General features: G+C 67.6%; 59 protein-coding genes (2 of these 59 only partly in view). 28 read left to right on the plus strand and 31 right to left on the minus strand.

The window, feature by feature from the left end; all coding sequences use genetic code 11:
* Window positions 1-260 carry the end of a ribonuclease D gene (rnd, locus tag M1K48_RS04825; RefSeq protein WP_249504725.1) on the plus strand. The gene continues 922 nt to the left of window position 1, outside the view, so only the last 260 of its 1182 coding nucleotides appear in the window; its start codon lies off the left edge, out of view; its stop codon occupies window positions 258-260.
* The gene (locus tag M1K48_RS04830) at window positions 260-547 is read left to right on the plus strand and encodes an I78 family peptidase inhibitor (protein WP_249505180.1); all 288 of its coding nucleotides are present in this window, start codon (window positions 260-262) and stop codon (window positions 545-547) included. The genes rnd and M1K48_RS04830 overlap by 1 nt, the downstream gene beginning before the upstream one ends.
* On the opposite strand, the gene M1K48_RS04835 is transcribed toward M1K48_RS04830, so the two are convergent.
* From M1K48_RS04835 to M1K48_RS04850, 4 genes are read right to left on the minus strand one after another with little or no spacing between them, the layout of a single operon-like run.
* Window positions 544-2004 carry a Ppx/GppA family phosphatase gene (locus M1K48_RS04835; protein ID WP_249504726.1) on the minus strand — a complete coding sequence of 487 codons (1461 nt, stop codon included), beginning with the start codon at window positions 2002-2004 and terminating at the stop codon, window positions 544-546. The genes M1K48_RS04830 and M1K48_RS04835 overlap by 4 nt on opposite strands.
* Before the next feature lie 10 nt (window positions 2005-2014).
* Entirely contained in the window at window positions 2015-4177 is a 2163-nt protein-coding gene (locus tag M1K48_RS04840) for an RNA degradosome polyphosphate kinase (protein WP_406697178.1), read from the minus strand.
* Complete coding sequence (locus M1K48_RS04845) at window positions 4174-4800, minus strand: HdaA/DnaA family protein (protein ID WP_249504727.1); 627 nt, start codon at window positions 4798-4800, stop codon at window positions 4174-4176. The genes M1K48_RS04840 and M1K48_RS04845 overlap by 4 nt, the downstream gene beginning before the upstream one ends.
* A gap of 1 nt (window position 4801) precedes the next feature.
* On the minus strand, window positions 4802-6100 hold the full coding sequence (locus M1K48_RS04850) for a heavy-metal-associated domain-containing protein (RefSeq protein WP_249504728.1): 1299 nt from the start codon (window positions 6098-6100) through the stop codon (window positions 4802-4804).
* 63 nt (window positions 6101-6163) lie between these two features.
* On the opposite strand from M1K48_RS04850, the gene purM reads away from it, so the two are divergent.
* The 3 genes from purM to M1K48_RS04865 are packed head-to-tail and all read left to right on the plus strand — an operon-like array spanning window position 6164 to window position 8479.
* Window positions 6164-7249 carry a phosphoribosylformylglycinamidine cyclo-ligase gene (gene purM / locus M1K48_RS04855; protein ID WP_249504729.1) on the plus strand — a complete coding sequence of 362 codons (1086 nt, stop codon included), beginning with the start codon at window positions 6164-6166 and terminating at the stop codon, window positions 7247-7249.
* Window positions 7242-8207 (plus strand): phosphoribosylglycinamide formyltransferase, encoded by a 966-nt coding sequence (gene purN / locus M1K48_RS04860; RefSeq protein ID WP_249504730.1) that lies wholly within the window; start codon window positions 7242-7244, stop codon window positions 8205-8207. Before purM ends, purN begins: the two co-directional genes overlap by 8 nt.
* Window positions 8156-8479 carry a DUF1294 domain-containing protein gene (locus M1K48_RS04865; RefSeq protein ID WP_406697181.1) on the plus strand — a complete coding sequence of 108 codons (324 nt, stop codon included), beginning with the start codon at window positions 8156-8158 and terminating at the stop codon, window positions 8477-8479. Before purN ends, M1K48_RS04865 begins: the two co-directional genes overlap by 52 nt.
* Here M1K48_RS04865 and M1K48_RS04870 read toward each other — a convergent pair.
* The 4 genes from M1K48_RS04870 to M1K48_RS04885 all read right to left on the minus strand — a co-directional run bounded on the left by M1K48_RS04870 (window position 8472) and on the right by M1K48_RS04885 (window position 11339).
* A complete protein-coding gene (locus M1K48_RS04870) occupies window positions 8472-8798 on the minus strand; it encodes a hypothetical protein (protein WP_249504731.1) in 327 nt (108 codons plus the stop codon). The two genes, M1K48_RS04865 and M1K48_RS04870, sit on opposite strands and share 8 nt — an antisense overlap.
* Window positions 8799-8927: 129 nt before the next feature.
* Window positions 8928-9350, minus strand: coding sequence for a nucleoside-diphosphate kinase (gene ndk, locus M1K48_RS04875; RefSeq protein WP_249504732.1), 423 nt, complete (start codon window positions 9348-9350; stop codon window positions 8928-8930).
* A gap of 79 nt (window positions 9351-9429) precedes the next feature.
* Window positions 9430-9867 (minus strand): DNA polymerase III subunit chi, encoded by a 438-nt coding sequence (locus tag M1K48_RS04880; RefSeq protein WP_249504733.1) that lies wholly within the window; start codon window positions 9865-9867, stop codon window positions 9430-9432.
* Window positions 9864-11339 (minus strand): leucyl aminopeptidase, encoded by a 1476-nt coding sequence (locus tag M1K48_RS04885; RefSeq protein ID WP_249504734.1) that lies wholly within the window; start codon window positions 11337-11339, stop codon window positions 9864-9866. Before M1K48_RS04885 ends, M1K48_RS04880 begins: the two co-directional genes overlap by 4 nt.
* Window positions 11340-11489: 150 nt before the next feature.
* Here M1K48_RS04885 and M1K48_RS04890 point away from each other — a divergent pair, with 150 nt between their 5' ends.
* The 4 genes from M1K48_RS04890 (at window position 11490) to rsmA (ending at window position 17025) form a co-directional block, all read left to right on the plus strand.
* The gene (locus M1K48_RS04890; protein WP_249504735.1) at window positions 11490-13733 is read left to right on the plus strand and encodes an LPS-assembly protein LptD; all 2244 of its coding nucleotides are present in this window, start codon (window positions 11490-11492) and stop codon (window positions 13731-13733) included.
* Between the two features lie 79 nt (window positions 13734-13812).
* On the plus strand, window positions 13813-15162 hold the full coding sequence (locus M1K48_RS04895; protein WP_249504736.1) for a peptidylprolyl isomerase: 1350 nt from the start codon (window positions 13813-13815) through the stop codon (window positions 15160-15162).
* Window positions 15163-15200: 38 nt separating this feature from the next.
* Entirely contained in the window at window positions 15201-16202 is a 1002-nt protein-coding gene (pdxA, locus tag M1K48_RS04900; RefSeq protein ID WP_249504737.1) for a 4-hydroxythreonine-4-phosphate dehydrogenase PdxA, read from the plus strand.
* A 1-nt stretch (window position 16203) separates the two neighbouring features.
* Complete coding sequence (gene rsmA, locus M1K48_RS04905) at window positions 16204-17025, plus strand: 16S rRNA (adenine(1518)-N(6)/adenine(1519)-N(6))-dimethyltransferase RsmA (RefSeq protein WP_249504738.1); 822 nt, start codon at window positions 16204-16206, stop codon at window positions 17023-17025.
* Here the strand turns inward: rsmA and M1K48_RS04910 are convergent.
* Genes M1K48_RS04910 through M1K48_RS04925 form a run of 4 tightly spaced genes read right to left on the minus strand, consistent with a single transcriptional unit; the run spans window position 17012 to window position 21029 of the window.
* On the minus strand, window positions 17012-17542 hold the full coding sequence (locus M1K48_RS04910) for a tetratricopeptide repeat protein (RefSeq protein ID WP_249504739.1): 531 nt from the start codon (window positions 17540-17542) through the stop codon (window positions 17012-17014). The two genes, rsmA and M1K48_RS04910, sit on opposite strands and share 14 nt — an antisense overlap.
* Window positions 17539-18693 carry an RsmB/NOP family class I SAM-dependent RNA methyltransferase gene (locus M1K48_RS04915; protein WP_249504740.1) on the minus strand — a complete coding sequence of 385 codons (1155 nt, stop codon included), beginning with the start codon at window positions 18691-18693 and terminating at the stop codon, window positions 17539-17541. Before M1K48_RS04915 ends, M1K48_RS04910 begins: the two co-directional genes overlap by 4 nt.
* A gap of 27 nt (window positions 18694-18720) precedes the next feature.
* Window positions 18721-20199, minus strand: a complete 1479-nt coding sequence (gene guaB / locus M1K48_RS04920) for an IMP dehydrogenase (RefSeq protein ID WP_249504741.1) — start codon at window positions 20197-20199, stop codon at window positions 18721-18723.
* A gap of 38 nt (window positions 20200-20237) precedes the next feature.
* Entirely contained in the window at window positions 20238-21029 is a 792-nt protein-coding gene (locus M1K48_RS04925) for an HpcH/HpaI aldolase/citrate lyase family protein (RefSeq protein ID WP_249504742.1), read from the minus strand.
* Between the two features lie 69 nt (window positions 21030-21098).
* Here M1K48_RS04925 and M1K48_RS04930 point away from each other — a divergent pair, with 69 nt between their 5' ends.
* The 3 genes from M1K48_RS04930 to M1K48_RS04940 are packed head-to-tail and all read left to right on the plus strand — an operon-like array spanning window position 21099 to window position 24379.
* Complete coding sequence (locus tag M1K48_RS04930; protein ID WP_249504743.1) at window positions 21099-22073, plus strand: SPFH domain-containing protein; 975 nt, start codon at window positions 21099-21101, stop codon at window positions 22071-22073.
* Window positions 22074-22076: 3 nt separating this feature from the next.
* Window positions 22077-22526: an NfeD family protein gene (locus tag M1K48_RS04935; protein WP_249504744.1), complete on the plus strand. Its 450-nt coding sequence runs from the start codon at window positions 22077-22079 to the stop codon at window positions 22524-22526.
* A complete protein-coding gene (locus M1K48_RS04940; protein WP_249504745.1) occupies window positions 22523-24379 on the plus strand; it encodes a DUF885 domain-containing protein in 1857 nt (618 codons plus the stop codon). Before M1K48_RS04935 ends, M1K48_RS04940 begins: the two co-directional genes overlap by 4 nt.
* Window positions 24380-24408: 29 nt before the next feature.
* Here the strand turns inward: M1K48_RS04940 and M1K48_RS04945 are convergent, their stop codons facing one another.
* Window positions 24409-24699, minus strand: a complete 291-nt coding sequence (locus M1K48_RS04945; RefSeq protein WP_249504746.1) for a hypothetical protein — start codon at window positions 24697-24699, stop codon at window positions 24409-24411.
* Between the two features lie 259 nt (window positions 24700-24958).
* Entirely contained in the window at window positions 24959-26566 is a 1608-nt protein-coding gene (locus M1K48_RS04950) for a phosphoenolpyruvate carboxykinase (protein WP_249504747.1), read from the minus strand.
* A 169-nt stretch (window positions 26567-26735) separates the two neighbouring features.
* Between M1K48_RS04950 and M1K48_RS04955 the strand changes: the two genes are divergently transcribed.
* The 8 genes from M1K48_RS04955 (at window position 26736) to M1K48_RS04990 (ending at window position 32308) form a co-directional block, all read left to right on the plus strand.
* Window positions 26736-27461, plus strand: a complete 726-nt coding sequence (locus M1K48_RS04955; RefSeq protein ID WP_249504748.1) for a response regulator transcription factor — start codon at window positions 26736-26738, stop codon at window positions 27459-27461.
* Entirely contained in the window at window positions 27454-29022 is a 1569-nt protein-coding gene (locus M1K48_RS04960; protein WP_249504749.1) for a sensor histidine kinase, read from the plus strand. The genes M1K48_RS04955 and M1K48_RS04960 overlap by 8 nt, the downstream gene beginning before the upstream one ends.
* Window positions 29019-29453 carry an HPr kinase/phosphorylase gene (locus M1K48_RS04965; RefSeq protein WP_249504750.1) on the plus strand — a complete coding sequence of 145 codons (435 nt, stop codon included), beginning with the start codon at window positions 29019-29021 and terminating at the stop codon, window positions 29451-29453. The genes M1K48_RS04960 and M1K48_RS04965 overlap by 4 nt, the downstream gene beginning before the upstream one ends.
* Before the next feature lie 29 nt (window positions 29454-29482).
* Window positions 29483-30385 carry an RNase adapter RapZ gene (rapZ, locus tag M1K48_RS04970; protein WP_257794167.1) on the plus strand — a complete coding sequence of 301 codons (903 nt, stop codon included), beginning with the start codon at window positions 29483-29485 and terminating at the stop codon, window positions 30383-30385.
* 1 nt (window position 30386) lies between these two features.
* The gene (locus M1K48_RS04975) at window positions 30387-30794 is read left to right on the plus strand and encodes a PTS sugar transporter subunit IIA (protein ID WP_249504751.1); all 408 of its coding nucleotides are present in this window, start codon (window positions 30387-30389) and stop codon (window positions 30792-30794) included.
* Window positions 30791-31066, plus strand: a complete 276-nt coding sequence (locus M1K48_RS04980; RefSeq protein WP_249504752.1) for an HPr family phosphocarrier protein — start codon at window positions 30791-30793, stop codon at window positions 31064-31066. The genes M1K48_RS04975 and M1K48_RS04980 overlap by 4 nt, the downstream gene beginning before the upstream one ends.
* Window positions 31067-31069: 3 nt before the next feature.
* Window positions 31070-31864, plus strand: a complete 795-nt coding sequence (locus M1K48_RS04985) for a TrmH family RNA methyltransferase (protein ID WP_249505184.1) — start codon at window positions 31070-31072, stop codon at window positions 31862-31864.
* A gap of 66 nt (window positions 31865-31930) precedes the next feature.
* On the plus strand, window positions 31931-32308 hold the full coding sequence (locus M1K48_RS04990) for a COG3650 family protein (RefSeq protein WP_249504753.1): 378 nt from the start codon (window positions 31931-31933) through the stop codon (window positions 32306-32308).
* A gap of 5 nt (window positions 32309-32313) precedes the next feature.
* On the opposite strand, the gene rmuC is transcribed toward M1K48_RS04990, so the two are convergent.
* Complete coding sequence (rmuC, locus tag M1K48_RS04995) at window positions 32314-33891, minus strand: DNA recombination protein RmuC (protein ID WP_249504754.1); 1578 nt, start codon at window positions 33889-33891, stop codon at window positions 32314-32316.
* 107 nt (window positions 33892-33998) lie between these two features.
* Here rmuC and M1K48_RS05000 point away from each other — a divergent pair, with 107 nt between their 5' ends.
* A complete protein-coding gene (locus M1K48_RS05000) occupies window positions 33999-34706 on the plus strand; it encodes an SDR family NAD(P)-dependent oxidoreductase (protein WP_249504755.1) in 708 nt (235 codons plus the stop codon).
* Here the strand turns inward: M1K48_RS05000 and M1K48_RS05005 are convergent.
* The 6 genes from M1K48_RS05005 to M1K48_RS05030 form a co-directional block, all read right to left on the minus strand.
* Complete coding sequence (locus tag M1K48_RS05005) at window positions 34703-35998, minus strand: SAM-dependent methyltransferase (protein ID WP_249504756.1); 1296 nt, start codon at window positions 35996-35998, stop codon at window positions 34703-34705. The genes M1K48_RS05000 and M1K48_RS05005 overlap by 4 nt on opposite strands.
* Window positions 35999-36085: 87 nt before the next feature.
* A complete protein-coding gene (locus M1K48_RS05010) occupies window positions 36086-37438 on the minus strand; it encodes a cryptochrome/photolyase family protein (protein ID WP_249504757.1) in 1353 nt (450 codons plus the stop codon).
* Between the two features lie 34 nt (window positions 37439-37472).
* Window positions 37473-38444, minus strand: coding sequence for a metal-dependent hydrolase (locus M1K48_RS05015; protein ID WP_249504758.1), 972 nt, complete (start codon window positions 38442-38444; stop codon window positions 37473-37475).
* Complete coding sequence (locus M1K48_RS05020) at window positions 38445-39110, minus strand: polyamine aminopropyltransferase (RefSeq protein ID WP_249504759.1); 666 nt, start codon at window positions 39108-39110, stop codon at window positions 38445-38447.
* A gap of 85 nt (window positions 39111-39195) precedes the next feature.
* The gene (locus M1K48_RS05025; protein ID WP_249505185.1) at window positions 39196-40215 is read right to left on the minus strand and encodes a 2-oxoacid:ferredoxin oxidoreductase subunit beta; all 1020 of its coding nucleotides are present in this window, start codon (window positions 40213-40215) and stop codon (window positions 39196-39198) included.
* Between the two features lie 82 nt (window positions 40216-40297).
* Entirely contained in the window at window positions 40298-42271 is a 1974-nt protein-coding gene (locus M1K48_RS05030; RefSeq protein ID WP_249504760.1) for a 2-oxoacid:acceptor oxidoreductase subunit alpha, read from the minus strand.
* A gap of 79 nt (window positions 42272-42350) precedes the next feature.
* Here M1K48_RS05030 and M1K48_RS05035 point away from each other — a divergent pair, with 79 nt between their 5' ends.
* The 3 genes from M1K48_RS05035 to M1K48_RS05045 all read left to right on the plus strand — a co-directional run bounded on the left by M1K48_RS05035 (window position 42351) and on the right by M1K48_RS05045 (window position 44488).
* Window positions 42351-43286: an alpha/beta hydrolase gene (locus M1K48_RS05035; protein WP_249504761.1), complete on the plus strand. Its 936-nt coding sequence runs from the start codon at window positions 42351-42353 to the stop codon at window positions 43284-43286.
* A gap of 97 nt (window positions 43287-43383) precedes the next feature.
* Window positions 43384-43935 (plus strand): DUF1269 domain-containing protein, encoded by a 552-nt coding sequence (locus M1K48_RS05040; RefSeq protein ID WP_249504762.1) that lies wholly within the window; start codon window positions 43384-43386, stop codon window positions 43933-43935.
* A gap of 67 nt (window positions 43936-44002) precedes the next feature.
* Window positions 44003-44488 (plus strand): RNA pyrophosphohydrolase, encoded by a 486-nt coding sequence (locus M1K48_RS05045; protein WP_249504763.1) that lies wholly within the window; start codon window positions 44003-44005, stop codon window positions 44486-44488.
* A 49-nt stretch (window positions 44489-44537) separates the two neighbouring features.
* Here the strand turns inward: M1K48_RS05045 and M1K48_RS05050 are convergent, their stop codons facing one another.
* The 8 genes from M1K48_RS05050 to M1K48_RS05085 form a co-directional block, all read right to left on the minus strand.
* On the minus strand, window positions 44538-44861 hold the full coding sequence (locus M1K48_RS05050) for a hypothetical protein (protein WP_249504764.1): 324 nt from the start codon (window positions 44859-44861) through the stop codon (window positions 44538-44540).
* A 126-nt stretch (window positions 44862-44987) separates the two neighbouring features.
* Complete coding sequence (locus tag M1K48_RS05055) at window positions 44988-45512, minus strand: superoxide dismutase family protein (RefSeq protein WP_249504765.1); 525 nt, start codon at window positions 45510-45512, stop codon at window positions 44988-44990.
* Between the two features lie 131 nt (window positions 45513-45643).
* A complete protein-coding gene (locus M1K48_RS05060) occupies window positions 45644-46069 on the minus strand; it encodes an ExbD/TolR family protein (protein ID WP_249505186.1) in 426 nt (141 codons plus the stop codon).
* Window positions 46070-46092: 23 nt separating this feature from the next.
* Entirely contained in the window at window positions 46093-46581 is a 489-nt protein-coding gene (locus M1K48_RS05065) for an ExbD/TolR family protein (protein WP_168070077.1), read from the minus strand.
* 95 nt (window positions 46582-46676) lie between these two features.
* Window positions 46677-47537, minus strand: a complete 861-nt coding sequence (locus tag M1K48_RS05070; RefSeq protein WP_249505187.1) for a MotA/TolQ/ExbB proton channel family protein — start codon at window positions 47535-47537, stop codon at window positions 46677-46679.
* Between the two features lie 62 nt (window positions 47538-47599).
* Window positions 47600-48286 (minus strand): energy transducer TonB, encoded by a 687-nt coding sequence (locus M1K48_RS05075; protein WP_249504766.1) that lies wholly within the window; start codon window positions 48284-48286, stop codon window positions 47600-47602.
* Between the two features lie 184 nt (window positions 48287-48470).
* Window positions 48471-48899 (minus strand): dihydroneopterin aldolase, encoded by a 429-nt coding sequence (locus M1K48_RS05080; RefSeq protein ID WP_249504767.1) that lies wholly within the window; start codon window positions 48897-48899, stop codon window positions 48471-48473.
* Window positions 48899-49624, minus strand: a complete 726-nt coding sequence (locus tag M1K48_RS05085) for an SDR family oxidoreductase (RefSeq protein WP_249504768.1) — start codon at window positions 49622-49624, stop codon at window positions 48899-48901. The genes M1K48_RS05080 and M1K48_RS05085 overlap by 1 nt, the downstream gene beginning before the upstream one ends.
* A gap of 60 nt (window positions 49625-49684) precedes the next feature.
* Here M1K48_RS05085 and M1K48_RS05090 point away from each other — a divergent pair, with 60 nt between their 5' ends.
* Genes M1K48_RS05090 through M1K48_RS05100 form a run of 3 tightly spaced genes read left to right on the plus strand, consistent with a single transcriptional unit; the run spans window position 49685 to window position 51992 of the window.
* Window positions 49685-50233, plus strand: a complete 549-nt coding sequence (locus M1K48_RS05090; protein ID WP_249505188.1) for a DUF1285 domain-containing protein — start codon at window positions 49685-49687, stop codon at window positions 50231-50233.
* On the plus strand, window positions 50230-50811 hold the full coding sequence (locus M1K48_RS05095) for a CoA pyrophosphatase (RefSeq protein ID WP_249504769.1): 582 nt from the start codon (window positions 50230-50232) through the stop codon (window positions 50809-50811). The genes M1K48_RS05090 and M1K48_RS05095 overlap by 4 nt, the downstream gene beginning before the upstream one ends.
* On the plus strand, window positions 50808-51992 hold the full coding sequence (locus M1K48_RS05100) for a CCA tRNA nucleotidyltransferase (RefSeq protein WP_249504770.1): 1185 nt from the start codon (window positions 50808-50810) through the stop codon (window positions 51990-51992). Before M1K48_RS05095 ends, M1K48_RS05100 begins: the two co-directional genes overlap by 4 nt.
* A gap of 181 nt (window positions 51993-52173) precedes the next feature.
* On the opposite strand, the gene M1K48_RS05105 is transcribed toward M1K48_RS05100, so the two are convergent.
* On the minus strand, window positions 52174-52722 hold the full coding sequence (locus tag M1K48_RS05105; RefSeq protein WP_319941211.1) for a LuxR C-terminal-related transcriptional regulator: 549 nt from the start codon (window positions 52720-52722) through the stop codon (window positions 52174-52176).
* Between the two features lie 399 nt (window positions 52723-53121).
* Between M1K48_RS05105 and M1K48_RS14335 the strand changes: the two genes are divergently transcribed.
* Complete coding sequence (locus tag M1K48_RS14335) at window positions 53122-53949, plus strand: outer membrane protein (protein WP_264757847.1); 828 nt, start codon at window positions 53122-53124, stop codon at window positions 53947-53949.
* A gap of 202 nt (window positions 53950-54151) precedes the next feature.
* Here M1K48_RS14335 and M1K48_RS05115 read toward each other — a convergent pair whose 3' ends face one another.
* Window positions 54152-54936: the 3' portion of a L,D-transpeptidase family protein gene (locus M1K48_RS05115; RefSeq protein WP_249504772.1), read on the minus strand. The gene runs 547 nt beyond the window's last position; 785 of the gene's 1332 nt are visible here — the last part of the coding sequence; the start codon falls outside the window, past its right edge; the stop codon is at window positions 54152-54154.

Here is a 54936-nt window from a genome sequence, read left to right on the forward strand (position 1 = left end):
GCGCGCTGGTCGCCGACCTCCTCAAGCTGCTGCTCAAGATCAAGGCCAAGGAAAGCAATGTCGCGGCCAAGCTGATCGCCCGTTCGGACGAGCTGGAGGCGCTCGCGGCGGGTGTGCGCAAGGATCTCGCCATTCTCAGCGGGTGGCGGTTCGACGAATTCGGCCGCGATGCGTTGGACCTGGTGGAGGGCCGGCTGGCATTCGCGACGCTGAACGGCAAGCTCAAGATGACCCGCACGCAGGAGGAGGAAGCCGCGTGATGAAATTTGCTCTGCTGGGCCTGGGCGCTCCGCTGCTGACGGCCTGCGCCACCATTTCCCCCGCCGCCCCGGCCACCGGCGGCGGGACCTGCAGTAACGACGGGCTGCAACAGTTCGTCGGTCAGCCCGCGACCGCCGATCTTGGCGCACGCGTGCTGTCGACGTCGGGCGCCAAGACCCTGCAATGGGTCGCCGCCGGGATGATGGTCACCATGGATTTCCGCGCCGACCGGGTGCGCGTCTACCTCGACGAGCAGAACCGCGTTCAGCGCCTGAGCTGCGGCTAGTTCAGCTCCACTCGCGCGGTCAGCCCCATCAGGTTGGCGAGCTGGCGGTGACGGCGCGCGACGATGTCGCTGTACAGGCGCTGGTCCTTGCGGGCGAGCCGAAGCAGCACGGAATCCTCGTCCAGCCCAATCCGGCAGCGTGCCAGCAGCTTCTCGGTCCCGCCCGACAGCCGCTGCGCAAGCCTGATCGCCGCGCCCCACTGCCCGGCATGGTCGAGCACGCGCTGATCGACCAGTTGCGCCAGGCTCTGGTTGAACGGCCCGTCGCCGCCGAACGCCGACCACAAGGTGCGCCCGATGATAGTCCGTCCCTCGGCATCGATCCCGACCCAGTTGCCGTGCACGCCCATGTCGACCGCCCACAGCGCCCGAAAATCGGGATGCGCTTCCCACGCCACGTCGGCGAGCAGGCAGGCCGCCAGCCTCAGCCGCCGCGCGGCGGCGTCGTCGTCGGGAAACAGCGGCGCGATCCACGCATCCAGTTCGGCGCCATGATCACCGAACCGGCCCAATTTCTCTCCCGCCTCAAGGGCGGCTGCCAGTAAAGGGTCCTCGTCCCGTCGCTCGGCGGGCAGGTGATCGTAGAGCAATCCTTCGCGCAGGCCGTAGGCGCTGGCCACCGCACGGGCGGGTTCGAGCACCCGGAACAGCGCGTCCAGCACCGCCGCCGCCGGCCGGGCGTTCTGTGCACGCGTGCTCGACAGCCCGAACTTCTGCTTGAGCTGCTCGGGCGTGGAAGCGCGGATCAGGCTGCGCAGTTCGCGCACGCGGACACCCTCGATGGCATGGCCGTGGACAACGTGCAGCGGCGAATCCGCCTCCTGCTGGTCTAGCTGGGCGAAGGCGCGGAACGACCCGCCGACAAGGTAGAGCGTGCGCTCCGCCGCGGCCGCCAGGATTGCTGGAGGTATCGCCTTGCGCAGGGTGGCGGCGATCTGCTTGGCGCTGGCCTCGGGCCCGACCCGCAGCACGCCAAGCGGAAGCGAGATGCCGGCGCCTGCCTCGCCATTGGCGACCGGCGTCAGTTCGAGACTCCCGCCGCCAAGGTCGGCGACCACCCCGCGGGCATGGGGAATGGCCGAAATCACGCCAAGCGCCGCAAGCCGGGCTTCTTCCTCGCCAGTGATGACCTGCGGTTCGATTCCCGCAGCGCGCGCGCGGGCCAGGAACTCGGCCCCGTTTTCCGCGTCGCGCACAGCTGCCGTCGCCACCACGTCGAGGCGCTTCAGCTTCATCTCGCGCGCGAGCAGGCGGAACCGGGCCAGGGCTTCGATCGCCTGGTCCATCGCCTTTTCGGACAATTGCCCGGTCGCGGCGAGCTCACGTCCCAGCCCGGCGGAGACCTTTTCATTGAATAGGGTCGAAGGCACCCGCTCAGATCCCGCATAAGCGACGAAGCGGATCGAGTTGGAGCCGATGTCGATAATGCCGACCGGGCCGAAAGAGCGTTTTGCCATATGGGTATATTTATCCGCCCTGTTCCAACTTGAGTTTGGGGACCTTTCGGCCCTCCAGCGACTGACCGCGACCGGAAAGCGACGGATTGGTCATGAAATAGGTGTGGAGGTTGAAGGGTTTCTTCTCGCCCGCGACCCGGCGGTACTGGCCGTTGGTGCCGTCGAGAACCCAGCTTTGCTGATTGTCGATAAGGTTGGCGACCATCACCTGCTGCAGCACCTGCGCATGCACAGTCGAATTTTCGAGCGGCACGGCGACCTCGACCCGCCGGTCGAGGTTGCGCGGCATCCAGTCGGCCGAGGAGATGAACAGCCGCGCCTTGCCGTGCGGCAGCCGGGCGCCATTGGCAAAGCACCATATCCGGCTATGCTCAAGGAAGCGGCCGACGATCGACTTGACCCGGATGTTGCTCGACAGGCCGGCCAGCCCTGGCCGCAGGCAGCAGATGCCGCGCACGATCAGCTCGATCTTCACCCCCGCCTCGCTCGCCTCGTAGAGCTTCTCGATCAGGCGGGGATCGACCAAGCTGTTCATCTTGGCCCAGATCGCGGCGGGCTTGCCGGACCGGGCATTGGCAATCTCCACGTCGATCCACGCCGATAGCTTCTCGCGCAGGCTGACCGGGCTCATCACCAGCAGTTCCAGCCCCTTGGGCGTGACGTAGCCGGAGATGTAATTGAACAGCTTGGCAGCATCGCGTGCTGCCCGCTTGGAGGCGGTGAAGAAGCTGAGGTCGGTGTAGAAGCGCGCCGTGGTCGGATGATAATTGCCGGTCCCGAAGTGGCAATAGGTGCGGAACGAGCCGCCCTCGCGCTTCACCACCATCGATACCTTGGCGTGGGTCTTCCACTGGGTGAAGCCATAGACCACCTGCACGCCCGCGCGCTCCAGCCGGCTCGCCCACAGCAAATTCTGCTCCTCGTCGAAGCGGGCCTTCAGCTCGACAACCGCGGTGACCGACTTGCCGGCCTCCGCCGCCGCAACCAGCGCATCGACGATCGCCGACTGCTTGCCCGCGCGGTACAACGTCTGCTTGATCGCCACCACGTCGGGATCGCTCGCAGCCTGGCGCAGGAAGGCGACCACCACGTCGAAGCTTTCATAAGGGTGGTGGACGACGAAATCCTTGTCGCGGATCGCCGCGAAGCAGTCGCCCCCATGCTCCTTCACCCGCTCGGGGAAGCGCGGGGTGAAGGGCACGAAGCGAAGCTCGGAATGACCGTCGACGTCGACCAGCTGCTGGAAGTCGGCGATCCCGATCACGCCCGAGCTTTCGGCGATCAGCGCATGCTCGGCCCCGACGCCCTCGCGTACCAGATTCTCGAGGTCGAGCGGGGTCCCGCTGGTGAACTCCAGCCGGATCACCCGGCCCCGGCGGCGCTGCTTGATCGCCGATCGGAAGGTGCGGACGAGGTCTTCGGCATCCTCCTCGATCTCGATGTCGGTGTCGCGCAGGACCCGGAAGGCGCCCGCCGCGATCAGCTCGAACCCGGGGAACAGCAGATCGAGGTGCGCCCCGATCGCCGCGTCGATCGAAATGAAGCGGGTGCGGGTCCCGGGAAGCTGGAGGAAGCGAGGAACCGAGGCCGGGATCATCAGCACTTCGCTGACTGATTCCTTGTCGGCGCTGTCGACCATCGCGAACACCAGGGCATAGCCAAGGTTGGGCACGAACGGGAACGGGTGCGAAGGATCGACCGCCTGCGGGGTCAGCACCGGCAGGATCTGCTCCGACAGGAAGGTCCGTAGCCACGTCTTTTCGGCCTCGTCGAGCGCCTTTGCATCGACCACCTCGACCCCCGACTGGCCGAGCAGGTCGGAGAGGATCAGCCAGGTGCTCTGCTGCTCGGCGATCAGGGCGTCGGCCTCGGCGCTGATCCGTTCCAGCTGCTGGGCCGGGGTTTGCCCGTCATAGCTGCGCTCCTCCAGCCCCTCGAGCTGCTGCTCCTTGAGGCCAGCCACCCGGACCGAGAAGAATTCATCGAGGTTGGAGCCGCTGATCGACAGGAAGCGCAGCCGTTCGAGCAGCGGGTGCGCGGGGTTGGCAGCCTCCTCTAGCACCCGGCGATTGAACGCCAGCCACGACATCTCGCGGTTGAAGTAGCGGCTCTGCCCCTCCTTCAGCCCACCGTCCTTCGAACCCGTGGTCCTGATCTCGGCCGGCGCGTTCACTCTTCCGATCCTCCGTCGATGATGCCGCCGCTGATCAGCGCGCGGCGGACCGTTGGCAAAGTCAGCCGTGCGTTGGCGGCGATAGCGAACCGGTCGATCGCCTCGACCACCCGCTCCGCCGTCCAATAATCGCGGGTGACCCGCTCGCAGGTGTAGCGCAAGGCTTCGTCGGGAAGGTGCAGGCCGCGATCGGCAAACAGGCGGCGAATCAGCGCGGCGAACAGCGCGTCGTCGGGCTGCTCGATGGAAGTCACCGGGGTGATTGCCAATCGGGTTCGAAGATCCGGCAAGGTGATCTTCCAGCCCGGCGGCGCCTGGTCGGCGACCATCACCAGTGGGCGGCCGGTCTCCTGCGCCTGGTTCCAGGCATGAAACAGCGCTTCCTCGTCGTGGCGGTCGGCGGGATCGAACAAGCGCCCGCCGACCCGCGCCACGAAGTTGCGCGCCAGCAGCGATCGGCCCGAGCGGCGCGGGCCGGTAAGGATGGTCGCCTTGACCGGCCAGCTCGACCAGCGGCGGAAGTGCTCGAACGCTCCCTCGTTCGCCTGGCTGACGATGAACCGGCTGTCGTCGCTCCCCTGCGGCCAGTCGAGCGGGAGCGCGATCTGGTCGGGCCCCCTCACCTTACTCTCCCGGCCGGTTGTTCGGAATGGGCGTGATCGGCTCGGGCGCCGGGCGCGGCGGTTGCGGCGCCGGGCGTGGAGGTTGCGGCGTCTGAGGCTGGGGTTGCGCAGGCTGGGGTTGCGGCTGCGCCGGCTGCGGCGCGGGCGGGGCATAGCCGGTGATGGTGAACACCCCGCTGGCGCTGCTGGTCTGCCAGCCGCGCGCATTCAGCGCACCGGCAAGCTGACCGGCCGAACCCTTGAACCGCACGACCAGCACCTGCGCGCCGATCTCCTGCACCGAACGCACGCCAGGGATCGAGCGCAGCCAGCCGACCGGCGAATAAGGCGAGGTGACCGCGATCTGGATGACCTGCTCGGTCGGCGCCGCCTCGGGTACTTCTTCCTCGATCTCCTCGACCGGCGGAGGAGGCGGCGGCAACAGGCTCTGATCGGGCTCGAGCCCGCCCGACGCCAGCCACGACGTGTAGAGTGCGTCCATCCGCTGCACGCCCTCGGCCATCATCCGCGGCAGTTCGGCGCTGCTGTCGGCGCGCAGGGTGAAGCTGCCCAGCAGCTTGCGATCGGCGCCGAAGCTGCCGGTGAAGGTCGCGACCGACGGCCCGCCCGGATACAGTCGCCGGACATGGGCGGTGGCGACAAGCACGTCGGCGGCACCGTAGAAATCGACGAGGTTGCGCCACATCGCCCGGCCCGGACGGCGCACCTGCGCGGCGGTGGCCAGCAGCGGATCGATCCCCTGCCCCGAGATCCGGACGTAATCGATCGCACTGTTGGCGGTACGATATTCGGCCCACGCCCGCTGCCACGGGTTGCGCAGCTCGACCGTCGTCGCGGTGCCGCCGCTGACCATCACCGGGATGAGCAGCATCGGCGCCGAGCGGCTGACCGGCCCCTCTGCCCCCAGCAGCGGCGCCGAGCGCGAGCGGTCGAACAGCACCTGCAGGGTGGCGATGTAGCGGCCGGGCGCGATGCGCTCCTCTTCGATCGCGATCGAGCTGACGATCCCGTCGAGGGTCGAATCGGGCAACTTGGGCGCTTCGCTCAGCGGCCTGCTGTGCATCTTGGCCCACAAGGCGGCGAAGCCCTGGCGCTGCGCAAGCCGCCAGCCGGCCAGCCGTGCGCTTTCGGCATCCTTGGCCGCGACGTCGACCTTGATCCCGCCGATTTCCAGCGTGCTGGCGCTGTCGATAGGCGGAATCCCGCGGTCCCCGCTCTCCAGCTGAGCGAAGACGGCGGTGCCGAGCCCGAACGAAGCGAGCAGCACGACCACAAGAGTGCGCAAGGGAAGGCGCGGCATACCGGCGCCCTCAAAGCAGCTTGGGGCTCGATTTCCAAGGCTCTTCTCGGCTAGGCGGGGCTTATGGGGCTGACTTACGAAGAGGCGGGCGTCAGTATCGCCGCCGGCAACGCGCTTGTGAAAGCGATCGGACCGCTCGCCAAGGCGACCCGCCGGCCGGGCGCGGATGCCGATCTCGGCGGTTTCGGCGGCTTCTTCGACCTCAAGGCCGCGGGCTTCGTCGACCCCTTGCTGGTCGCTGCCAACGACGGGGTCGGAACCAAGCTCAAGCTGGCGATCGATCTCGGACGGCACGAGGGCGTCGGCATCGATCTCGTCGCCATGTGCGTCAACGACCTGGTCGTGCAGGGCGCCGAGCCGCTGTTCTTCCTCGACTATTTCGCCACGGGCAAGCTCGACACCGGCACCGCCGAAGCGGTGGTCGCCTCGATCGCGCAGGGGTGCCTCCAGGCCGGCTGCGCGCTGATCGGCGGCGAGACCGCGGAAATGCCCGGCATGTATGCGCCCGGCGACTATGACCTCGCCGGCTTCTGCGTCGGCGCGGTGGAGCGCGGGCAGCAGCTGACCGGAACGTCCATCCGCCCCGGCGACCTGCTGCTCGGACTCGCCAGCAGCGGGGTCCATTCCAACGGCTTCAGCCTCGTCCGCCGCCTGATCGAGGTGAACGGCTGGAAACTTGACCGCCCCGCCCGCTTCGATCCCGACCGCCTGCTCGGGCAGATCCTGCTGGAGCCGACCCGCATCTACGTGAAGAGCCTGCTTCCCGAAATCCGCGCCGGAAGGATCAACGGCCTCGCCCACATCACCGGCGGCGGCCTGCTCGAGAACATCCCGCGGATCCTTCCCGACGATTGCCACGCGATTGTCGACGCCGATTCGTGGAGCCTCGCGCCCCTGTTCAGCTGGCTCCAGGCCGGCGGTGCGATCGAGCCCGAGGAGCTTGCCCGCACCTTCAACTGCGGGATCGGCATGGTGGTGGTGGTCTCGCCCGACCAGGCCGACGCCGTCATCGAAGGCCTGGCCGCCGCCGGCGAGACCGTTCACCGCATCGGCCGCATCGAAGAAGGCCAGCGCGGCTGCACCGTCCGCGGCCCCGACGAAAGCTGGAGCGCTCGCGGCGCGTGGAGCGCCACTCACAACCATGGCTGACCGCGCCCGCGTCGCCATCGTCATTTCGGGCGAGGGCAGCAACATGGCCGCCCTGCTGTACGCTAGCCGCCTGCCCGGTTCCGCAACCGAGATCGTGCTGGTCGCCTCGAACAACCCCGACGCCCCCGGCCTGGCGCTGGCCGAAAGCGAAGGCGTCCCGACCTGGTCGCATAGCCACAAGGGCCTGACCCGCGAAGCGTTCGACGAAGCGCTTCACGATGCCCTGGCCGAAGCGAAGCCCGACGCCGTGGCGCTGGCCGGCTACATGCGCCTGCTCACCCCCGCCTTCGTGTCACACTGGCAGGGCAGGCTCCTCAACATCCACCCCTCGCTGCTGCCGAACTACCGCGGGCTCGACACCCACCGCCGGGTCCTCGACGCCGGGGACAACCATGGCGGCTGCACCGTGCACCTCGTCACCGACGAGGTCGACGCCGGTGAAATCCTTGGCCAGATGCCCGTGGCGATCCGACCCGGCGACACCGTCGACACGCTGGCCGCGCGCGTCCGCCACGCCGAACACCAACTCTATCCAGCCACCCTTGCGGCCTATGTCTCGCGCCACCACGATGCCGGCTGGATCGAGCAGCAGGTCGACGCCCTCGCCGCCGCGCTTCCCGAAGTCAGCCGCAAGACCAGCCACGGCAGCCCCGGCTGGGCAGTCGGTAGCGAGAAGACGGCCAAACTGTTCGCCATCCTCGCCGACCGCCACCACGGTGAGGACGCGATCGGCTTGCTGGTGAAAAGCAGCGGCGCGGATGAGATGACCGGCCTGATCGAGGCCCGCCCCGACGTCTATTACTGGCCCAAATATTATGGCGCGAGCGGCTGGCTCGGCCTCAAGCTCAACCGCCCCGATACCGACTGGGAAGAGGTCGCCGCCTGGCTGCAGCGCAGCTGGGGCGCGTGCGCTCCGTCGCGCCTGACCAAGTTGATGCGCGCAGCGGACGAGTTCTGATTTCGCCGCCGTTCGCCATCCTGCTCTGGCTGGCCGGGGTCAACGCCCTTACCTTCTTTCGCTTCTGGCAGGACAAGCAGCGTGCCGGTCGCGGCGAATGGCGGGTGTCGGAAAGCGAGCTCCTGTCGTTGGCCTTTCTCGGCGGCACCCCGGCGGCCTTCGCCGCCCGCCACCTGCTCCGCCACAAGACCCGCAAGCAGCCCTTTTCCACCCAGCTGACCCTGATCGCCCTCGCCCAGGCCGCCGGTCTCACCTGGCTCGCCGCTACTTGAAGGCGCCGAGGCGCTTGCCGCGGGTCAGCGCGCGCAGCACTTCGATCCGTGCGCGCAGCTCGGAGGCTTCCGCGCCGCTGAGGCCGCCAGCGGCATAACGCTCCTCCAGCATTGCCACCTCGCGCGATTCGCGGCGCAGTTCACGCGCCTGCTTCTTCGACAGCGCCCCCTCCTCGCGCCCCTTGCGGACGTCGCGGCGGATCAGGCCGAGTTCTGCGCTGGTCGCCGGATTATAGGCAGGCAGCGCGCGCGGCTCGGGCGGTAGGCTGCCGACGAGCGGACCCGACGCCATCATCATCGTCAAGGCCAGCCCGATCATCCTGCATCTCCTCTTCGCTCACGGTCGAAAAGGTCATTTCGCCGCTGAACCGAAGATGAAGAACGCCGCCCACGAAAAAGGCCCGCCGGATCGCTCCGGCGGGCCCTCTTTCAACTCAACTACTTAAGCTCAGCCGACGATCTCGTCGGCCTTGAAGAAGTAATCGATCTCGATCGCGGCGTTCTCGTCCGAGTCCGAACCGTGGACCGAGTTCGCCTCGATCGACTCGGCCAGTTCCTTGCGGATGGTCCCGGCGTCGGCATTCGCGGGGTTGGTCGCGCCCATGATGTCGCGGTTGCGCTTCACGGCGTCTTCGCCTTCCAGCACCTGCACGACCACCGGGCCCGAGATCATGAACGACACCAGGTCGTTGAAGAACGGACGCTCGCGGTGAACGCCGTAAAAGCCTTCGGCCTGGTCCTTGGTCATGTGGATGCGCTTGGACGCGACGACGCGCAGGCCGGCCTCCTCCAGCATCTTGGTGACCGCGCCGGTCAGGTTGCGGCGGGTGGCATCGGGCTTGATGATCGAGAAGGTGCGCGTGACGGCCACGGTTTGGCTCCGTTGGTTGAGGTGGGTGGTGAAAGGATTGCGCGCGCCCCTAGCGGGAGGGGGCGGATCAGGCAAGGACTCAGGCCTTGCGCGTCCAGCGCCCGTCCTCGCGCGCCCAGTAGTTGCGCTCGACCCCCTCGCGGCCCGACAGCAGCTTCCACGCCTGCCTAGCCTCCTGCAGATTGGCCTCGTCGAATAGGTGGAACGCCCGTTCGAAGGTCAGCGCCGCCTCCCGCCATTCGCCGTCCGCGACCAGCAGGTTGCGCGCGCCGTTCGACGGGTCGGGCGTGGTCGACAGCAGAATCGGCTGGCGGGTGTCCTCGCCCTCCCCGGCGATGCCGTGGGCAAGGAAGTCCGCCTCCCCCTGGTCCCACAGCAACCGGTCGAGCCGCGCCAGCGCGCCTTCGTCGCTCATCACCACCAGCAGCCGCTCACCGCCCTCGACGACCTTGGCGGCGAGGCTCGCCACCACTTCGTCGACCGGGGCCCCGGCCAGCTGGTAGAAGTCGACCCTCACTCCGCCGTCAGCTCCACGAACCGATCGAGCAGGCGCACGCCGAACGCGGTCGCGCCCTTGTCGAAGGTGGTGCCGGGCTTGTCGCTCCACACCGTGCCGGCGATGTCGAGGTGGGCCCATTCGACCCCCTCCTCGACGAACCGCTGGAGGAATTGCGCCGCGGTGATCGAACCCGCCTCGCGCGACCCGACATTCTTCATGTCGGCGATCGGGCTGTCGATCAGCCGGTCGTAGGCGTCGCCCAGCGGCATGCGCCACAATTTCTCGCCCGTCTCGGTGCCTGCGGCCGTCAGTTCGGCCGCCAGTGTGTCGTTGTTGGAGAACACGCCGGCATGCTCGTGGCCCAGCGCGATCAGCATCGCCCCGGTCAGCGTCGCCAGGTCGACCAGCCGCTTGGCGCCAAGTTCGCGCTGGGCGTAGGTCATGACGTCGGCCAGCACGAGGCGCCCCTCGGCGTCGGTGTTGATGACTTCGATCGTCTGACCGTTCATCGAGGTGACCACGTCGCCCGGCCGGGTCGCGCTGCCCGACGGCATGTTCTCGACCAGCCCGCACAGGCCGATGACATTGGCCTTGGCCTTGCGGCTGGCGAGCGCGAGCATGGCGCCCGCGACCGCTCCGGCGCCGCCCATGTCCCACTTCATCGATTCCATGCCGGCGGCCGGCTTGATCGAAATGCCGCCGGTGTCGAAAGTCACGCCCTTGCCGATCAGCGCCAGCGGCTTGTCGGTCGCGTGGCCGCCGCCGTTCCAGCGCATCACCAGCAGCCGCGGTTCGCGGATCGTGCCCTGGTTGACGCACAGCAGCGAACCCATGCCGAGCTTTTCCATCTCGGCCTGGTTCAGCGCTTCGATCTCCAGCCCGGTGCCCTCAGCGGCCTTCTGCACGCGCTCGACGAAAGTCTCGGCATAGATGATGTTGGCCGGCTCGGTGACCAGCTCGCGGGTCAGCTTGATCCCCGCCAGCACGCCCTCGTAGCGCTCGGTCCAGCGCTGCTCGCTTCCGGCCGGAGCGCCGACGATCACCACTTCCTCGACGCTCGGCTTCTGCTTGTCCTTGAGCTTGGTCCGGTAGCGGTCGTAACGCCATGCCCGCGATGCCGCACCAAGCGCCAGCCGGGCGGCGGCATCGGAGTCGAACTTCGTCCCCGTTAGGTCGATCGCCAAACTCTTCTCGCCCGACGTCAGAAGCCGGCCGACCGCCGCCCCGCCCAATTTCTCGGCCGCGGCGCCATCGCTGCCGCTGCCGGTTCCGATCAGCACCAGCCGGCGCACCTGCGCCTCGCCATTGCCGCCGATCCAGCTTTCCGCCGCCGCGCCCGCTTCGCCTTCGAAGCGCTGCCCGCGCGCCGCCGCCTCGACCGCCGCCCGATTGTCACTAAGCGAGGCAAGGTTGCCGCGTTCGGCGCCGGCCACCGGAAGGACCAGGGCAAAGCTGCCGGAAGGAAGGACGTCGGCGAAGCGGATCTGCATGGGGAGTGTCACCTGCAATGGTGGGGGAAAGGGCTGGCCGCGTCCTTAGGCCCGCGTCCCCTGCGCTGCCAAGCCCGTTGCCCCGCGTAACGAAGGCTGCAATAGGCTGCCTCTTCAAGGCTCACTGGCGGATCAAGGCGGACATAAAGGGTGCGATACGGCGTCACGGCCTGGACGGCGCTTCCGCTGGTCCTCGCACTCAGTGCGCCGGCCGCTGCGCAGCAGGGCGACATCGCGCCTCCCGCCGCCGAAGCCCAGCCGCTTCCCGCCGAGACCCAGCCCCTCGCCGCGGCCGAGGAAGAGATCGCCTTCACCGCCGACCGTGTCGAATATGACAATGACAATGAGGTCGTCACCGCCGCCGGCCAGGTCCGGGTCAATCGTCAGGGCACTTTCGTCGCTGCCGACCAGGTCCGCTGGGACCGCCGCACCGGCGAAGTGGTCGCTTCGGGCAACGTGGTGGTGGTGCAGCCGCAGGGCGACCGCCTGATCTCCGAGCGGATCGTGCTCGACGACGCGCTGCGCGATGCCACGGTCGAGAATCTGCTGGTCGTCCTCGAAAGCGGGGGCCGTCTTGCCGCCGACCGCGCTACCCGCACCGGGGACGTCACCACCCTCACCAACGCGGTCTACAGCCCGTGCCGGGTCGAAAGCGAAACCGGCTGCCCGCGCCGTCCCAGCTGGCGAATCCTCGCCGCCCGCGTCCGCTACGACCAGAAAGCCGAACGTATCCGCTTCGAACGTGGCCGGTTCGAACTGTTCGGGATCACCCTTCCCCTGCTCCCGGTTTTCAGCCTCGGCACCAGCAGCGGAGGCGATGGCTATTCGGGCTTCCTGCTCCCCGAACTGCGCTACAGCCGCCGGCTCGGCGCCGAACTGTCGCTGCCCTACCACATGCGGTTCGGGCCCAACCGCGATCTTACCGTCACCCCTCACCTCTATACTTCGGTCGTGCCCGCGATCGAGGGCCGCTATCGCGAACTGAACAGCCTTGGCGCTTTCTCACTCGGCGCGTTCGTCACCTACGGCGACCGGTCGAGCTATGACGACAGCCGCACCAATCGCGGCCTGCGCGCCTATTTCGAAGGCAATGGCAAACTCCAGTTCGACCCGGTCTGGAGCCTGACCGGCCAGCTTCGCGCCGCCACCGACAAGGACGTCGCCCGCTTCTACGACGTCAACCGCGACGACCGGTATCGCAACTTCCTCGACCTCGAGCGGATCGACCTCGACAGCTACGTCAGCATCGCCGGCTGGGCATTCCAGGGCGTCCGCCAGAACGACATCCAGCGCACCATCCCCTTCGCGCTGCCCGCGATCGATGCCCGCCTTCGCTTGACCGACCCGGTGCTGGGCGGGCGGGTCGAGCTTCAGGCCAACAGCCTCGCGGTATTCCGCCGCGAAGGGCAGGACAGCCAGCGCGCCTTTGCCGGCGCCCGCTGGGACCTGCGCCGGCTGACCACGCTCGGCCAGGAGATCCTGCTCACCGGCTACGCCCGCGGCGACATCTACCACAGCGATCAGAATGAGCTGACCACCGCCGCCATCTATCGCGGGAAGGAGGGCTGGCGCGGACGCGGGATCGCCGCCGCCGCCGCCGAGATCCGCTGGCCGCTGACCGGCGAACTCCTCGGCGGGATCCAGCGCCTGACTCCGCGCGCCCAGTTGGTGGTTACTCCGCCGACCGCGAACATCAGCCTGCCCAACGAGGACAGCCGCTCGGTCGACCTCGAGGACAGCAACCTGTTCGCGCTCAACCGCTTCCCCGGCTACGACCGGTGGGAGGACGGCAGCCGCATCACCTACGGGCTGGACTGGAGCCTCGACCGTCCAGGCTGGGCGGTGACCAGCAACATCGGCCAATCCTACCGCCTTAACCGCGACGTGCAGATCTTCCCCAACGGCACCGGGCTGACCGATCGCTGGTCCGATTTCGTCGGGCGCACCCGGGTCAAGGTCGGCCGCTTCGTCGACCTCACCCACCGCTTCCGGCTCGACAAGGACAATTTCGCGGTTCGCCGCAACGAGGTCGACCTTACCGTCGGCACCACCGAAACCTATGCGCGGATCGATTACCTGCGCCTCAACCGCAACGTCGATCAGGCGGTCGAGGATCTTCGCGACAAGGAAGAATTGCGGCTTGCCGGCCGCTGGAAATTCCATCGCTTCTGGTCGGTATTCGGCGCCACCGTGCTCGACCTCACCAACACCGACGAGGATCCGCTCACCATCGCCGACGGCGTCAACGCCGTGCGCCACCGCCTCAGCCTCGATTACGAGGACGATTGCCTGTCGTTCGGGATCAGCTGGCGGCGCGACTATGAACGGCTCGGCGACCGGGCCGAGGGCAGCACCTTCAGTTTCCGCCTGTCCTTGAAGGGCCTGAGCCGCTAAATGCGCTCATCGCCGGTTCAGCGCCGCCTTGGCAAGGCTGCGTGAACTGCTTGAAATAACAAGGGATACAAGGCTCCTCATGGCAAAGGCCAAGACGCTTTTCACGACTGCCCTGATGGCCTCGCTCGCGGGGGTCGCCGCTGCGCAGGTCGCCCCGCAGGGCAGCCAGCCCGCTCCGCGCAACAGCACCGCCGCGCTCAACCTGCCGCAGGTAGTCAATGTCTACGGGCGTCCGATCCCGGCCGTGGTCAAGGCCAGCGCGATCGTCAACGGCCAGGTCATCACCCAGACCGACATCGACCATCGCCTCGCCCTGCTGGCGCTCGCCAACAGCCAGCCGATCCCGGCCGATGAGGAAGAGCGGCTGCGCGTCCAGGTCCTCCGCAACCTGATCGACGAGACGCTCCAGATCCAGGCCGCCGATGCCGCCGGGATCAAGGTCAGCGCCGCCGACATCGACCGCACAGTCGCCCGCGTTGCCGAAGGCGTGAAGCGCAAGCCCGCCGAACTCGTCCCCTACCTCAAGGAAAATGGCAGCTCGATCGGCTCGATCCGCCGCCAGATCGAGGGCGAGATCGCCTGGCAGCGTCTCCAGCGCCAGAAGATCGAAAGCCAGATCAGTGTCGGCGACGACGAGGTCACCGCCGTGATCGACCGCCTGAACGCGTCCAAGGGTACGCAGGAATATCGCGTCGGCGAAATCTACCTTCAGACGACGCCGGCCAACCAGGCCCAGGTCGCCCAGCAGGCGCAGCAGATCGTCGCAGCGCTGCGCCAGGGTGCGAGCTTCGCCGGTTACGCCCGCCAGTACGGCCAGTCCTCGGTCGCGCCGGTCGGGGGCGACCTCGGCTGGGTCCGTCCCGAACAGCTTCCCGAACCGATTGCACAGACCCTGTTGCAGATGCAGCCCGGGCAGCTCAGCCAGCCGATCCCGGTCCCGGGCGGGGTGTCGATCATCGCCGTGCAGGACACTCGCAAGGTGCTGACCGCCGATCCGCGCAACGCCGTCCTGTCGTTGAAGCAGGTCTCGATCGCCTTCCCGGCCGGCACCAGCGCCGCGGCGGCCGAGCCGACCCTCCAGCGCTTCGCCGCTTCCACCCAGAACGTCGGCGGGTGCGGCGGTGCCGACAAGCTCGCCGCCGAATTCAAGGGCGAAGTGGTCCAGTCCGATGCGGTCAAGCTGCGCGACCTTCCGCCCGCACTGCAGGAGATGATGCTTCCGATGCAGGTCGGCCAGTCGACCCGCCCGTTCGGCAGCATCGCCGACGGCGTCCGGGTGCTGGTGATCTGCGGTCGCGACGAGGAGTCGAGCGCCAACGCCCCAAATCGCGACGCGGTGTTTGCCCAGCTGCAGGAAGAGCGAGTCAACCAGCGCGCCCGCCGCTACCTGCGCGACCTTCGCCGTGACGCCGTCATCGACTATCGCTGAGGTGGTCATGACGCGGCGCGGGCGTTAGGGGCCGGGCGATGAGTCCGCACCCTCCCCTGCTTGCCGTTTCGCTCGGGGACCCGGCGGGCATCGGCCCGGAAGTGGTCGCCAAGGCCTGGGACGGCCGCCAGGCGCTGGACCTGCCGCCGTTCGTCGCGGTCGGCGATCCCCGCAGCCTGTCGGAAGTGTGGGACGGGCCGATCGCGGTCGTCTCCGATCCCGCAGAGGCGCGCGCCGCCTTCGACCACGGCTTGCCCCTGCTCGCGGTTCCCGCCGCTTCCGCCAGCAGTCCCGGCCAGCCCAACAACGCCGGCGCCCACTGCAGCCTCGACAGCCTCGAGCTCGCCGTCGGCCTCGCCCGCTCGGGCTCCTGCGCGGGCGTTATCACCGGGCCGGTCGCCAAGCACCAGCTCTATTCGATCGGCTTCAGCCACCCCGGGCAGACCGAGTTCGTCGCCGAACGCTGCGGCGTGTCGCCCTCCAACGTCGCGATGATGCTCGCCGGCCCGACGCTGCGGACGGTTCCGGTCACCACCCACCTGCCCCTGCGCGACGTGCCCGGCGTCCTCACCACCGCGCTGATCGAGGCGCGCGGCCGGGTCACCCTGCGCGGTCTCCAGCGCAGCTTCGGCATCGCCAGTCCGCGCCTGGCAGTGGCCGGCTTCAACCCCCACGCCGGTGAAAATGGCGCGCTCGGCCGCGAGGAAATCGAGCTGATCGAGCCCGCCATCGCCACCCTGCGCGCCGAGGGCTGGGACGTCACCGGGCCACATCCCGCCGATACCATGTTCCACGCCTCCGCCCGCGCCCGCTACGACGCGGCGCTCTGCATGTATCACGACCAGGCGCTGATCCCCCTCAAGGCGCTGCACTTCGAGGAGGGCGTCAATCTCACGCTCGGCTTGCCGATCATCCGCACCGCGCCCGACCACGGCACCGCCTTCGACATCGCCGGGCAAGACCGCGCCGATCCGCGGGCGATGGCGGCGGCAATCCGCATGGCCGCGACCTGCGCCCAGCATCGCCTCGCCCACGTCTGAGGTGGCAGCGCTCCCGCCCCTGCGCGAGGTCATCGCCCGCCACGGGCTGTCCGCCTCCAAGGCGCTCGGCCAGAACTTCCTGCTCGACCGCCAGTTGCTGGCCCGCATCGCCGCCATTCCCGGCGACCTTCATGGCCAGTCGGTCTACGAAGTCGGCCCCGGCCCAGGAGGCCTGACCGGCGCGTTGCTCGACGCCGGCGCCCGGGTCACCGCGGTCGAGCGCGACCGGCGCTGCTTGCCAGCCCTCGCCGAACTCGCCGAACTGTTCCCCGGTAACCTGACCCTGATCGAGGACGACGCCCTCAAGATCGCCGAGGAGCCGCTGGTCGGCCGCGGCGCCCACGTCGTCTCCAACCTCCCCTACAATGTCGGCACCGCTCTGCTGCTGCGCTGGCTCGCAGCCGATTGGCAGCCGTGGTGGTCGAGCCTGACCTTGATGTTTCAGAAGGAAGTCGCCGAGCGGATCGTCGCCAGCCCGGGTGACGACGCCTACGGTCGGCTGGCGGTCGCGGCTCAGTGGCGCGCCACGCCGCGGATCGAATTCCCGGTCCATCGCTCGGCCTTCGTGCCCCCGCCCCGGGTCACCTCGGCGGTGGTCCACATCGTGCCGGCAGCCGAACCCGAAGGCGTCGCGCACGCCGTGCTCGAACGCCTCACCGCCGCCGCCTTCGGCCAGCGCCGCAAGATGCTCCGGCAAAGTTTGAAGTCGGTGGAAGGCGCGCTCGACGCGTTGCCCGCCCTCGGCATCGCTGTCGAGCGCCGGGCGGAAACGGTCAGCGTGGACGAGTGGGTCGCCCTCGCTCGCGCGCTCAGTTCTTCTTAGGAGCTGCCGCCGGAGCCTCGGCCTTGGCCATGGCCGGCCCGCGCTGGATCAGCGCCGACAGGCTGGTCGCCGGGGCGCAAGGATTGGACCCGCACAAAGTCTTGATCTTGGCGAGGTTCTGCTGCGCCCGGGCCACCGCGCCAAGCTCGACCATCGCCTCGCCCTGCACGCCCAGCGCGACCGGGTCGTTGGGCTCGAGCGCCAGCGCCTTGTTGGTGAAGCGGATCGCCTGGCCATAAAGCTTTTGCCGCTGCGCCACCCGCGCTAGCGCCACGAACGCGCCGCGGTTGCGGGGATCAACGATCAGCGCCGCTTCCAGCGCATCGTCAGCCGCCTGGAACTGCCCCGCCGCAAGCGCAGTCTCACCGGCCTTCTGCCACTGCAGCGACTGGGGGCTGATCTGCGCATCGGGCACCTGGGTTCCGCCCGAACTGGCGACTGTCGCTCCAACGACCCCAAGGGCAACAACAATCGGAAGCAAACGCATCATCGTCTCCCAGGCGGGGTTTCCGCTCATGTGGCACGGAACCGCGCAATGAAAAAGCCGTCGGTCCCGTCATGTCCCGGCGTGAGAAGCGGGCCAACAACGTCCAAACGCCCGACGTTCACCGGAATATCCTCGGCCACAAACCCTGAATGGCGGCTGAGGAAAGCCTCGGCCTGCGCGCCCCCCTCGCGGGTCAGAAGCGAGCAGACCGCATAGACCAGGCTGCCCCCCGGCCGGACCAGCGGCGCGGCAAGGTCGAGCACCCGTTCCTGCAGCGCTTCCAGCCGGTCGAGCCGCTCGGGCGTCAGCCGCCAGCGCCCCTCGGGATTGCGCCGCCAAGTACCCGATCCCGAACAGGGCGCATCGACCAGCACCAGGTTAGCGAGCCCATTAAGGTCGGCAAGTCCCTCCTCCTCGCGTGGTTGGTCGAGCAGGCGGCTTTCGATCGCGGCCCCAGCCCGCTCGGCGCGCGGCTGAAGCTTCTGCAATCGCGCCCGGCTGGTGTCGCAGGCGACGATCCGCGCTTCGGGGTTGGCCGCAGCCAGCGCCAGCGACTTGCCGCCCGCGCCCGCGCACAGGTCGACCATCAGCGCCTGCTTAGCCGGGTCGCAGGCCAGGGCGATGAGCTGGCTGCCCTCGTCCTGCACCTCGACCAACCCGTCAGCGAATGCCTCGTCGGCGCTGACCGCGCTGTCCGGCGCCAGCCGCAATCCCCACGGGCTAAGCGGTGTCGGCGAAGCGGCAAAATGCGCCGCCATCTCGTCGCGGCTGGTGCGGGCAAGATTGGCGCGCAGGTCGACCGGCGCGCGCTCGATCAGCGCTGCCCACTCGCCGCTGTCGACCAACGGCGACAGCAAGGGCTGCAGCCATCCGGGCACCACGCCCGCGTCCGCCCGCGGTTCGTCGTCGCTGGCCGCGGCCGGGCCATGACCTACCCCGTCGAACAGCTCGGGCGCGACCGGCAATAGCGCCGCGCGGCCGCTGACCGGCAGCTCGGCCGAATGACGCACCGCGCGAAAAACCAGCTCACGCACCGCCCGCCGGTCCTTCGACCCGGCATAACGCCGCGTCTTGAAATAGGCCGACACCAGCGCGTCGGCCGGCGGGCCGTCGTTCCGCGCCGAAGCGATCACCTCGTCGAGGATCTCGACTGCCGCCTGGGCCCGCGCCGAGGGGGTCACGTGCCTGACCTCGTCGAGCCGCTCATCTCAGCGCGTCGGATAATTGGGCGCTTCCCGCGTGATCGCCACGTCATGGACGTGGCTTTCGCTGAGGCCTGCGCCGGTGATCCGGATGAAGCGCGCGCGCTCCTGCATCTCGGCAATGGTGCGCGATCCGGTATAGCCCATCGCCGCCTTCACGCCGCCGACCAGCTGGTGGACCACGTCGCGCACCGGACCCTTGTAGGGCACCTGTCCCTCGATACCCTCGGGGACCAGCTTCATCGTGTCCTTGATGTCCTGCTGGAAATAGCGGTCGGCCGATCCCCGGCTCATCGCGCCCAGTGATCCCATCCCGCGGTACGACTTGTACGCGCGGCCGTGATAGAGGAACTGCTCGCCCGGCGTCTCGTCGGTCCCGGCCAGCAGCGATCCGACCATCGCGCTCGACGCGCCCGCGGCCAGCGCCTTTGCGAGGTCGCCCGAGGTGCGGATCCCGCCGTCGGCGATCACGGGGACGCCGCTTCCGCGCGCCGCCGAAGCAGCCGCCATGATCGCGCTCAGCTGAGGCACGCCGACGCCTGCGACGATCCGCGTGGTGCATATCGATCCCGGCCCGATCCCGACCTTGATCGCATCCGCCCCGGCATCGACCAGCGCTTTGGCGGCATCGGCGGTCGCGACGTTGCCGGCGATCACCTGCACGCTGTTGGACGCCGACTTCACCCGCTCGACCGCGCGGGCGACGTCGATGTTGTGGCCGTGCGCAGTGTCGATGACGATGCAGTCGACCCCAGCCTCGATCAGCGCCGACGAGCGCTCCCAGCCCGAATCACCGACGGTCGACGCCGCCGCCACCCGCAGCCGCCCCTCGCCGTCCTTAGTCGCATTGGGCGAGGCCACCGCTTTCTCGATATCCTTGACGGTGATCAGCCCGACGCAGCGCCCGTCCTCGTCGGTGACGATCAACTTCTCGATCCGCCGCTGGTGCAGCAATCGCTGCGCTTCCTGTCGGCTCGTTCCCGGAGCGACTGTCGCCAAATTCTCGTGGGTCATCAGCTCGGACACCGGCTGATTGGGGTTTTCGGCAAACCGCACGTCGCGGTTGGTGAGGATGCCGCACAGCCGCCCCGAACGCTCTACCACCGGAACGCCGCTAATCTTGTGCCGCTTCATCAGCTCCAGCGCCTCGGCCAGCGTCTGCTCGGGCTGGAGGGTGAAGGGATTTACCACCATCCCGCTCTCGAAGCGCTTGACGCTGCGCACGGCGTCGGCCTGTTGCTGGGTGGTGAGGTTGCGATGCAGCACCCCGATCCCGCCCAATTGCGCCATGGCGATCGCCATGTCGGCCTCGGTCACCGTGTCCATCGCCGAAGAGGACAATGGAATGCGAAGCTCGATGCCGCGAGTGAGGAAGGTGCGGGTGTCGGCCTCGGACGGGAGGACGCTCGATGCCAGTGGCTGGAGCAGGACGTCGTCGAAGGTGAGACCCAGCGGAATGTCGTTGCTGTGGGGGAAGTCGGCCATGCGCGCACTTGGCCGCTGAGACGCGATTCGGCAAGGGGCTAGCGGGCCAGCAGCCGCTCCGCCGCCTCGACATGCATCCGTTCGATCATCTCGCCCTCGAACCGCTGCGCCCCGCCGCCCGCGGCCGCGACCAGTCGCGCGGCTCGCGCAAGTTCAGCCTCGGTCGGCGCGAACGCCTGCTTGCAAGTCGCGATCTGGTCGGGGTGGATCAGGGTCTTGCCGTCGAACCCGAACGCCCGCCCCTCCGCCGCTTCCGCCGCGAACCCGTCCGCATCGTCCAGCTTGTTGAACACCCCGTCGAAACACGGAACGCCCGCCGCCCGCGCCGCCAGCACGAACGTCTGCAGCGCTGTCTGCAGCGGCTCGCGTCCCGCCCCGGACGGCAGGCGCAAGGTCGCGGCCAGGTCGTTCGTACCCGCGATCAGCGCCGCGGCTACTTCCGCGACCTCCCAGCAGCGCCGCACGCCCAGCGGCGTCTCGATCATCGCCGCGACCGGCTTGCCGGTCCGCTCCGCTACCTCGCGGATCACCTCAACACTCTCCACCCGCGGCACGATGACGAGGTCGGCGCGGCTGTCCCGCACCGCCGCGCAATCGGCGTCGAACCACTCGCTCGCCGCGCCGTTGACCCGGATCGCCGCGGGCACCCCAAACGGATCGGTCACCGCCGCTACCGCCGCCGCCCGCGCTTCGTCCTTCAGTTCTGGCGCCACCGCATCCTCTAGGTCGAGGAAGATCACATCCGCAACGCTCCCCCGGGCGCGCCGGATCGCCCCCGCCCGGCTGGCCGGCAGGAACAGCACCGCGGGGCGTCCGAACAGGTTCAGCACCGGCCCGATTTCGCTTCGCTTGGGGCCTCAACTCGCGCATGATGAGAGCAAGAACTCCGGGGGATAAGCATGCTCGAAACGTTCCTGCTCTTCGTTGCCCTGCTGGTGCTGCTGTTCGTCATGTCCAGCATCAAGATCGTCCACCAGGGCCACCGCTACACGATCGAGCATTTCGGCCGCTTCGTGCGCGTCGCCGACCCCGGCTTCAACTTCGTCCCCGCCTTCTTCTACCGCGTCGGGCGCAAGATCAACATGATGGAGCAGGTGCTCGACATCCCCGGGCAGGAGATCATCACCAAGGACAATGCCATGGTGGCGGTCGACGGGGTGGTCTTCTTCCAGGTGCTCGACCCGGCAAAGGCCGCCTACGAGGTGTCGGACCTCTACACCGCGATCATGGCGCTCTCGACCACCAACCTGCGCACCGTCATGGGCTCGATGGACCTCGACGAGACCCTGTCCAAGCGTGACGAGATCAACGTCCGCCTGCTGCAGGTGGTCGATCACGCCACCGAAAGCTGGGGGGTCAAGATCACCCGCGTCGAACTGAAGGACATCCGCCCGCCAGCCGACATCGTCAACGCCATGACCCGCCAGATGAAGGCCGAGCGCGAAAAGCGCGCCGCTATCCTCGAATCCGAAGGCATGCGTGCGTCGGAAATCCTCCGCGCCGAGGGCGAGAAGCAGGCCAAGATCCTCCAAGCCGAGGGCCTCAAGGAAGCCGCATTCCGCGAAGCCGAGGCGCGCGAACGCGCCGCCCAAGCCGAAGCCTCCGCCACCAAGTCGGTCAGCGACGCCATCGCCGGCGGCGACGCGCAGGCGATCAACTATTTCATCGCCCAGAAATATGTCGAAGCGCTCGGCAAGTTCGCGGACTCGCCCAACGCCAAGACTATCCTAATGCCGGTCGAGGCGACCCAGCTGATCGGCAGCCTGGGTGGGATCGGCGAGATCGCCAAGGCCGCGTTCGGCAAGGACGAACCGCCGCTCGACCTCACCCGCCGGGCTCCCGGCAATCCCGGCGTCCCGCGCGTCGGCGGTTGAGCGATGAACGGCATCGACCATGGCTGGTGGTGGCTGATCGGCGGCGTCCTGCTGCTGATCGCCGAAGTCCTCGCGCCCGGCTTCTTCCTGCTGTTCATCGGCGTCGCGGCGATGGTCACCGGGGTATTCGTACTCCTGTTTGACTTTGGCCTCGCCCCCGCGCTGGCCCTTTTCGCCATCTACACCGCGCTCGCCGTCTATCTTGGCCGCAAGGTCTACGCGAACCGCCCGGTTCCCGCCTCGTCTCGCCATCTCAACGACCGTTCGGCGCAGCTGATCGGCCGCGGCGCGGTGGCGGTCAGCGCGATAGACGGCGATGGCGGCCGGGTCCGCCTCGGCGACAGCGAATGGAGCGCGCGCGGCGCCTCCGCCCAGCCGGGCGACCGGGTCCAGATCATTGGTGTAGAAGGCAATTGCCTGATCGTGGAGGCCGCGCCTAAGCTGCCGGCATGACATCCCTTACCCGCCGCGAGGCCCTCGTCGCCGCCGCGTCCACCACCGCCCTCACCGCCTGCACCGTGAACGCGCCCGGCGGCATCGCCAGCGCCGGGTCCGGACCGAAGATCAACGAAGCGCAGGCGACGGCGCTGCTCGATTCCGTCGCCGCCAACCTCCTCGCCTTGTCGCCGGAAAGCGCGACCTCGCTGGGCATCGACAAGGGCGCCAATGCCGCGCTCCGCTCGCGCCTGTCGGATCGCTCGATGGCGGGACAGGCACGCGTTGCGGCAGTGGTCCGCTCCGACCTTGCGCGCGTGAATGCGGTGGACCTGTCGGGCCTGACCCCGTCGAGCCGGACCAGCATCGAGGTGATCCGCAGCGCCTACAATTCCGCCTCGCAGGGCTTCGCCCAGCCTTATGGCGACGTCGCCGTCGGCGGCTGGCGCAACAGCCCTTATGTCGTCATCCAGAATGTCGGCGCCTATCTCGACCTGCCCCGCTTCCTCGACAGCGACCACCAGATCGAAACCGCGGCTGACGCCGAAGCCTATGTGGCTCGCCTCTCGGCCGCCCCCGCCCAGCTCGACGGCGAGACGGCCCGGATCATCGCCGCGCGCGAGAAGGGCCTGGTCCCGCCTTCCTTCCTGATCGACAAGGCGCTCCCGCAGATGCGCCAGTCGCTGGCCGGCGCGAAGAGCGGCGGGACGATGGTCGAATCGATCGTTCGCCGCACCCGCGACAAGAACATCGCCGGCGATTGGGAGCGCCGCGCCCGCGCCATTACCACCGGCCCCTATGCCGCCGCTCTCGAACGCCAGATCGCCGAGCTCGAGCGCCAGCGCACAGTCGCCAGCGCCGCGCCCGGCATGGCCGCCCGCCCCGGCGGCGCCGATTATTATCGCTGGGCGCTCAAGGCTTCGACCACCACGCCCCTTTCGCCCGACGAAATCCACCAGATCGGTCTGTCCGAACTGCGTGAACTGCAGGGCCGGATGGACCCGATCCTCAAGAGCCTCGGCTACACCCAAGGGTCGGTCGGCAGCCGGATGCAGGCGCTCGGGCGCGATCCGCGCTATCGCTTCTCCGAAGGCGACGAGGGCCGGGCCGAGATCCTCGCCTTCATTCAGGAGCGGCTGCGGCTGGTCCGGGCCAAGCTGCCGCAGATGTTCCACACACAGGTCCGCGGCAATCTCGAGGTGCGCCGCTTGCCGCCCGAGGAGGAGCCCGGCGCGCCCGGTGCCTATGGCGGCGCGGGCTCGATCGACGGGTCGATCCCCGGCAAGTTCTGGATCAACCTGCGCGAGACCAGCCTGCATAACAAGTTCGACCTGCCCGACCTAACGCATCATGAGTCGATCCCGGGTCACGTCTGGCAGGGCGAATATGCCAACAAGTTGCCGCTGATCCGCACCATGCTCGCCTTCAACGCTTATTCCGAAGGCTGGGCGCTCTACGCGCAGCAGCTGGCGGACGAATTCGGGCTGTACGATGACTTTCCCGCCGGCCGCCTCGGCTACCTCCAGGGCATCGCCTTCCGCGCCTGCCGACTGGTGATCGACACCGGCCTCCACGCCAAGGGCTGGAGCCGCGAGCAAGCAGTGCGCTTCTTCATGGACGAGAACGGCACCAAGGAAGCGGAGGCGCGCTCCGAAGTCGATCGTTATTGCAGCTGGCCGGGCCAGGCCTGCGGCTACAAGATCGGCCACACCGCCATCAACCGCCAGCGCGACCGGGCTCGCACCGCGCTTGGTGATCGCTACGACATCCGCCTGTTCAACGATGCGGTGCTGCTCGGCGGCAACGTCCCGATGGACGTGCTGGCGCTCAACGTCGGCGAGTATATCCGGGGCAACGGTGGCCGCGTGTGACGATGCGCTAGCGCCCAAACGAGCGCCCCTTAGCCGATCTGCGCTTCCGCTTCCCGGATGGCGACGGCGAGGACGGCGTAGCGGCTTGCCAGCTCCTCATGGAGCGCACGGGTCACCTCACTGGTGCCTGCGCGTGCCATTGCACGTTCCTCGGCGGCCCGGCGTTCGAAATAGGAGGCATCCGATTCGACCACCAACTCGAAAGCGCGGGCGATAAATCCCTTTCGCTGCGCCGGCGTCTGGCCGCCGTGTCCGGCCACCTGCCCGAGATCATTGCCTACGTAGGTCCCCTTCAGCGCTTCCTTGAACTGCTTGTTCATATCGTCTTCGCCCGCTCCGATAGCCGATTTGCCCCACCACCTCAGTAAACCCCGACCAAGAAGGATTTGGGACTCTCCCAAGACGAACATGCGAAAGCGTGGGTATCGAGGGGACCAGAGTACCGGCGACTTGGCGCTTGCGGAGCAGGATTTAGAACTGCTCACTTACCTTGTCGGTTCGTTGGCCGCGAAAGACAAAGAAAGGGCGGACAGTCTCGCCGACTGTCCGCCCTAGGTAAGCTAGAGAACTTTGTGACGGTCAGGCCGCTTCCGCCAACTTGGGAGCGCACTGGCGGACGCCTTCGTCGACATGCTCGGCGAACTGCTCGAAATTGTCGCAGAACAGGTCCACCAGCTTGGCCGCCGTGCGGTCGAACTCGTCCTTGTCGGCCCAGGTCGAACGCGGATCGAGGATGGCGCTGTCAACCCCAGACACCGCGACCGGCACCTCGAACCCAAAGTAGGAATCCTTGCGGAACTCGGCGGTGTTGAGGCTTCCGTCCAGCGCCGCATTGAGCAGCGCCCGCGTCGCCTTGATCGGCATCCGCTTGCCGGTGCCATACTTGCCCCCGGTCCAGCCGGTATTGACCAGCCAGCAGGTCACCCCACCCTTGGCGATCCGCTCCTTGAGGAGGTTGCCGTAGACGCTCGGGTGACGCGGCATGAACGGCGCCCCGAAGCAGGTCGAGAAGGTGGCTTCTGGCTCGGTCACGCCGATTTCGGTGCCGGCGACCTTGGCGGTGTAGCCCGACAAGAAGTGGAACATCGCCTGGTCGGCGGTCAGCCGCGCGATCGGAGGCAGCACGCCGAAGGCGTCGGCAGTCAGCATGATGATCGTCTGCGGCACCGGCCCCATGTTCTTCTCGGAAGAATTGGGAATGAAGTCGATCGGATACGCACCACGGCTATTCTCAGCCAGGCTGTTATCGTCGAGGTCGAGCTCGCGGGTGTCGGGGTCCATGACCACGTTCTCGAGCACCGTGCCGAAGCGCTTGGTGGTCGCGAAGATCTCGGGCTCGGCTTCTTCCGACAGACGGATCATCTTGGCGTAGCAACCGCCCTCGAAATTGAAGACCGCGGTGTCCGACCAACCGTGCTCGTCATCGCCGATCAGCGTGCGGTTGGGGTCGGCCGACAGGGTCGTCTTGCCGGTGCCGCTGAGACCGAAGAACACCGCCGTGTCGCCATCCGGGCCGATATTGGCCGAGCAGTGCATCGGCATGATGCCGGCCTCGGGCAGCAGATAGTTCAAGAGCCCGAAAACGCTCTTCTTCATCTCCCCGCCATATTCGGTTCCGCCGATCAGGATCAGCTTCTTGGTGAGGTTGATCGCGATCACTGTCTCCGAGCGGCAGCCGTGACGCTCCGGATCGGCGCGGAAGCTCGGCAGATCGACGATCGTGTAATCGGGCGTGAAGCCCGGCAGGTCGGCGCTTTCCGGGCGGACCAGCATCGTACGGATAAACAGGTTGTGCCAGGCATATTCGTTGACAACGCGGACGTTGACGCGATGTTCGGGCTGCGATCCGCCGAACAGGTCGGCGACGAACAGTTCTTCCTTCTGGCCGAGCGCGGCGAGGAAATCCTCGTGCAGGCGGTCGAACGCGGCCGGGTCCATCGGCTTGTTCGACTTGCCCCACCAGATGTTGCTTTCGGTGGTATCGTCGCGAACGATGAAGCGATCCTGCGCACTGCGCCCGGTGTGGCGGCCGGTCTTGACGACCAGCGGACCATCCTTGGCGGTCATGCCCTCGTTACGGCGGACGGCAGCTTCGTAGAGAGGCGCGGTGACGAGATTCCAGTGGATGCTGGCCGACGTCGCGATACCTTGCGAGTCGAGACCGTAAGATGGAACCCTGTTCGTCACTCTGATTTCCCTTTTCTCATGGGCGAGCGGCGGCGCACCTCCTGGATGGAAGCCGCCGCCGCATACGTATGCGGTGAGGTGAACGGCCTATGCCCGCAAAAGGTTGCGACGGTCAAACGAGGGTCCCTCACTTGTCGCATTGCGGGTCAGTGGGCTAGGCGCTGAAGCCATGACCGCTCCCGTGATCGCGCTGGTCGACGACGACCGCAACATCCTCACCTCGGTCTCGATCGCCCTGCAGGCCGAAGGCTTCGTCACCCGGCTTTATCCAGACGGCACGAGCGCGCTCAAGGCGCTTGGCGACAATCCCGCAGACCTTGGCGTGTTCGACATCAAGATGCCCGGGATGGATGGCCTTGCCCTGCTTTCAGCTTTGCGGGCGGGCGGCGGCGCGGCGGCCGCCATGCCCGTCATATTCCTGACCTCCAAGGACGAGGAACAGGACGAGGCGCACGGGCTTGCCGCGGGCGCCGACGATTACATCGCCAAGCCGTTCAGCCAGCGCCTGCTGATCGCCCGCATCCGCGCCATCCTGCGCCGCGCCGACATGGCCCGCGCCACCGCTCCCGCCGTTTCCGACGAAGTGGCGGCTGCGATCATCGAGCGGGGCCGCCTGTCGCTCGATCCCGCCAGGCACCAGGTTTTGTGGAGCGGCCGGCCGGTGACCCTGACCGTGACCGAATTCCTGATCCTCGAGACGCTTGCGCAGCGCCCGGGCGTCGTCAAGAACCGCAACCAGCTGCTCGACGTCGCCTATCAGGAGGACGTGTTCGTGGACGATCGCACGATCGACAGCCACATCAAGCGGATCCGCCGCAAGTTCCGCGCCGCCGATCCGCAGTTCGATGCGATCGAAACGCTGTACGGCGTCGGGTACCGTTTCAGCGATGGCTGATCCCGCCACGGCCGGGCGGCTGCGCCGGACCATGCCGTGGCGGCTCTCCCACCGCATTCTTGGCGTCAACCTGATCATCCTGCTGGTGCTGGCGCTGGCGCTGCTGTTCCTCGACAGCTTCCGCAACCAGCTGCGCGACGAGCGGCAGGCGCAGACCCGCAACCTGGCCGAACTGGCAGCGACGGCCGTGCCCAAGATCGCGCCGGCGAACGTGCCGATGCTGCTCGGCGACATCGGAAGCGCGACCGGAGCCAGGGTTCGCCTTTACGGTCGCGACGGCAATCTTCGGCACGACAGCTGGCGAGGCGCCCGGCCAAGCTATGTCCTGCGCGACCCCTCTACCCAGCGCTGGACTAAGGAGGCGGCCCGCGCCATCGACCGGGCCTTCAACTTCATTGTCGGCGAACGGAGCCTGCCGGACTTCGTCGAACCCTCGATCGATCGCGTGCAGTCCTGGCCCGAGGCGCAGGAAGCGTTGCGCAGCGGAGGCACCGCCGCGGCGGTCCGCAACGCGCCCGACCTTACCCCCGTTCTGTCGGCGGCGGCGCGAACCGCTGCCGGCGAACTGGTGCTGGTCACCGCCAATGACCGCAACTTCACGCGGATTGTGCGGCAGGAGCGGACCAAGCTTGCCGCCGGACTGCTCGCCGCTGCGCTATTCTCCCTGCTGCTGTCGCTGTTCCTCGCCCGTACGATCGCCCGCCCCCTGCGTCGCCTTGCGCTGGCCGCGCACCGCGTTCGGCTCGGTCGCTCGCGCGAGGTCAACGTGCCACGCTTCAATCGCCGCAAGGACGAGATCGGGCTGCTCGCCCGGGCGGTCAGCGACATGAGCCAGGCCCTGCGCCAGCGGATGGACAATCTCGATGCCTTTGCGGCGGATGTGACCCACGAACTCAAGAACCCTCTCGCCTCCCTGCGCAGCGCGGTCGATGGGCTAGACCGGATCGAGGACCCCAAGCTGCGGTGCCAGCTGCTCGATGTGGTGCGCCAGGACGTGCACCGCCTCGACCGCCTGATCGGCGACATCGGCGAGGCGGCGCGGACCGATGCCGAGCTTGCGCGCGTGGCCTTCGAACCCGTCGATCTCGGCGACCTCGTCGGCCAGATCTGCAGCGGGTGGGAGGACCGGCGGCTGACCGGTAACGTCCGCATCGCCTTCGCCCGGCCGCGCGCCGCCTCGGCGATCGTGATGGCTGAGCCCGGGCGCCTCGCCCGTGCGGTCGACAATCTCATCGACAATGCGGTCAGCTTCTCGCCCCCGACCGGCCTGGTCGAGGTGGCGGTCACCGCGGTGGGCGACGACGTCCGGATCCGGATCGACGATGAGGGCCCCGGGGTTCCGCAGTCCGCCCGTGAAGCCATCTTTAACCGCTTCGTTTCAGTAAGGCCCGAGAGCGACGATTTCGGTCGCCATTCGGGACTTGGCCTTGCGATCGCACGCGCGATCGTGAAGGGCCATGACGGGGAGATTGACGTGGCCGACCGCGACGACGCGCCTTCCGGCGCCCGCTTCACCATCCGCCTTCCGGCGGCGAGCACCGGCGTGGAGGAACAGGCATGAGCCTGCGCCTGTCCAGCGAAACGCTCCACGCCAGCACGGTGGCCCTTGGCGGCCGGGGAGTGCTGATCACCGGTATTTCCGGTTCCGGAAAGTCCGACCTGGCGCTGCAACTGATCGACCGCGGCTTCACTTTGGTTTCCGATGATCAGACCATCGTCCAGAAGCGCGAGGCGCGCCTCTACGCCAGTGCCCCGCCGAGCATCAGCGGAAAGCTCGAGATACGGGGACTGGGGATCGTGCCGATGCCGGTGGTCGAGGATGTCCCGGTCGCGCTGGTGGTCGAGCTGACCAGCAGCGTCCAGCGCTTCCCCGACGAATCGCGCGAACGGACGATCTGCGGCCTGCGCGTCCCGCTGATCAGCGTCGATGCGCAAACGGCATCCGCACCGTCCAAGGTGTCACTTGCGCTTGATCGCTTCGGATTGCAGTGACCGCCAGGCCGCTCCCTCCGCACAAGAGATTGCCGCGCCTGCTGCTGGTCACCGGCATGTCCGGCGCGGGCAAATCCTCGGCCCTCAACGCGCTGGAGGACATGGGCTGGGACACGGTCGACAATCTTCCTACCAGCCTGCTTCACGACTTTGTCCATCGCTCCGATCGCACGGCCGGTTCGATCCATGTCGCGGTCGGCATGGATGCGCGCAGCCGGGGCTTCGATCCGCACGCCCTCCCCTCCCTTGTCGACTCCGTGTCCGGGGCGCGGGCGGAAATCCTCTATCTCGATGCCACCGGTGCCGAGCTTGCCCGCCGCTATGGCGAGACCCGCCGCCGGCACCCGCTGGCGCCCGATCGGCCGGCCGAGGATGGCATCGCGCGTGAACGCAATCTTACGGCCGCGCTTCGCCTTGCGGCCGATGCAGTGCTCGACACCACCGACTTCAAGCCTGCCGACCTGCGCGACGAGTTGCGGCGGCGCTATGGCGAGGAAGGTGACGAACTTGTGCTCACCCTCACCAGTTTCGGCTTCGCGCGGGGGATCAGCCGCACCGCCGACCTGGTGTTCGACCTGCGCTTCCTGCCCAATCCGCATTGGGTCGAAGAATTGCGACCGCTGACCGGTGCCGATGCGCCGGTCGCCGACTTCGTGTCCGCGCAGGACGGGTCGGAGGAGTTCATGGGCCGGACCGAGGAGCTGCTCGCCTTCCTGCTCCCGCGCTACTGGGAGGCCGGGAAAGCCTATGTCGGAGTGGCGTTCGGCTGTACCGGCGGGAGACACCGTTCCGTGGCTGCGGCGCTTGCGATGGGCGAGCGGTTGCGTGCGCGCGGCTTTTCGCCGAATATCCGTCATCGAGACTTAGCGCTTCGCCCCGATGATTCTCTTGAACTGGGCCAGTCGCGCATCGAAGGACCTGAGAAGCGCTGAAATGATTGGATTAGTGCTGGTGACCCACGGCCGCCTGGCGGCCGAGTTCATCGTGGCGATGGAGCATGTGGTGGGACCGCAGGAAGCGGTTGCCGGCATCTGCATCGGCCCCGAAGACGACATGGAGGCGCGCCGCAAGGACATCGCCGAAGCCATCACCCGTGTCGACAGCGGGTCGGGCGTGATCATCCTCACTGACCTGTTCGGCGGGACCCCGTCGAACTTGGCGATCAGCCTGATGAAGACTGGCGACATCGAAGTGATCGCGGGGGTCAATTTGCCGATGCTGATCCGGCTTGAAGGCGCGCGCAAGGCAATGAACGTCCGTGCGGCGGTGGCGGCAGCGCGCGAGGCCGGGCGCAAGTATATCTCGGTCGCGTCCGAAATCCTGGGCGAGGCGGCGGCTTGAGCAGCGCCATCAGCCGCACCGTCCTGATCGAGAACAAGCGCGGGCTGCATGCCCGGGCGAGCGCCAAGTTCGTCACGCTCGCCAGCCAGCTCGGCACCCCGGTCGAAGTCGCCAAGGACGGCAACCGCGTGTGCGGGACGTCGATCATGGGGCTGATGATGCTCGGCGCGGCGCGGGGCGACTCGATCGAGATCAGCGCCAGCGGCGACGGGGCGGACGAGGCGGTGGCGCAGCTGACCCGGCTGGTCGAGGACAAGTTCGGGGAGGAATAGGCCCTGCCCCGCCACATCACTTCCTTCAGCAACGATACCGTCAAGCGCCTCCGCTCCCTGCGCGAGAAGAAGGCGCGGCGGGTCGAGGGGCTGTTCCTCGCCGAGGGGCTGCGGATCATGACCGAGGCGCGCGACGTCGGCGTGCTGCCCGAGATCGTCGCCTGCGGCGAAGGCGACATCCACCCGCTGGCGGCCGAGATCGTCGCCCAGGCCGAGGCGGCCGGGGCCGAGGCGATCGTAGTGCCCGACGAGATCATGGCCAAGATGAGCGGCAAGGATAATCCGCCGCTGCTGCTCGGCGCCTACCGCCAGCCGCGTCTCGGCCTGGCCGACCTCGACCGCGACGCCTCCCCACTGTGGTTCGTGGCCGAGAAGCTGCGCGATCCGGGGAATATCGGGACCATCCTGCGCACCGGGGACGCCGTCGCGGCGGGCGGGCTGATCCTGATAGACGACAGCGCCGACCCGTTCAGCGTCGAGGCGGTGCGGGCGTCGATGGGGGCGATCTTCACCCAGAAGATCGTCCAGGTACCGTGGGACAGCTTCCTGCCGTGGCTGCGCAGCGGGCCCGGGCAGCTGGTCGGGACCAGCCTGCAAACCGACAGCGACTATCTCGACGCTGGCTACCAGCAGCCCTGCTTCCTTCTGGTCGGCAACGAGCAGGCCGGGCTGCCCGAGGCCTATGAAGCCGAATGCGACCAGCTGGTGAAGATGCCGATGCTGGGCCGGGCGGACAGCCTGAATGCGGCGGTGGCAGCGGCGGTGATGGCCTTTCACGTCCGGGCGAGCTGGCGCTAGCGCGACGGAGATCGTTCAGCTTGGCAGCGTTACCTTCGCGTGATGAATGATCGAAAGGCTGTCCCGATGCGCGCCCTCTCCCTTGCCGCCATTGCCTTGCTCGCCGGTTGCGCCACCGTTTCAACGGCCCCAGCCGGGCCCGCAGCCACCTATCGTGCGCTCGGGACCGAGCCGTTCTGGTCGCTTGAGTTGAACGGGCGGGAGATGGTGTTCACCGAGGCCAATGCCCCGGGGGTGCGGATCGTCGAGCCGCAGCCGCAGCCGATCCATGGCTTTGCCGGGGATATCTACCATGGACGGCGAATCAACCTCAACATCGTTCACGGCCAGCGCTGCAGCGACGGGATGAGCGACCGGATTTACCGCGACAAAGTGCAAGTGCGGGTCGACGATCGCTCGTTCGAGGGCTGCGGCAGCGCCATCGAGTCCTCGACGCCGATCTGAGCCCCCTACTCTGCCGCCGTCGCCTCGTCGTTGGCGGCGGGCGCGAGCTTGGTCAGCGGGCGCGGCGCCACTTCGATCATCGGCGGGGAAGCGATTTCCTTCTGGCTGCCCGATCCCAAACCCTCGAACCGCTTGGCCTGGGTGAAGACCTGGGTTTCGAGGCTTCCGACCATCTTGTTGTAGGCGTCGTTTGCGGTGGCGAGGTTGCGGCCCATGCGAACGACATGCTCGGCCATCGTCGCGATGCGCGAGTGCAGTTCCTTGCCGAGCGCGGCGATGACTTCGGCCTGCTCGGTGATCTTCTCCTGTCGCCAGACGCTGGCGACGGTGCGGGCGATGGCGACGAGGTTGGTCGGGGTCGCCAGCAGGACGCGGCGTTCGAATGCCCAGTCCCACAATTGCGGATCCTGCTCGAGCGCAGCGGTGAGGAAATGTTCGCCCGGAATGTACATGATGACATAGTCGGCCGCCTCGCCGAACTGCGCCCAATAATCCTTGGAACCAAGCGCCTGCGCATGATTGCGCATCGAGGCGACGTGGAGCTTGAAGCAGGCCTGGCGCTTCTCGTCGTCGACCTCGTCGCAGGCGTCGAGAAAGGCGTTCAGCGAGCATTTGGCGTCGATCACCAGCTTGCGGTTGCTGGGCAGGTTGACGACGACGTCGGGACGCAGGCGGCCGTCGGCGGTTTCGAGGCTGACTTCCATTTCGAAGTCGATGCCTTCGGTGAGGCCGGCCTGGACGAGGACGTTTCGGAGCGATTGTTCGCCCCACCGCCCGCGGGCCTTGGGGCTTGAGCGCAGGGCGTTGACGAGGTTGCGAGTCTCGTCGCGGACCTGCCCATTGTCCTTACGCAATTCGCCAAGCACGCCGCGCAGCTCGCCATAGCTGTCCTTGCGCTCGGCCTCGACCCGCTGGAGGCCTTCCTCGTAGCGCTTGAGGGTGTCGGAGACGGGCTGGAGCAGGGTCTGTAGCTTGGCCTGGCTTTCGCGGTCGGCCTTGTGAAGCCGCTCGTCGGCTTTGGCGAGAAAGTCGACCTGTGCCTTTTCGAGCAATTTGTCGCCGACGTCGCGGAATTGGGTGATCAACTCGTCGCGCGATTTGCGGAGGTCGGTAAGGCGCTCCTCGAAGCTCTTCACCTCGGTCTCGAGCCCGGCCTTGGCGCGACGGGCCTCGTCGCGTTCGGCGGTGCGCAGGTCGAGCAGGCGCTCGACTTCGGCGAGGCGCCCGAGGCGCTCCTCAGCGCCCGCGATGTCGCCGCGGATGGTGTGGGCTTCCTGCTGGAGCGCGCGGTGGCGGGTTTCGAGATCGGCGTAGAGGTCGGCGCGGACGCGGGCAGCGGCGAGCTCGCCCGACACCCGGTCGCGTTCCTCGGTGACGGACTTGAGGGTTTCTTCGGTGAGGCGCAGGCGTCCGGCCTGATCGGAGGCGACCGCCAGTTCGCGCTCGAGACCGGTCAGCCGTTCGCGTGAGGCATTCGCTTCGGCACGGGCGGCGCCGACCGGGCGCGAGCCAAGGAACCAGCCGAGCAGCACGGCGGCGACCGCGACGACCCCGACCAGCACTGCAATCATCAACGCATCCACGACTCGCCCCCACCTGGCCTTTAAGAGAACAGAAACAGAACTAGCGGAGCGGGCGGCGCGGCACAATGACTTGGCCGTGGGCGGCTGCTCGGCTAGGGCGCGCGGCCATGAGCAAGATGCAAGGCCGCCTCGCCCTCGTCACCGGAGCCAGCCGCGGGATCGGCGCGGCGATCGCCGAAGCGCTGGCGCGTGAGGGCGCGCACGTGATCCTGACCGCGCGGACCGCGGCGGGGCTTGAGCAGGTCGAAGAGCGGATCCATGCCGCCGGGGGAAGCGCGACGATCGCTCCGCTCGACCTCACCAAGGCCGAGGATATCGGCAAGCTGGCTCAGGCCATTTCGGGGCGCTGGGAGAAGCTCGACCTGCTGGTGCTGAATGCCGCGACGCTCGGCAGCCTGACCCCGGTCGAGCATATCGACGTCAAGGAGTATACCCGCCTGATCAACCTCAACCTGCTGGCCCCGCAGGCGCTGCTGGCGGCGTTCGATCCGATGCTCAAGGCGTCGGACAAGGCCGAGGTGGTGGCAGTGACCAGCAGCGTAGGGGCGACCCCGCGCGCCTTCTGGGGGGCCTATGGGTCGAGCAAGGCGGCGCTGGAGACCTTGCTCGGCGCATATGCCGACGAGACGGCGTTTTCGGGCAAGCTGCGCGTGACGGTGCTCGATCCGGGCGCGACGCGGACGCAGATGCGGGCCAAGGCGTTTCCGGGCGAGGACCCGGTCGCGGTGAAGGCGCCCGAGGTAGTGGCCGAGCGGTTGGTGCAGTTGCTGAGCGAAGAGCGCGAGAGCGGCGCGAAGGTGCGGGTCGACGCTTAGGCTTTGACCAGCGTGACCTGGGCGACGTCGATGCCCTGCCCGCGGAAGCCGCCTTCGCAATACATCAGATAATAGCGCCACAAGTCGTGGAATTGGGGGCTGAAGTCGGCGAGGCGGCCGGCTTCGACCGCGATGTCGTACTTGTCGCGCCACAGGCGAAGCGTTTCGGCATAGTCGAGGCCGAAGGCATGGGGATCGTGCCAGGCGAGGCCGCGGTCGGCCGCCAGCGCGCGGAAGCGCGGTTCGTGGAGCAGCATGCCGCCGGGGAAGATGTAGGTCTGGATGAAGTCGGCGCTGGCGGCATAGGCGTCGAACAGTTCGGGGCGGATGGTGATATACTGCAGCGCGGCGCGGCCACCGGGGCGCAGGGTGCGGGCGATGGTGTCGAGATAGGCGGGCCACCAGCGCTGGCCGACCGCCTCGACCATCTCAACCGAGGCGAGCGCGTCGTAGCTGCCGGCGTGGTCGCGATAGTCTTCGAGGAGGATGGTGATCCGGTCGGACAGGCCCTCGGCGCGAATGCGGGCTTCGGCCCAGGCCTTCTGCTCGGTCGAGAGGGTGAGCCCGGTGACGTGGGCACCGCGGCGGGCGGCGGCGAGCGCAAGGCTGCCCCAGCCGCAGCCGATTTCGAGCAGAGCCGAGTTTTCATTTAGATTGAGGCGGTTGAGGATTGCTGCGATCTTGACGTGCTGGGCAACTTCCAGAGAGCCGTTAGCCCCGAGCGTAGTCGAGGGGCGTGCCTCGACTTCGCTCGGCACAAGCGGTTTCTGAAACATCGCGCTCGAATAGCTCATGCTTGGGTCGAGCCAGGCGGCGTAGAAGTCGTTGCCGAGGTCGTAGTGGGCGGCGATGTTGCGGCGGGCCTGGCCGGGGGCATTGTCGCGCCATTGGTGGGCGAGCCAGTTGACGAGGCGGAACGGGCCCTTGGCGCGGGCGGTGCCGGCAAGGCTGACGGCGTTGCGCATGAACAGGTCGAACAGGGGCACCGGGTCGGGCGAGGACCATTCGCCGTTCGCCCAGGCCTTGTACCAGCCGACGCTGCCGCTGGTCGCGAGGCGGACCAGCGCGCGCCAGCTGTGGAGCGTGACTACCGGCTCGGGCCCGGGGGCATGGAAACCGATCCGGCGGGGGGTGCCGTCGGGAAGCGTGCCGTGGATGCCGCCCTCGCGCAGGCGGTCGTGGAGCTGGTCGAGGATGCGGGCGAAGGCCGGGGCGGCGAGGCGGCCGAGCAGGCCGACGCCGGTGACGAAGCTGCGGTCGGCGTGAAGGAGATGCGAACCGCGGGAGGCCATGGCCCTTCCCTATCCGCTTGTGCCGAGCGAAGTCGAGGACGCTTGCGCAAGGCCCTTCGACTTCGCTCAGGGCGAACGAGAGCTAGATCAGTTGGTGCGCTTCTTGAACGCCTCGAGCGCGCGTTCGCGGGCTTCCTTGTGGCCGATCAGGGGCTCGGGATAGTCGGCGGGTGCGACCCCCCTGCCCCACGGGTCGTGGATGTCGGCGTCGGACAGCTTGGCGAGTTCGGGCACCCAGCGGCGGACATAGTCGGCGGCGGCGAATTTCTCGCTTTGGCCGAGCGGGGCCATGATCCGGTAGAAGGGCTGGCTGTCGAACCCGGTGCCCGCGACCCACTGCCAGTTCTGGCTGTTGTTGGCATAGTCCGCGTCGACCAGGCAGTCCCAGAACCAGTCGGCGCCGCGCCACCAGTCGATCAGCAGGTGCTTGCACAGGAAACTGGCGGTGACCAGCCGGGCGCGATTGTGCATCCAACCGCTTTCCCACAATTGGCGCATCCCGGCGTCGACCAGCGGATAGCCGGTGCGGCCGCGGGTCCAGGCGGTGAAGTCGGCGTCGGCGGCCTTGCCGTGGCGGGTGGTGAGGCCGAGCGGACGCTGCGATTTCTCGCCGACGTCCGGGTCGGAGAGCGCGACCGAGCGGCTGAAGTCGCGCCAGGCGAGCTCACGGCGGAATTTCTCGCCGCCCTTGCCGCCGAGCGCATGGAGGAGCTGGCGCGGGCTGAGCTCGCCATGGTGGAGATGGGGCGACAAGCGGCTGGTGGCGTCCTCAGCGGGAAGGTCGCGGTGGCCGGCATAGTCTCCGGCATGGTCGACGAAGTGGCGCAGCTGCTTCGCCGCGCCTCTACTGCCGGGCTCCCAGTCGGAGAAGCCGCCGGACCAGTCGGGCTTCGTCGGCAGAAGGTCGAGGTCGGCGAGCTTGTCGCTTTTGGGCAGCTTGGCGGGCCTGTCCAGCTTCGGGGCGGGAAGCGGCTCGGGCGGGGGCATGTGGGTTTCGAGCGCGCGGTAGAAGGGGCCGTAAATCTTGAACGGGGCGCCAGCGCCCGAGCGAATGGAGTCGGGTTCGTGGAGCACGTCGCCGTCGTGGAGCATGGCGAAGTCGCCATGCTCGCATTCGGCTTCGCGCCACCAGGGTTCGTAGTGACGGGTGGCGTGGATTCCGCTGGCGCCGAGTTCCTTGGCTACCGCGGGAACGACGAGCGACGAGCGGCCACGGCGCAAGATGAGGCTCGAGCCGAGCTTCTCGAGGTCCTGCGCGAGGGCTTCGAGGCTGTGGTGGAGCCACCAGCGCTGGGCGCCGCCGATCTTCCATTTGCCTGGGGTTTCGTCGTCGAGGACGTAGAGGCCGACCGTCGGCCCCCGCTCGGCCGCGGCGCGGAGCGCGGGCTGGTCGACGGTGCGGAGGTCCTGGCGGAACCAGACGAGTTGGGGAGAAGCCATCACGCCCATGAACGCGCTGGGCCGGACAAAGGCACTATGGCCGTGAGGGCAGGTCGAGCGGGACCTGGAAGCTGGCGGTCGGGGCGCGGCGGCGGATGGCGGCGGGAACGCTGTCGTCGTCGAGCGCGCGATAATAGCGCTGATCGGTGAGGACCGGGCGGCCGGCGACCTCGACCACGATCGGCATCCGCGACCAGTAGAGGAAGGACCGGACCTGGCGGCTTGCCGCGCGGGCGTGGAGGAAGCGCGGATCGTCGAGGCCGAGCGGGTAGCTTGCGGGCTCGAGCTGGAGGCCGATACCGGGCGAGAAGCTGCCGGCGCCCCATTGGGTGTCGCTGCGCCAGGCCATGCCGCGCTGCCAGAAGGCGAAGGGCGGCGGGCTGGCGACAATCAGGCGGGGCTGGATCCCGCGCTGGCGGAGCGCTGCGGCAAGGGTCTGCTCGGCATGCGCGCTCCATGCGACGTTGGCGGCGATGTAGAGGAGGAGGATACTGCCGGCGATGATCGCCGGGCGGCCGGGTCGCTCGGCCCCTGCCCGCCAGCGCCGGACCGACAGCCAGATGCCGAGCCCGAGGACGATCCAGTAGACCCAGTCGATAATGAAGATGGCGTTGGCTGAATACCAGCGATCGCCCAGCGGCGCGAAGAAGGCGACGGCGTAGGTCGTCAGCCAGTCGAGGAACGGGTGGCTGATCACCGCCAGCAAGGTGACGAGGAACAAGGGCCAGGCGCGGAACGGCGTGGTGCCCGGTTTGCTCGGGCGGAGGCGGTCGACCAGCCACAGCAGCGCGACGGTACCCGCGGCCATCACCGGCAGGCCGAACAGCGCGTGGGTCGGCCCGCGGTGGAAGGCGATGTTGTCGACCGGCAGGAACAGCGGTGCGATGACATCGATATCGGGCGCATTGGCGCCAAGGATGCAGCCGGCCAGGGCGAAGCGGCTGGCGCGCTTCAGCCCCATCTGCCCGAGCAGGGCGCCGGCCAGGCTGTGGGTGAGATTGTCCATCTAGCGGAGCGAGGCGAACCAGATGAAGTGATGCGGACCCTTGCCGTTGGAACGGCCGCGCACTTCCTGTTCCTCGACCCGGAAACCGGCCTGAAGCAGGGTCTTGCTGAACCGGGAGTCGGAGCCGGCCGACCAGATGGCGAGCACGCCGCCGGGCTTCAGCGCCTTCTTGGTGATCGACAAGCCGCCGGGTTCGTACAGCCATTGGTTGGCTGCGCGGACCAAAGCGTCGGGGCCGTTGTCGACGTCGAGCAGGATCGCGTCCCAGCCGCCTTCGCGGATCGGCTCGGCGACGTCGCCCATGTGGATCCGGGTCCGCTTGTCGGCGAGGCCGGCGGCGTTGAGCGCCTCCATCGGTCCCTTGGCCCAGTCCATGATCTCGGGCACCAGTTCGGCAACGGTGACCTCGGCGTCGGCCGGCAAAGCCTTCAGCGCCGCGCGCAGGGTGAATCCCATGCCGTAGCCGCCGATCAGCCAGCGCTGCCCGGGCTTCGTACCGAGCCGTTGGGCGGTCAGGGTCGCAAGCGCTTCCTCCGAGCCGCTCATCCGGGTCGACATGAGCTCGGTCCGCTCGAGCAGGATCATGTGGTCGTCGCCGCGGCGATAGAGGCGCATTTCGTCACCGCCGGGGATCTGGGCAGTGGCGAGAAGTTCACGGGGATTCATGAAAGATGTGCTCCGGCGAAGGCCTGAGCCCAGTGCCTTGAATGAAGGGAAAACTGCACCCCTGCCTTCGCAAGGGCACAAGCGGCTATTCGGCCCGCGGTTCCTTTTCGACCATCCAGCTCTGGCCCTTGGCGACCAGCGCCTGGAGGTCGGGCTTCTTGCCTTGAGCAATCGCCTGGTTCTGCTGCAGGACCGAGGCTTCGAAGGTCGGGGCGGGATCGTCGTAGACAACGCCGAGCGCGACCGGGAAGCCGACCGGGGGCATTTCGACCAGCAGGTGCGCGAGCGTGCGGTTCTTCGGGTCGTGAACCAGAACCGCGGGATCATCGGCGGCGACGACCTTGAGCGCCAGGGTCGCGGTGTCGAAGGCAATGCCCTTGGTGCCGCCGGCGAACAGCATCGGCTCGCCAGCTTTGAGCCACAGCTGCATTTCGCTCGCGACGTCGCGGGCGGTAAAGGGGGCGAAGACGTCGTCATTGTAGACGACGCAATTCTGGAAGATCTCGACGAACGCCGTGCCCTTGTGGGCGTGGGCGGCCTTGAGCACGTCGGGAAGCGACTTGTGGACGTCGATCCCGCGGGCCACGAAACGGGCACCGGCGCCGAGCGCGAAGGCGCAGGGGCGTGCGGGGGTGTCGACCGAGCCGAACGGGGTCGACGGGCTACGGGTGCCGACACGGCTGGTGGGCGAATATTGGCCCTTGGTCAGGCCGTAGATTTCGTTGTTGAACAGCAGCACTTGGCAATCGAGGTTGCGGCGCAGCAGGTGCATGGTGTGGTTGCCGCCGATGCTGAGCGCGTCGCCGTCACCGGTGATGATCCATACGTCGAGATCAGGGTTCGCCAGCTTGACCCCGGTCGCCACCGCCGGCGCGCGGCCGTGGATGGTGTGGAAGCCGTAGGTCTCCATGTAATAAGGAAAGCGGCTGGAGCAGCCGATGCCCGAGACGAACACGGTCTTTTCGCGCGCCACGCCGAGGTCGGGCATGGTCCGCTGGACGGCCTTCAGCACCGCATAATCGCCGCAGCCCGGGCACCAGCGCACTTCCTGGTCGGATGCCCAGTCCTTGGCGGTGGTCTTCTCGATGGTCGTCAGCTCGTTCATCATCAGCGTCCGTAGAAGAGGTAGATCATCCCAAGCACCAGGATCAGCATGGCGATGTAGGGGAAGGGATTGATGGGCTTCATCAGTGAACCTCGGCGGCGTGCGGATGGCCGGGATCGCGCCCGCTTTCGGCTTCGGGCAGCTGGGTCGAGTCGGGGGCGAGCGCGCCGCCGTGAGCGGCACGGATCGCGGCTTCGATCTCGGCGATCTTGAACGGCTGCCCGCTGGTCTTGGTCAGGCTCTGGACGTCGACCAGATACTGGTCGCGCAACAGGGTCTTGAACTGGCCGGTGTTCATTTCCGGGCAGATCACGGTGCCGAAGCCGCGCAGCAGCTCGCCGAGGTTGGCAGGGAGCGGCCAGATGTGCCGGACGTGGACGTGGGCGACGTCGTGACCCTTTGCATGGAGCCGCTTCACCGCCTGGTGAATCGGTCCGAAGGTCGATCCCCAGCCGACCACGGCCACCTTGGCGCCCGCGCTGCCAAGGCAGACCTCCTGCTCGGGGATGTCGCGGGCGATGCCCAGCACCTTGTCCTGGCGGACCTTGGTCATTTCGGCATGGGCCGTCGGCGAATAGTCGATGTCGCCGGTGCCGGGGCGCTTCTCGATCCCGCCGATGCGATGGAGGAGGCCCGGGGTGCCGGGCTTGATCCACGGCCGGGCGAGCTTGTCGTCGCGGCTGAAAGGTTCGAGCTTGCCGGCCTGGTTGCGCGGCACGCTGCCTTCCATCGCGTGAGTGACCGGGAACGGCGCGTAGCCGCTCATGTCGGGCACCTTCCACGGCTCGGCGGCATTAGCGATATAGCCGTCGGTCAGGAGCATGACCGGGGTCATGTAGCGGACGGCGAGGCGCACCGCCTCGATCGCGCAGTCGAAGGCGTCGGCGGGCGAGCGGGCGGCGATGACGGGCAGCGGCGCATCGCCGTTGCGGCCGTAGACCGCCTGGTAGAGGTCGCTCTGCTCGGTCTTGGTCGGAAGGCCGGTCGAGGGCCCGCCGCGCTGCGAGTTGACGATCACCAGCGGCAGCTCGGTCATGACCGCAAGGCCCATCGCCTCGGTCTTGAGCGCGATGCCAGGGCCGGACGAAGAAGTGACGCCGAGGCTTCCGGCATAGGAGGCGCCGATCGCCGCGCAGATGGCGGCGATCTCGTCCTCGGCCTGGAAGGTGGTGATCCCATATTCCTTGAGGCGGCTGAGGTGGTGCAGCAGCGCGCTAGCCGGGGTGATGGGATAGCCGCCGAAGAACATCGGCAGGTCGGCCAGCTGCGCGCCGGCGACAAGGCCGAGGCCAAGCGCTTCGGCGCCGGTGACGGTGCGATAGAGGCCGGGTTCGGCCGGGGCGGCTTCGATATGGTGCGGGCGGAAGGCGGCGCCCATCTCGATCGTGTCGCCATAGGCATGGCCGGCGTTCAACGCGGCGATATTGGCTTCGGCCAGCGTCGGGGCCTTGGCGAACTTGGTCTTGAGCCAGTCGACGATCGGGCCGCGGTCACGGTCGAACATCCACAGCGCGAGGCCCAGCGTCCACATGTTCTTGCAGCGGAGCGCCTCCTTGTTGCCGAGGCCGAACGGCTTCACGGCATCGAGGGTAAGCTGGCTGATGTTGAACTTGATGAGCTGCCAACGGGCGAGGCTACCGTCGTCGAGCGGATTGGCGTCGTAGCCGGCCTTGGCGAGGTTGCGGGCAGAGAATTCGCCTTCGTCGGCGATGATCAGGCCACCGTCACGAAGCGAAGCGACGTTCACCTTGAGCGCCGCGGGGTTCATCGCGACGAGCACGTCGGGCTGGTCGCCGGCGGTCTCGATCGCGGCCGAGCCGAAGTTGATCTGGAAGGCCGAGACGCCGAAGGTGGTGCCTTGCGGCGCGCGGATCTCGGCCGGGAAGTCGGGAAAGGTCGCAAGGTCGTTGCCGGCGAGCGCGGTGGACAGGGTGAACTGCCCGCCGGTGAGCTGCATGCCGTCGCCGCTGTCGCCGGCGAAGCGGACCACGACATTCTCGGGAACGAGGTCGGCGTGCGCCTCCTCTGGGGTGAGCATATGAGTGGCCGAGGCCATGGCGCGTCCTGCGAGTGAAATGGGATTGGGACCGCTCTAGCGCGTGGAAGTCGCGGCGTCACCACGTTAGGAGCCGGCGATGACCCAGCCTTATGTCCGTCCCGACGTCGCCGCCCTGCTGGAGATCGCCAACCGGCCCGGGGCGAAGCGGGCGGTGGATGTCGGCCTGGCCGATGCGCGCAGGATGATGCACGCCAGCCGCGCGCTATTCGACGCGCCGGTGGACGAGCTGGCGGTGCTGCGCGAGGTGGCCGGCGGGCCCTGCCCGATGCGTTTGTACGACGCGCGGAGCGAGCGTGCGGCGGGGCCGGTGCTCGTCTTCTATCACGGCGGTGGGTTCGTGCTGGGCGACCTCGACACCCACGAGCCGCTGTGCGCCGAGCTGGCGCGGCTGACCGACCTGCCGGTGGTCAGCGTCGGCTATCGACTGGCGCCCGAGCACCCCTTCCCGGCCGCGCCCGACGACGCGATCGCGGCCGCTCGGTGGGTCGCCGCCAGCCCGGGCGAGCTGGGGCTGGAGACGACCGGGCTGGTCCCGTCGGGCGACAGTGCGGGCGGCAATCTGGCAATCGTCACGGCGCTGGCGCTGCGCGACGAGCCGGCGGCAGTGCCGGTGCTGGCGCAGATGCCCTTCTATCCCGCCAGCCACCCGACGCGGCATTACCTAAGCCTCGACGCCTTTGGCGAAGGCTATCTCCTCAGCCGCGCGTCGATGAACTGGTTCGACGAATGCTATGCCCCCCACCGCACGGACTGGCGCTACGATCCGCTGGCCAAACCGCTTGCGGGCCTGCCGCCGACACTGGTGGTGACCGCCTCGCTGGATCCGATCCGCGACCAGGGCCGGGCGTTTGCCGCCGCTTGCGAGGAAGCGGGGGTGACGGTCCTGCTGCAGGAGTGCGAAGGCACGATCCACGGCTTCCTCAACCTGCGCAAGGCGTTGCCGAGCGCGCAGATCGACCTCGCGCGGGCGGTCGCGCAGCTCAAACTCCTGCTGCGACGGTCCGTCGCATAAGCCGCGCCGAAACTGGGCGACCAAGGAACCCCTGCCCGCACGCTTCGCTGGACCCCGAGGCGGCACGTTGCGCTGCCGAGTTAGGGAGAACCATGCCATGCAGGGTAACGTCATTTCCGCGGTATTCGACAGCCGCGCCGAAGCCGAGCGGGCCATTGCCGAGCTGCGCAGCGCTGGCGTCGACAACAATGCCATCTCGGTGATCGGCCAGGACGAAGGTCGCACCACGGAGACCCATGGCGACGGTGAAGCCGTGAGCGACGGCAGCGAGCCGACCAGTTTCATCGCGAAGGCTGCTGCGGGATCGGGCATCGGTGCGCTGCTCGGTGTCGCCGCGCTGGCCATTCCAGGAGTCGGTCCGCTGGTTGCCGCAGGCGCCATTGCCGAAGCCGCGGTCGGCGGCGCTGCCTTGACCGGAACGGCTGTCGGCCTTGCTGCTGGCGGGATCAGCGATCTCCTCAGCAAGCATGGCGTGAGCGACGAAGACAGCCGCTATTATGGTGACCGCATCAACGACGGCGGAATCTTCGTCTCGGTCGACACCAGTCGCGGCAACGTCGATCGGGACCGGATCGAGGACGTGCTTCACCGCGCCGGCGGGCATAGCTCCAGCCGCACCAAGATGACATCGGCGACTACCACCTATTAAGGTGAATGCTTCCCGGGCCCGGCCTGCCGACTTGGCGAGCCGGGCCCGGGATGACACAGGGACGGGCATGAGCGAGGACAAACCTTATCGCCGCGGCGTCGGCATCATGCTCCTCAACGCCGACCGCCAAGTGTGGGTCGGACGGCGCATCGATCGCACCGACGAAGCGTGGCAGATGCCTCAGGGCGGGATCGACGCGGGCGAGGAGCCGTGGGACACCGCGCTTCGCGAATTGGAGGAAGAGACCGGAATTCCGCCGCATCTGGTCGAGCGGATCGCCGACTGCCCCGAGCGCTTGCGCTACGAATTGCCCGAAGAGCTGCGCGGGAAATTGTGGGGCGGCAAATGGCGGGGACAGGAGCAGGACTGGTTCCTGTGCCGCTTCCTCGGCCGCGAGAGCGACGTCGATATCGCCACCGCGCATCCCGAATTCGACGCCTGGAAATGGGTCGCCCCGTCGGAACTGCCCGACCTGATCGTGCCCTTCAAGCGCGATCTCTATCGCTGCCTGATCGAGCAGTTCCGCGAACATATCGATACGCCACTTCCGTAGCGGCGCGTGACTTGGTGGGGAGCGGACCAGCCGCTCCCCACCCGTTTGGTCACGCCGCCTGCTTGGCGCCCATCGCTTCGGCCAGCTTGCGGACCTTTTCCGCAATCTTGGCATCCTCGGCGCGGTCGGCCGCCTTGGCGGTGTCTTGGCCGATCTTCTCGAGCAGGGGCCCGAGCTTGTCGGTGTCGGGCTCGTCGGCGCTGAGCAGCTTCTCAAGCCGCTCGAGTTCGGAGGCGAGGCCCTTGGCGCCGGTGAAGTCGGCCTTGCGGACCGCTTCGGCCCATTCGCCCGCAAGCTTGGCGCCGGCCTTGGCACTGGTATTCTCGATGCCCTTGTCGAAGGCATTTTCGGTAGCGACGAAACGCTGCGGCATGGTGGTTACTCCTGTGGACTGAGCGGCGGCTCTAGACCGTCACCTCCCCCAACGAAGCGTGCGCGCTTAGGCCGCTACGGTTCTAAGGGCAGGAAATCGCCGGGAACTTCCTGCCCCAGGAGCAGATCAGCCGGCGGGACTTAGTACCGAGCAGGCAATGCGGTCGCCGCTGTTGCCCGACGGATCGGTGACATTGTCGTCTTCGGCCGCGTGGATCACCAGCGCCGAGCCGTCGGCATCACGCAACGCGGCAAGGCTTGCGCCGGTCAGGACCACCGTTTCGCGCAAGGTGCCGTTGGCGGCCACCGGTACGTTGGGCAAGTCGCCGGCGTGCGGACCTTGCGGATTGGACAGGCCATGCTTGCGCGAGGCCGGGTTCCAGTGCGAACCGGCGGTCGTGAACGCGGGCGCGTCGCAGCGACCGACGGCGTGGACGTGGAGTCCCTTGCGGCCGACCGCCATGCCGTCCGCCTCGACCCGGAAACTCACCGCACCGGGTGTTTCCCACATCCGCACGGTTCCGACCTGCGTGCCGCTGCTTCCGACCAGCGGCACGGCGGTGGCAGTGGACGGCGCATCGATGGGCGTCGCGCAGGCGCCGAGCGAGGCGGCGCCGGCAAGGATCAGGCAAAGGCTGGTCGGGTAACGCATGGGGTCTTGGCTCCTGGCTGCTGGATCTCTCGATCCCTAACGCGCGACCACGAAAAAAGGGCGGCCCTCCCATGCCGGGAAGGCCGCCCAGGATCATTCGGGATGGTTCCCGAACTTCTTGGCCGTGGGCCTCAGAAGGCCTTCGAATAGGCCTCATTGCCGACGAAGCCCATCTTGGACACGTTGGCCTGCTTGGTCACAACCAGCACCTGATCGACCAAGTCGTAGCGCGCTTCCGCTTCCGGCTGCAGGTGCAGTTCGGGGATCGGATTGAGCTGCTGCGTGATGTCCAGATACTGGCGCAGCTGGACCTGGTTCACGGGGGCACCATTCCACAGGATGGCATTGCCCGCGGTCACCACGATCTTGTTCTTGACCGGGTCGATGATCTCCTGCTGTGGGCTGTCGCCCTGCGGGAGATCGAGCTTCACGGCGTGCGTCTGCGGCGGGATCGTGATGATCAGCATGATGATCAGGACCAGCATGACGTCGATGAGCGGAGTGGTGTTCATCTCCATCATCGGTTCGCCTTCGGAGTTATTCGAAGTCGTCTGCATCGCCATTGGGCGAATTCCTTCTTTTACAGCCGGGTGACGCCGGTGCCGGGGGGCGGCTCCGACACGAAGCCGACACGGGCAAATCCGGCCCGCTGCATGGTGAAGATGGTCCCGCCGATGCACTTATACGGCGTGCCCACGTCACCGCGGATATGCGCTTCCGGCATGGTGTCGTCGGTAAGGTTCTCGGCACCGCCAACCTTGGCGATGGCGTCCTCAAGCGACTTTACCGAACGGTCGAGCAAGGTCTGGCTGTCGATCGGGGTCATGCCCCAATAGACTTCGCAGGTGCCGCCAGGGCCACCGCGAACCGTCAACTCGACGTTTTCCGGCTTGGTTTCACGCGCTTCGTAGGCAGTCGCCGGAAGCGCGATGGGAACGGTTTCCACCACGACCGGAACCGCGATGAGGAAGATGATCAGGAGCACCAGCATCACGTCCACGAGGGGCGTGGTGTTGATGTCGGACATCGGGACGTCTTCGCCGTCTTCCTTGCCGACACTCATTGCCATGGGACGATACTTCCCTCTTCAGTGTAATTGATTGGCACGCTCTTCGAAGGAGGAGGCCAGGCATCCGAGAATGCCGGGCCTCCATGAACCTTCGCTTAGCGGCGATCCACCGTGGTGGTGCCGGTGCCGCCAGCCTGCTGGCCGGTCGAGGTCTGACCCGAAGTCAGCGGCGCAGTGCCGGCCGGGGTCGGAGCAGCGGCCGAGCGGGTCTGAGCGCCCTTGGCGACGGCAGCCGAACCGCTGTTCGGAGCGCCGGCAGCGACGATCTGCGGCTTAACCTTGCCTTCCGACATGACGTATCCGTGCAGGTCGTTGGTGAAGGCGGCGAGATCTTCCATGATCGACTTGTTGCGACGGATCAGCCAGTTGTAGGCGAGCACGGCCGGAACCGCGACGACGAGGCCGAGGGCGGTCATGATGAGCGCTTCACCGACCGGACCGGCGACGGTGCTGATCGAGGCCTGGCCCGACGCACCGATCTTGATCAGCGCGCGGTAGATGCCGACGACGGTACCGAACAGACCGATGAACGGCGCGGTCGAACCGACGGTCGCAAGGAAGGCAAGACCTTCACCGAGACGGGCGCCAATGCCACCCTGCGAACGGGCGAGGCTGTTGGCCATCCAGTCGTGCTGGTCGACCGGGTTGGTCAGCTTGCCGTGCTGCTCCTGGGCGACGAGCGTGTCGTCGACGATGGCGCGATAGGCGCTCTTGGCGTCGAGCTTGCTCGATGCTTCGCGCAGGTTGGGCGAGTTCCAGAAGCTGGAACGGACCTTGTTGCCCTGGCTGATGATCTTCTGCTGTTCGAAGAACTTGGTGAACAGAATGTAGAAGGTGCCGATCGACATCGCGACGAGGATCACGAACGTGGCCCACGAGATGAGACCGCCCTCGTTCAGCGCCTGCATCAGGCCGTAGGGGTTGTCACCTGCCGGAGCGGCCGCGGCGGCGGCCATCAGAGAGAAAGTCATAGTGCGTATCCTTAACTGGAAACCGTTGGCTTAAAGGTCGAGGTCGATCAATCTGCGGGCAACTGCCACCGGATCCGCCCAGTGACGGAATCCGCGGTCTTCGCTCCGCTGCTGTCCGATGCCGGGGTAAACCGGGCACGGCTGCGGAGCAGTCGGCAGGTGGTGTTGTCGAGGCTGCTCGAGCCTGACGAACTGGTCACCTGGCAGTTGGTTACCCGACCATCCGGGCCGACATCGAGTCGGAACCCGGTCGTGCCCTGCTGCTCGTTGCGGATCGCGTCCTGCGGATAATCGTCATCCGTGATGTAGGAAGCGAGGTTCGCACGAGCCTTGGCCGGCTGCACCTTGACCGGCGCCGGGGGCGGCGGCGGTGGGGGCGGTGCAGGCGGTGCCGGCGGAGCGACCGGTGCCGTCGGCGTGATCACCGGCGGCGGAGCGACGTTGACCGTGCTGACCGGCGGCGGCGGCGTGTTGGTACGCACCAGCGGCGGCGGCGAGACCACCGGCGGAGGTGGCGCTTCAACCTGCTGCTCGGGCGGGGGCGGCGGTTCTTCAGGCGGGGGTGGTGGTTCCTCCTCAACGTCGAAGGTCTTCAGGTCTTCAGCGGCCTTTTTCACGACATTGTACGCGAGGCCGGTGATGATCGCATATCCGAGCAGCACATGCAGCAAGGCCACAAAAACGATCGAAACCGTTCTGTTCCCGCTCATCTGCCTGCGATTGGCGTAAGACATCCTGCCGCAATTCTCCTCAGGGGTGACCTTCCTCCAGGTCCGGAGCCGCCAAAGAGGCAAGCGGTTCCGATCTGATGGTCCGATGGTTCAACATATCATCGGCGGGGTCGGCGCGCTTCCTTAATGTGGCCTCAATGGCGGTGCAATCATATTGTTCCGCCTCCTCAACCTGACTCCGTTCTCGTTACGGGGCTGAACCAGAAAAGCTAGCAATCTCAACGCCAACGCCACGGGCGTTTGGATAGACGTCCGGCTTGCTGGTTCCCACCCTCAAGGCCTTCACTCCGCCTCGCCCGGCAATCCAGTCGTAGATTTCACGGATCAGGGTCTCCTGAAGGTTAAATCGACGGGAAGAGGCGATTCGCTCCACCTCAAGCCGGAGGTGATCGTAGTTCCAAGCGTTGACCGCGAGGTCGCCGTCGGGGGCCGCGACCTCGTCCAGCCAGACCTCCACGCTGATCAGCAGCCGCTGCGGGATCCCCATCTCGAACTCGTGAAAGCCGATGTCGGTCATCACCGCCAGGCCATCGAGATGGATCTTGGCCGACCGCACCGCGAGGTTGGGCGGCACCATTCCCTCGAGACGCGGGGTGAAGGGGATCACGTCGGTCATCAGCGGTTCGGCTCCAGAAATTGCACGTCGCGGGGCAAGCGCCAGAAGCGCTGCCCGCCATCAAGGGTGAGTGTCTCGCCGGTGAGCGTGGGCGAGTCCACCAGGAATTTGAGCGCGCGCAGGACGTCGGACGGCTCGACCCCGCGGCGGAGGGGGTTGAAACGGTGGGTAGCCTCGAAATTCGCCGCGCTCTGCCCTTCGGACAGCAGCATCAGCGCCGGGGCGATGGCGTTGACCCGGATTCCTCGCCCCGCGAGCGACCGGGCACTGAGGTCGGTCAGCGCCGCCAGTGCGGCCTTGGACAGGGTGTAGCTGAGGAAATCGGGGTTGGGCGCGGCGAGCTTGGCATCGAGGATGTTGACCACCAGCCGGTCCCCCTCCCCGCCCGCCGCGGCGAAGGCGGCGGTGAGCAGCGCCGGGGCGGCGACGTTTACCGCCATGTGGGCGCCGAGCTCGTCGGGCGAAAAGTCGTCCAGGCTGTCGGCGGCAAAACGCGCGGCATTGTTGATCAGCAGGGCCGGGGCCGCCGGACAGGCCGCAAGGATCGCCTCGGCCGCCGCCTTTCCCCCCGCCAGGTCGGCGGCGATCCGGATCGCGCCGGCCGGAACGTCGTCCCCGGGCTCGCGAACGTGAGCGACGACCTGCCACCCGTCGGCCAGCAGACCTTCGGCAAGGAACCGTCCTACCCTCTTGCCTGCCCCGGTGACGATCGCGACCCTGTTCATGGCGCCCAGTCGTAGCGGCTGCCCTTGCCTAAACAAGCAGCCGGCCTATCTGCGGTGCCGATGCCGGAGACCCGCCCACCGATCGAGCTTGCCGGACGCAGCCTCGACGAGATTGCGGCGGCTGCGGCGGATCGCCGCGGCCCGCCGGTCGAGCGCTGGAACCCATCGCATTGCGGCGACAGCGGGATGCGGATCGACCGCGAGGGCCGCTGGTTCCACGACGGCAAGCGGATCGAGCGCGACGCCCTGGTGCGGCTGTTCGCGTCGGTCCTGCGGCGCGAGCCCGATGGCCGCCACGTGCTCGTGACGCCGGTCGAGAAGCTCGACATCGCGGTCGAACTGGCGGCGCTGCGGATCACTGCGATGAGCCTCGACGGCGATGGCGAAAGGCAGCGCATCGCCTTCCAGGTGAGCGACGGCAACGCGCTGATCCTCGGCCCCGGCCATGCCCTGCGGTTCGTCGACGGACTGCCGCTGGTCACCGTCCGCGGCGGGATCGAGGCGAGCTTCGAACGGCCCGTGTGGTACGAGCTGGCCGAGCTGGCGCTGGCCCATGACCCGCCGGGGTTGTGGAGTGCTGGATCCTTCCATCCGTTTCCGCTGTCGTGAGCCTCGCCGACAGGCTCCGCGCCGCACTTGCCTTGCCGCCTCCCCCCGACCTCCTGCCCGGCGATCTCGTCGAGGGGATGGTGGGCGACCCGGTGGCGGCGGCGGTGCTGGTCGCGATCACCCGGCGCGCCGAGCCCGGCGTGCTGCTGACCGTCCGCCGCGAGCACATGCGCACCCACGCCGGCCAGATCGCCTTTCCCGGCGGCCGGGTCGATGCGGAAGACCGCGATTCCGCCGCCGCTGCCCTGCGCGAGGCAGAGGAGGAAATCGGCCTCCCGCGCGCCGCCGTCGCCCTGTGGGGCACGGCCGACCCGTATCGGACCATCACCGGCTACCATGTCGTCCCCGTGCTGGGAGAAGTCGACGCCGACCTCCCCCTCCAACCGCACGAGCATGAGGTGGCCGACCTGTTCGAGGCTCCGCTTGCCTTTCTTCTCGACCCCGCCAATCAGCACCGCATGTCAGCCGATTTCCAGGGTGCCCGGCGCCAATATTACGAGATCAACTGGGAGGGTCGCCGGATCTGGGGCGCCACGGCGGCGATGCTTGTCAATCTCAGCCGCCGGCTGGCCGCATGAGTGACGTCGGCCAGCTTCATGCGCTCGTCGCCCGGCCAGGGGTCTCGGCCGCCTTTGCCGCGCTTGGCGAGGGTCAGGCCCGGCTGGTGGGAGGAGCGGTGCGTGACGGACTGCTGGGCAGCGCGGTCGCCGATGTCGATGTCGCGACCCTGCTCAGCCCCTACGAGGTGATGCGCCGCTGCGGCGCGGCCGGGATCAAGACGGTCCCAACCGGGATCGCCCATGGCACCGTGACTGCGGTCAGCGCCGGCGAGACGCTGGAGATCACGACCCTGCGCGCCGACCTCGCCACCGACGGGCGCCACGCGACGGTGGGCTTCACCGACGACTGGCGCGAGGATGCCGCCCGCCGCGACTTCACCATCAACGCGCTCTATTTCGATCTCGCCACCGGCGAGGTCCACGACTATTTCGGCGGACTTGCCGACCTCGAGGCGCACCGCGTCAGGTTCATCGGCGAGCCGCTCCAGCGCATCGCCGAGGACCACCTGCGGATCCTGCGCTTCTTCCGCTTCACCGCCCGGTTCGGAAGCCAGGTCGACGAGGCCGGACTGGCGGCCTGCGCCGCTCGCGCCAACGACCTCATGGCCCTGTCGCGAGAGCGGATCGCGGACGAGTGGCTGAAGCTGCTGGCGCTCCCGCAGCCAGCGGGGACGGTTGCCCTGATGCTCGAACTCGGCCTGCTCGCCCCGGTCCTGCCCGAGATCGCCAGGAAGGCCTGGGAGCGGCTCGAGGCCTTGGTCGACGCGGAACAGAAGGCGGGACTTGCGCCCGATCCGCTGCGGCGATTCGCCGCGCTATTGCCGCCGGATCCATCAGTCGCCGAAAAGGTCGCCGCACGGCTCAAGCTCAGCAACAAGGCGCGCAGGCGGCTGGCTTCTGCAACGGTCGCCTATGGCGGTGAGCAGCCCCATGCGCTCGCCTATCGGGGCGGCGTGGCGGAGGCGCAGGATCGCTTGCTACTCGGCGGCGAGGTCGAGGCTGCGGCGGCGCTGGAAGGCTGGTCGCCGCCGCGCCTGCCGATTGGCGGCGGACAGTTGATCGCGCGCGGCCTGACGCCCGGCCCGACGGTGGCGCGCACCTTGAAGGCGATCGAGGACCGCTGGGTAGCTGAAGGTTTTCCCGATGCGGACCGGCTCGATCAGCTCGTCACGCAGGCGCTCGATCGGTCGAAGGGCTAGCGAAGGAAAAGGTGCCGGCCACAGGAGGGCTAACAGCCGACACCTCACCCCGAGTGGCAGGGGAAGTGCGACCCGAGCGATACCGGCACGACCTCACGGATGACACCAGCACAGCGTAAGCATTTGCCGCAGCACGGACCCCGCCCGGCAGCTAGGCTTAGGACTGTGCCGCTAAGGGCTTCTAGAGCCCGGCCTCGACCGCCAGGCGGATGAGATCGGCGCTCGTCGGGACGCCGAGCCGCTCCATCAGCAGCGCGCGGTGCATCTTCACCGTCTTCTCGCTGATCTTCAGCTCCCACGCGATCTGCTTGTTGAGCAATCCCTTGGCGATGAGTTCCAGAACCTGGCGCTGGCGCGGCGGGAGGGTGTTGACCGCAAGGATCGCCCGCTCGCGCCGGCCGCTGAACACCGCGGTGCTTTCCATGCCCAGCTCGACCTGGCTGCCGAGAAACCAGCTGAGTTCACCATTGCCGTCGAACAAAGGGGTCACCAGCACCGCATTGCGGAACGGAGAGCCATCCTTCTTGTAGTTGAGGATGTCGACCAGCACCGATTTGCGATTGCGGACGCCTTCGCGGATCCGTTCCGTCAGCCACGGCTCCGTCGCCGCACCCGACAGGAAGCGACAGTTACGACCGAGAATTTCGCCTTCCGCATAACCGGTAAGGTCGCAAAATGCCTGGTTGGCGACCTCGAGCGGATTGTCCGCCTTGCGAGGATTGCTCAACACGGTCGCGATGGGACTGAATCCCACCGTTTCGACCAGACGCTGTTCATCTACCGAAGCCAGCACTGCTCCTCCGCATTCCCCCGCCGCCATTCACTACACTCCCCCGCTGGCGCTGGCGAGAGCTTTGCGAAAGCCAGTCGCCGACCCGAACTGGCGGAGATGCGAAGCGTGATTTGTCCGGTGTGGCAATTGGAGATTTCGCCTTGGGACAAAGCAGATTATCGTTGTAGTTCGGCATCTTACCCCTGAGTCGTGGGGACTCGCACCCGAGAAGTTTGTTGCATTAGTGTCACAGTTCACGAGGGATGGTCGCTCAGCTTTCGCTTGAGCGAAACTAACCGCCTGCTCTACAGGTTCGGGGCGCCATCAACACTAACTCTCGAGCGAGAAGGGGAAAGCATGCGCAAATACCTCCTGGCGGCCGTCGCAGCGGCTGCCATCACCACGCCAGCGATGGCCCGCGATGGTGCGGGCTACGTCGGCGTCGATCTTGGAGCGTTGCTCGTCGAAGATCTTGAGATCGACATCACCAACACTGCTGGTGCTGCCTTCGACGACTACGCCATCGGCGATCACAAGTATGGCTACGACGTCGGCGTGAATGCCGGCTATGACTTCGGTGCGATCCGCGCCGAGGCCGAAGTTGCCTACAAGCGTGCCAAGCACGACGAATACACGGTCAACGGTGTCATCCTCGACGCCAACGGCCGTACCACCTCGCTGTCGGTGATGGGCAACCTGCTCCTCGACTTCGGCGCGGACGACAGCTGGCAGGGCTTCGTTGGCGGTGGTGTTGGCTATGCCCGCACCCGCGTCAACCTGTCGACGGCTGCGCTCAGCGGCCGTCGCCTCAGCGACAGCGGCTTCGCTTGGCAGATCCTTGCCGGCGTTCGCTATCCGGTGAGCGACAACATCGATTTCGGTCTGAAGTATCGCTTCTACAACCATGATCTCGATGACACGCTGACCTTCGCTCCCGTCACGACGGTGGGCGGCGACGCGGAAGCGCGTTTCCGTTCGCACTCGCTGATGGCCAGCCTGTCGTTCAACCTCGGTGGGGTGGCCCCGCCGCCTCCGCCGCCGCCGCCGCCGCCCCCGCCGCCGCCTCCCCCGCCGCCTCCTCCGACGCAGACCTGCCCGGATGGATCGGTGATCCTGGCGACCGACGCGTGCCCGGTGCCGCCGCCGCCGCCTCCGCCGCCGCCGGTCGAGCCGGTTCGCGGCTAAGCGAAAGGGACAGGCTCCTTCGGGAGCCTGCTTCCTGCAGCGACGCAAAAAAGGAACGGGGTGGAGCTTCGGCTCCGCCCCGTTTTTTGTCTATTCGAGACTGGCCGACCCGGTCGTCCGGGCACTGGGCAAAAAGAAAGGGCAGAGCGCCTGTCCGGCGCCCTGCCCCATGCTTCGCCTCAGAAGCATTCCCCGACGGGCGTCAGGGAGCTCCACGGGTCGGGCTGGTGTAGGTTGCCGCCGCCAGCTGCCGGTCGGGGCGCCCATCCCATCCGTAAGGGTCCCCACGCGACGCCAGGCGGCCGTCGGCGCCCTGTTCCTGGGTCAGGTAGGTCAGATAGATCGGAACGCCCTGAGGGAGCTTGACGAGCACGTCGGCTTCCTTGGTGGTCGGCGCCGGACTGTTGCCGTGCAGCCAGCGATAGAAACGCTGCGCATCCTCCAGGCGGACGCAGCCGTTCGACAGGTGCCGGTCGGGCTTCAGGAATTTCGACTTGTCGAGTGTGTCGTGAAGGAAGATGTCCTGCCCGCTCGGGAACGGGATCTTCATCCCGGCAAGGCTGTTCAGCGGCCCCGGGGCCTGCCGCACGCGGACCAGCCCGGGATCCTTGGCCAGCGCCGCCCACTTCACCTCAGCGGCAGGAACCACCGTGGCGTCGTTGGTCCAGTTGCTCATCACCTCGTAGCCGTTGCGCTTGAGGTAGGCGTCGCCGCCCTTCAGGACGCCGGGCGCGACGATCTTCTTGGTCAGGCTGGGCGGCACCTCCCAATAGGGATTGAGCACCGCATAATGGATGATGCTGGCGATCATCGGGGTCTGGGTCTCGCCGGTGCCGACGATCACCTTCATCCGGTCCACCACCTGGCCATTCTCGTACATGGTCAAGGTGGCATTGCCGGAGTCAACCAGCGCGAAACGGCCACCCGCGGGGAGCGCGCGGGCCCGCTCGAGGTTGGACAGCAGCTGGGGATCGGCGGTCGTCACTC

This window comes from Sphingomonas glaciei (genome assembly GCF_023380025.1).
Lineage (GTDB): Bacteria > Pseudomonadota > Alphaproteobacteria > Sphingomonadales > Sphingomonadaceae > Sphingomicrobium > Sphingomicrobium glaciei.

Bases quoted from the DNA above. Each gene is read 5' to 3' on its own strand.
- M1K48_RS05045 (WP_249504763.1), top strand. From the start codon at position 44,003: ATGAGCGAGGACAAACCTTATCGCCGCGGCGTCGGCATCATGCTCCTC.
- M1K48_RS14335 (WP_264757847.1), top strand. From the start codon at position 53,122: ATGCGCAAATACCTCCTGGCGGCCGTCGCAGCGGCTGCCATCACCACG.
- M1K48_RS04935 (WP_249504744.1), top strand. From the start codon at position 22,077: ATGAACGGCATCGACCATGGCTGGTGGTGGCTGATCGGCGGCGTCCTG.
- M1K48_RS04965 (WP_249504750.1), top strand. From the start codon at position 29,019: ATGAGCCTGCGCCTGTCCAGCGAAACGCTCCACGCCAGCACGGTGGCC.
- M1K48_RS04990 (WP_249504753.1), top strand. From the start codon at position 31,931: ATGCGCGCCCTCTCCCTTGCCGCCATTGCCTTGCTCGCCGGTTGCGCC.
- M1K48_RS05020 (WP_249504759.1), bottom strand. From the start codon at position 39,110: ATGAATCCCCGTGAACTTCTCGCCACTGCCCAGATCCCCGGCGGTGAC.
- M1K48_RS05025 (WP_249505185.1), bottom strand. From the start codon at position 40,215: ATGAACGAGCTGACGACCATCGAGAAGACCACCGCCAAGGACTGGGCA.
- M1K48_RS04940 (WP_249504745.1), top strand. From the start codon at position 22,523: ATGACATCCCTTACCCGCCGCGAGGCCCTCGTCGCCGCCGCGTCCACC.
- M1K48_RS05010 (WP_249504757.1), bottom strand. From the start codon at position 37,438: ATGGCTTCTCCCCAACTCGTCTGGTTCCGCCAGGACCTCCGCACCGTC.
- M1K48_RS05090 (WP_249505188.1), top strand. From the start codon at position 49,685: ATGCCGGAGACCCGCCCACCGATCGAGCTTGCCGGACGCAGCCTCGAC.
- M1K48_RS04870 (WP_249504731.1), bottom strand. From the start codon at position 8,798: ATGATCGGGCTGGCCTTGACGATGATGATGGCGTCGGGTCCGCTCGTC.
- M1K48_RS05035 (WP_249504761.1), top strand. From the start codon at position 42,351: ATGACCCAGCCTTATGTCCGTCCCGACGTCGCCGCCCTGCTGGAGATC.
- purM (WP_249504729.1), top strand. From the start codon at position 6,164: ATGGGGCTGACTTACGAAGAGGCGGGCGTCAGTATCGCCGCCGGCAAC.
- M1K48_RS04975 (WP_249504751.1), top strand. From the start codon at position 30,387: ATGATTGGATTAGTGCTGGTGACCCACGGCCGCCTGGCGGCCGAGTTC.
- M1K48_RS05015 (WP_249504758.1), bottom strand. From the start codon at position 38,444: ATGGACAATCTCACCCACAGCCTGGCCGGCGCCCTGCTCGGGCAGATG.
- M1K48_RS05000 (WP_249504755.1), top strand. From the start codon at position 33,999: ATGAGCAAGATGCAAGGCCGCCTCGCCCTCGTCACCGGAGCCAGCCGC.
- M1K48_RS05030 (WP_249504760.1), bottom strand. From the start codon at position 42,271: ATGGCCTCGGCCACTCATATGCTCACCCCAGAGGAGGCGCACGCCGAC.
- M1K48_RS05075 (WP_249504766.1), bottom strand. From the start codon at position 48,286: ATGTCTTACGCCAATCGCAGGCAGATGAGCGGGAACAGAACGGTTTCG.
- M1K48_RS04930 (WP_249504743.1), top strand. From the start codon at position 21,099: ATGCTCGAAACGTTCCTGCTCTTCGTTGCCCTGCTGGTGCTGCTGTTC.
- M1K48_RS05055 (WP_249504765.1), bottom strand. From the start codon at position 45,512: ATGCGTTACCCGACCAGCCTTTGCCTGATCCTTGCCGGCGCCGCCTCG.
- M1K48_RS04910 (WP_249504739.1), bottom strand. From the start codon at position 17,542: ATGAGCGGAAACCCCGCCTGGGAGACGATGATGCGTTTGCTTCCGATT.
- M1K48_RS05060 (WP_249505186.1), bottom strand. From the start codon at position 46,069: ATGCAGACGACTTCGAATAACTCCGAAGGCGAACCGATGATGGAGATG.
- purN (WP_249504730.1), top strand. From the start codon at position 7,242: ATGGCTGACCGCGCCCGCGTCGCCATCGTCATTTCGGGCGAGGGCAGC.
- M1K48_RS05080 (WP_249504767.1), bottom strand. From the start codon at position 48,899: ATGACCGACGTGATCCCCTTCACCCCGCGTCTCGAGGGAATGGTGCCG.
- M1K48_RS04835 (WP_249504726.1), bottom strand. From the start codon at position 2,004: ATGGCAAAACGCTCTTTCGGCCCGGTCGGCATTATCGACATCGGCTCC.
- M1K48_RS05085 (WP_249504768.1), bottom strand. From the start codon at position 49,624: ATGAACAGGGTCGCGATCGTCACCGGGGCAGGCAAGAGGGTAGGACGG.
- M1K48_RS04830 (WP_249505180.1), top strand. From the start codon at position 260: ATGAAATTTGCTCTGCTGGGCCTGGGCGCTCCGCTGCTGACGGCCTGC.
- M1K48_RS05100 (WP_249504770.1), top strand. From the start codon at position 50,808: ATGAGTGACGTCGGCCAGCTTCATGCGCTCGTCGCCCGGCCAGGGGTC.
- M1K48_RS04955 (WP_249504748.1), top strand. From the start codon at position 26,736: ATGACCGCTCCCGTGATCGCGCTGGTCGACGACGACCGCAACATCCTC.
- M1K48_RS05040 (WP_249504762.1), top strand. From the start codon at position 43,384: ATGCAGGGTAACGTCATTTCCGCGGTATTCGACAGCCGCGCCGAAGCC.
- M1K48_RS05005 (WP_249504756.1), bottom strand. From the start codon at position 35,998: ATGGCCTCCCGCGGTTCGCATCTCCTTCACGCCGACCGCAGCTTCGTC.
- M1K48_RS04885 (WP_249504734.1), bottom strand. From the start codon at position 11,339: ATGCAGATCCGCTTCGCCGACGTCCTTCCTTCCGGCAGCTTTGCCCTG.
- guaB (WP_249504741.1), bottom strand. From the start codon at position 20,199: ATGGCCGACTTCCCCCACAGCAACGACATTCCGCTGGGTCTCACCTTC.
- M1K48_RS04850 (WP_249504728.1), bottom strand. From the start codon at position 6,100: ATGCCGCGCCTTCCCTTGCGCACTCTTGTGGTCGTGCTGCTCGCTTCG.
- M1K48_RS05065 (WP_168070077.1), bottom strand. From the start codon at position 46,581: ATGGCAATGAGTGTCGGCAAGGAAGACGGCGAAGACGTCCCGATGTCC.
- pdxA (WP_249504737.1), top strand. From the start codon at position 15,201: ATGAGTCCGCACCCTCCCCTGCTTGCCGTTTCGCTCGGGGACCCGGCG.
- M1K48_RS05070 (WP_249505187.1), bottom strand. From the start codon at position 47,537: ATGGCCGCCGCCGCGGCCGCTCCGGCAGGTGACAACCCCTACGGCCTG.
- M1K48_RS04945 (WP_249504746.1), bottom strand. From the start codon at position 24,699: ATGAACAAGCAGTTCAAGGAAGCGCTGAAGGGGACCTACGTAGGCAAT.
- M1K48_RS05050 (WP_249504764.1), bottom strand. From the start codon at position 44,861: ATGCCGCAGCGTTTCGTCGCTACCGAAAATGCCTTCGACAAGGGCATC.
- M1K48_RS04960 (WP_249504749.1), top strand. From the start codon at position 27,454: ATGGCTGATCCCGCCACGGCCGGGCGGCTGCGCCGGACCATGCCGTGG.
- M1K48_RS04895 (WP_249504736.1), top strand. From the start codon at position 13,813: ATGGCAAAGGCCAAGACGCTTTTCACGACTGCCCTGATGGCCTCGCTC.